Origin of the sequence: Acinetobacter sp. UBA2581 (assembly GCF_002339435.1) — a bacterium.
Classification (GTDB): domain Bacteria; phylum Pseudomonadota; class Gammaproteobacteria; order Pseudomonadales; family Moraxellaceae; genus Acinetobacter; species Acinetobacter variabilis.
On record NZ_DDLD01000115.1, the window covers coordinates 1 to 50,271 of the forward strand.

General features: G+C 44.8%; 42 protein-coding genes. 15 read left to right on the forward strand and 27 right to left on the reverse strand.

What is annotated here, in order from left to right:
* Nucleotides 1-504 precede the first annotated feature (504 nt).
* From B3Q46_RS14555 to B3Q46_RS14570, 4 genes are read left to right on the forward strand one after another with little or no spacing between them, the layout of a single operon-like run.
* Complete coding sequence (locus tag B3Q46_RS14555) at nucleotides 505-1,299, forward strand: segregation and condensation protein A (protein WP_034580827.1); 795 nt, start codon at nucleotides 505-507, stop codon at nucleotides 1,297-1,299.
* On the forward strand, nucleotides 1,296-1,886 hold the full coding sequence (gene scpB / locus B3Q46_RS14560; RefSeq protein WP_005234269.1) for an SMC-Scp complex subunit ScpB: 591 nt from the start codon (nucleotides 1,296-1,298) through the stop codon (nucleotides 1,884-1,886). Before B3Q46_RS14555 ends, scpB begins: the two co-directional genes overlap by 4 nt.
* Nucleotides 1,887-1,928: 42 nt before the next feature.
* Nucleotides 1,929-2,969, forward strand: coding sequence for a 23S rRNA pseudouridine(2605) synthase RluB (gene rluB / locus B3Q46_RS14565; protein ID WP_005234268.1), 1,041 nt, complete (start codon nucleotides 1,929-1,931; stop codon nucleotides 2,967-2,969).
* A 56-nt stretch (nucleotides 2,970-3,025) separates the two neighbouring features.
* The gene (locus B3Q46_RS14570) at nucleotides 3,026-3,547 is read left to right on the forward strand and encodes a hypothetical protein (protein WP_158651679.1); all 522 of its coding nucleotides are present in this window, start codon (nucleotides 3,026-3,028) and stop codon (nucleotides 3,545-3,547) included.
* Between the two features lie 43 nt (nucleotides 3,548-3,590).
* Here B3Q46_RS14570 and B3Q46_RS14575 read toward each other — a convergent pair whose 3' ends face one another.
* From B3Q46_RS14575 to B3Q46_RS14600, 6 genes are read right to left on the reverse strand one after another with little or no spacing between them, the layout of a single operon-like run.
* The gene (locus tag B3Q46_RS14575) at nucleotides 3,591-5,318 is read right to left on the reverse strand and encodes an ABC transporter ATP-binding protein (RefSeq protein ID WP_005234263.1); all 1,728 of its coding nucleotides are present in this window, start codon (nucleotides 5,316-5,318) and stop codon (nucleotides 3,591-3,593) included.
* Between the two features lie 10 nt (nucleotides 5,319-5,328).
* Nucleotides 5,329-6,477: an ABC transporter permease gene (locus B3Q46_RS14580; protein WP_005234262.1), complete on the reverse strand. Its 1,149-nt coding sequence runs from the start codon at nucleotides 6,475-6,477 to the stop codon at nucleotides 5,329-5,331.
* A gap of 7 nt (nucleotides 6,478-6,484) precedes the next feature.
* A complete protein-coding gene (locus B3Q46_RS14585) occupies nucleotides 6,485-7,423 on the reverse strand; it encodes an ABC transporter permease (protein ID WP_004783323.1) in 939 nt (312 codons plus the stop codon).
* A gap of 17 nt (nucleotides 7,424-7,440) precedes the next feature.
* Nucleotides 7,441-9,444, reverse strand: a complete 2,004-nt coding sequence (locus B3Q46_RS14590) for a M3 family metallopeptidase (protein ID WP_005234261.1) — start codon at nucleotides 9,442-9,444, stop codon at nucleotides 7,441-7,443.
* A 19-nt stretch (nucleotides 9,445-9,463) separates the two neighbouring features.
* The gene (locus B3Q46_RS14595; RefSeq protein ID WP_005234260.1) at nucleotides 9,464-11,266 is read right to left on the reverse strand and encodes an ABC transporter substrate-binding protein; all 1,803 of its coding nucleotides are present in this window, start codon (nucleotides 11,264-11,266) and stop codon (nucleotides 9,464-9,466) included.
* A 22-nt stretch (nucleotides 11,267-11,288) separates the two neighbouring features.
* The gene (locus B3Q46_RS14600; RefSeq protein ID WP_005234259.1) at nucleotides 11,289-13,046 is read right to left on the reverse strand and encodes an ABC transporter substrate-binding protein; all 1,758 of its coding nucleotides are present in this window, start codon (nucleotides 13,044-13,046) and stop codon (nucleotides 11,289-11,291) included.
* 725 nt (nucleotides 13,047-13,771) lie between these two features.
* Between B3Q46_RS14600 and B3Q46_RS14605 the strand changes: the two genes are divergently transcribed.
* From B3Q46_RS14605 to B3Q46_RS14625, 5 genes are all read left to right on the forward strand, one after another.
* Entirely contained in the window at nucleotides 13,772-16,429 is a 2,658-nt protein-coding gene (locus tag B3Q46_RS14605; protein ID WP_005234258.1) for a TonB-dependent receptor, read from the forward strand.
* Between the two features lie 137 nt (nucleotides 16,430-16,566).
* Nucleotides 16,567-17,271 (forward strand): energy transducer TonB, encoded by a 705-nt coding sequence (locus B3Q46_RS14610; RefSeq protein WP_005234257.1) that lies wholly within the window; start codon nucleotides 16,567-16,569, stop codon nucleotides 17,269-17,271.
* Between the two features lie 40 nt (nucleotides 17,272-17,311).
* Entirely contained in the window at nucleotides 17,312-18,196 is an 885-nt protein-coding gene (locus B3Q46_RS14615; RefSeq protein ID WP_005234256.1) for a MotA/TolQ/ExbB proton channel family protein, read from the forward strand.
* A 15-nt stretch (nucleotides 18,197-18,211) separates the two neighbouring features.
* Nucleotides 18,212-18,637 carry an ExbD/TolR family protein gene (locus B3Q46_RS14620; protein ID WP_005234255.1) on the forward strand — a complete coding sequence of 142 codons (426 nt, stop codon included), beginning with the start codon at nucleotides 18,212-18,214 and terminating at the stop codon, nucleotides 18,635-18,637.
* Between the two features lie 20 nt (nucleotides 18,638-18,657).
* Complete coding sequence (locus B3Q46_RS14625) at nucleotides 18,658-19,077, forward strand: ExbD/TolR family protein (RefSeq protein ID WP_004783336.1); 420 nt, start codon at nucleotides 18,658-18,660, stop codon at nucleotides 19,075-19,077.
* A gap of 54 nt (nucleotides 19,078-19,131) precedes the next feature.
* Here the strand turns inward: B3Q46_RS14625 and ftn are convergent, their stop codons facing one another.
* The gene (ftn, locus tag B3Q46_RS14630; protein WP_004783337.1) at nucleotides 19,132-19,596 is read right to left on the reverse strand and encodes a heteropolymeric bacterioferritin subunit Ftn; all 465 of its coding nucleotides are present in this window, start codon (nucleotides 19,594-19,596) and stop codon (nucleotides 19,132-19,134) included.
* A 338-nt stretch (nucleotides 19,597-19,934) separates the two neighbouring features.
* On the opposite strand from ftn, the gene B3Q46_RS14635 reads away from it, so the two are divergent.
* Entirely contained in the window at nucleotides 19,935-21,002 is a 1,068-nt protein-coding gene (locus tag B3Q46_RS14635) for an SDR family oxidoreductase (protein ID WP_005234253.1), read from the forward strand.
* A gap of 120 nt (nucleotides 21,003-21,122) precedes the next feature.
* On the opposite strand, the gene rlmF is transcribed toward B3Q46_RS14635, so the two are convergent.
* From rlmF to B3Q46_RS14665, 6 genes are all read right to left on the reverse strand, one after another.
* Complete coding sequence (gene rlmF, locus B3Q46_RS14640; protein WP_005234251.1) at nucleotides 21,123-22,097, reverse strand: 23S rRNA (adenine(1618)-N(6))-methyltransferase RlmF; 975 nt, start codon at nucleotides 22,095-22,097, stop codon at nucleotides 21,123-21,125.
* A 224-nt stretch (nucleotides 22,098-22,321) separates the two neighbouring features.
* Nucleotides 22,322-24,361 (reverse strand): NAD-dependent DNA ligase LigA, encoded by a 2,040-nt coding sequence (gene ligA, locus B3Q46_RS14645; protein WP_005234249.1) that lies wholly within the window; start codon nucleotides 24,359-24,361, stop codon nucleotides 22,322-22,324.
* Between the two features lie 96 nt (nucleotides 24,362-24,457).
* A complete protein-coding gene (locus B3Q46_RS14650) occupies nucleotides 24,458-25,465 on the reverse strand; it encodes a cell division protein ZipA C-terminal FtsZ-binding domain-containing protein (RefSeq protein ID WP_005234248.1) in 1,008 nt (335 codons plus the stop codon).
* Between the two features lies 1 nt (nucleotide 25,466).
* Complete coding sequence (gene smc, locus B3Q46_RS14655; RefSeq protein WP_005234247.1) at nucleotides 25,467-28,919, reverse strand: chromosome segregation protein SMC; 3,453 nt, start codon at nucleotides 28,917-28,919, stop codon at nucleotides 25,467-25,469.
* 11 nt (nucleotides 28,920-28,930) lie between these two features.
* Nucleotides 28,931-29,626, reverse strand: a complete 696-nt coding sequence (locus B3Q46_RS14660; protein ID WP_005234246.1) for a GntR family transcriptional regulator — start codon at nucleotides 29,624-29,626, stop codon at nucleotides 28,931-28,933.
* A 194-nt stretch (nucleotides 29,627-29,820) separates the two neighbouring features.
* A complete protein-coding gene (locus B3Q46_RS14665; protein WP_005234245.1) occupies nucleotides 29,821-30,624 on the reverse strand; it encodes a sulfite exporter TauE/SafE family protein in 804 nt (267 codons plus the stop codon).
* Between the two features lie 27 nt (nucleotides 30,625-30,651).
* Between B3Q46_RS14665 and B3Q46_RS14670 the strand changes: the two genes are divergently transcribed.
* Together B3Q46_RS14670 and B3Q46_RS14675 are read left to right on the forward strand one after the other, a co-directional pair.
* Nucleotides 30,652-31,407: a biotin--[acetyl-CoA-carboxylase] ligase gene (locus B3Q46_RS14670; RefSeq protein ID WP_005234244.1), complete on the forward strand. Its 756-nt coding sequence runs from the start codon at nucleotides 30,652-30,654 to the stop codon at nucleotides 31,405-31,407.
* 14 nt (nucleotides 31,408-31,421) lie between these two features.
* Complete coding sequence (locus B3Q46_RS14675) at nucleotides 31,422-32,162, forward strand: type III pantothenate kinase (protein WP_005234243.1); 741 nt, start codon at nucleotides 31,422-31,424, stop codon at nucleotides 32,160-32,162.
* Here B3Q46_RS14675 and B3Q46_RS14680 read toward each other — a convergent pair.
* From B3Q46_RS14680 to ffh, 3 genes are all read right to left on the reverse strand, one after another.
* Nucleotides 32,116-32,721 (reverse strand): RBBP9/YdeN family alpha/beta hydrolase, encoded by a 606-nt coding sequence (locus B3Q46_RS14680; protein WP_005234241.1) that lies wholly within the window; start codon nucleotides 32,719-32,721, stop codon nucleotides 32,116-32,118. The two genes, B3Q46_RS14675 and B3Q46_RS14680, sit on opposite strands and share 47 nt — an antisense overlap.
* A 137-nt stretch (nucleotides 32,722-32,858) precedes the next feature.
* The gene (locus B3Q46_RS14685) at nucleotides 32,859-33,434 is read right to left on the reverse strand and encodes an RBBP9/YdeN family alpha/beta hydrolase (RefSeq protein ID WP_005234240.1); all 576 of its coding nucleotides are present in this window, start codon (nucleotides 33,432-33,434) and stop codon (nucleotides 32,859-32,861) included.
* A gap of 159 nt (nucleotides 33,435-33,593) precedes the next feature.
* Nucleotides 33,594-35,000 carry a signal recognition particle protein gene (ffh, locus tag B3Q46_RS14690; protein WP_004783356.1) on the reverse strand — a complete coding sequence of 469 codons (1,407 nt, stop codon included), beginning with the start codon at nucleotides 34,998-35,000 and terminating at the stop codon, nucleotides 33,594-33,596.
* Between the two features lie 138 nt (nucleotides 35,001-35,138).
* On the opposite strand from ffh, the gene B3Q46_RS14695 reads away from it, so the two are divergent.
* Nucleotides 35,139-35,948 (forward strand): cytochrome C assembly family protein, encoded by an 810-nt coding sequence (locus B3Q46_RS14695; RefSeq protein WP_005234238.1) that lies wholly within the window; start codon nucleotides 35,139-35,141, stop codon nucleotides 35,946-35,948.
* A 51-nt stretch (nucleotides 35,949-35,999) separates the two neighbouring features.
* Here B3Q46_RS14695 and B3Q46_RS14700 read toward each other — a convergent pair whose 3' ends face one another.
* From B3Q46_RS14700 to paaA, 11 genes are all read right to left on the reverse strand, one after another.
* Nucleotides 36,000-36,779: a class I SAM-dependent methyltransferase gene (locus tag B3Q46_RS14700; protein ID WP_005234236.1), complete on the reverse strand. Its 780-nt coding sequence runs from the start codon at nucleotides 36,777-36,779 to the stop codon at nucleotides 36,000-36,002.
* A 140-nt stretch (nucleotides 36,780-36,919) separates the two neighbouring features.
* Nucleotides 36,920-37,519: a hypothetical protein gene (locus B3Q46_RS14705; RefSeq protein WP_005234234.1), complete on the reverse strand. Its 600-nt coding sequence runs from the start codon at nucleotides 37,517-37,519 to the stop codon at nucleotides 36,920-36,922.
* Between the two features lie 41 nt (nucleotides 37,520-37,560).
* On the reverse strand, nucleotides 37,561-38,502 hold the full coding sequence (paaX, locus tag B3Q46_RS14710; RefSeq protein ID WP_005234232.1) for a phenylacetic acid degradation operon negative regulatory protein PaaX: 942 nt from the start codon (nucleotides 38,500-38,502) through the stop codon (nucleotides 37,561-37,563).
* A 60-nt stretch (nucleotides 38,503-38,562) separates the two neighbouring features.
* Nucleotides 38,563-39,855 (reverse strand): phenylacetate--CoA ligase PaaK, encoded by a 1,293-nt coding sequence (gene paaK, locus B3Q46_RS14715; RefSeq protein WP_005234230.1) that lies wholly within the window; start codon nucleotides 39,853-39,855, stop codon nucleotides 38,563-38,565.
* A gap of 60 nt (nucleotides 39,856-39,915) precedes the next feature.
* A complete protein-coding gene (gene pcaF, locus B3Q46_RS14720) occupies nucleotides 39,916-41,118 on the reverse strand; it encodes a 3-oxoadipyl-CoA thiolase (protein WP_005234228.1) in 1,203 nt (400 codons plus the stop codon).
* Nucleotides 41,119-41,559: 441 nt separating this feature from the next.
* Entirely contained in the window at nucleotides 41,560-42,351 is a 792-nt protein-coding gene (gene paaG / locus B3Q46_RS14725) for a 2-(1,2-epoxy-1,2-dihydrophenyl)acetyl-CoA isomerase PaaG (protein WP_005234227.1), read from the reverse strand.
* 64 nt (nucleotides 42,352-42,415) lie between these two features.
* Nucleotides 42,416-43,474 (reverse strand): 1,2-phenylacetyl-CoA epoxidase subunit PaaE, encoded by a 1,059-nt coding sequence (paaE, locus tag B3Q46_RS14730; RefSeq protein ID WP_005234225.1) that lies wholly within the window; start codon nucleotides 43,472-43,474, stop codon nucleotides 42,416-42,418.
* Between the two features lie 65 nt (nucleotides 43,475-43,539).
* Nucleotides 43,540-44,040 (reverse strand): 1,2-phenylacetyl-CoA epoxidase subunit PaaD, encoded by a 501-nt coding sequence (gene paaD, locus B3Q46_RS14735; RefSeq protein WP_005234222.1) that lies wholly within the window; start codon nucleotides 44,038-44,040, stop codon nucleotides 43,540-43,542.
* 28 nt (nucleotides 44,041-44,068) lie between these two features.
* The gene (gene paaC, locus B3Q46_RS14740) at nucleotides 44,069-44,824 is read right to left on the reverse strand and encodes a 1,2-phenylacetyl-CoA epoxidase subunit PaaC (RefSeq protein WP_005234220.1); all 756 of its coding nucleotides are present in this window, start codon (nucleotides 44,822-44,824) and stop codon (nucleotides 44,069-44,071) included.
* Between the two features lie 16 nt (nucleotides 44,825-44,840).
* Entirely contained in the window at nucleotides 44,841-45,128 is a 288-nt protein-coding gene (paaB, locus tag B3Q46_RS14745) for a 1,2-phenylacetyl-CoA epoxidase subunit PaaB (RefSeq protein WP_005234219.1), read from the reverse strand.
* A gap of 28 nt (nucleotides 45,129-45,156) precedes the next feature.
* A complete protein-coding gene (gene paaA / locus B3Q46_RS14750; RefSeq protein ID WP_005234218.1) occupies nucleotides 45,157-46,101 on the reverse strand; it encodes a 1,2-phenylacetyl-CoA epoxidase subunit PaaA in 945 nt (314 codons plus the stop codon).
* A gap of 262 nt (nucleotides 46,102-46,363) precedes the next feature.
* Between paaA and paaZ the strand changes: the two genes are divergently transcribed.
* A complete protein-coding gene (paaZ, locus tag B3Q46_RS14755; RefSeq protein WP_005234217.1) occupies nucleotides 46,364-48,475 on the forward strand; it encodes a phenylacetic acid degradation bifunctional protein PaaZ in 2,112 nt (703 codons plus the stop codon).
* A 206-nt stretch (nucleotides 48,476-48,681) separates the two neighbouring features.
* Nucleotides 48,682-50,121, forward strand: coding sequence for a spinster family MFS transporter (locus tag B3Q46_RS14760; protein WP_005234216.1), 1,440 nt, complete (start codon nucleotides 48,682-48,684; stop codon nucleotides 50,119-50,121).
* The last annotated feature ends 150 nt before the right edge of the window (nucleotides 50,122-50,271 follow it).

Here is a 50,271-nt window from a genome sequence, read left to right on the forward strand (position 1 = left end):
TTATCAAAAACTTCATTGATGACTTTATTCTCGATAAAAATCATCTGCTACCACAGAGAATCTATAAATAATAGTGCGTAAGTCCTATATCAATATTTTTTTGGCTATATTAGTTTATTTTTTAGGCGATAGATAACTGTTTTTTCTTATTTTTATCACATGTTTCCTGATGAGCTTCCACTCAGTCACTATTTAATAGGTGCTGAGAATCTTTTAAAAATTTTCTATATGAAGTTACAGTTTCTTAAGCCACCCAGACTATATTGCATTTAATTTTAGCTAATATGCTGTTTAATATCAGACTTGTGCGTTTTACCCAATTAAAAAAATAAAATTTCTCCTAAAATAAATATGGTTTTTTTGCTTTTGAATGCATATCTATTTTATTTAACGACAATTTTCCAGTACAATGCCAACTACCAAATTATGTGCTTTTTCTCCTGACAAGAGCTCGGGGAATAAGCCATTTCATGCCTTTGAAAATTCGCGTGGCTTATAATTGTAATGACTCAAATGCCCCATAACGCTATGGAATCTGCTCCAAACATCCGGGTTCTGGATGAATGGCAAAATACGATTCCAGAGGATCTGTATATTCCTCCGGCAGCGTTTGAAATTCTGTTAGAACATTTTGAAGGCCCCCTCGACTTTTTAATTTACCTGATCCAGAAAAATGGTTTTGACCTGTTGCAGGTTGATATCGCGCCGATTGCCTCCCAATATCTGTCCTATATGGATGCGATGAAATCCCTGAATATTGAGCTGACTGCGGATTATATGGTGATGGCTGCTTTACTGGCCGATCTCAAATCCCGTTTATTACTGCCTAAACCGAAAAGCGTGGCTGTGGTTGAACAGGATCCGAAACAGGATCTAATTGAGCGTCTGGAAAATTATTTAAGAATCAAGCAGGCTGCAGAACGTCTGGGTCAGATGACAATTCTGGAACGTGATACCTTTCAGACCAATGTTCACCTGGGTGAGTTTATCCAGCCGAATGAAGGTCATAGTGCCGATCTGCTGCGTGATGCCTTGCTTTGTGTCTTTAACCGTCCTGAACCGGTCATTCATCAAGTGCAACAGGAGCCTGTTTTACTGGAAGAGCGGATTGCCTATATTGAAAGCCGTCTGGAATCTGGTGAAGTCTTGTCCTTTGATCATTTACTCAAGCCAAGTCAGGGACGCATGGGTGTAGTCGTGACCTTTATGGCCGTACTAGAACTTACCCGCCAGCAAAAAATTCAAATTATTGCCTCAGGCATTGAGGCACCGCTCGCAATTCAAGGAGCACACGCATGAACACAGAACATAATATCTCCTTGTCTGCGGAAGATAATCTGCATGAAATTCTGATGCAGCTGGAAGCGATTATTTTTGCCAGTGATTCCCCTGTTTCCTTAGCTCGACTGAAAGAAGCATTTCAGGATCGCTATAGCAAGCAGGAGCTGCGCCAGTATTTACAGCAGCTTTCCATGCTGATGCATGGCCGTTCTATTGAACTGGTTGAAACTGTGCAAGGTTACCGTTTTCAAGTGCGTGTAAAATATCGTAATATTATTGCACAGACCTGGCCTGAGCGACCGACACGCCTGTCACCTTCATTACTGGAGATGCTTGCGGTGATTGCTTATCATCAGCCAGTGACCCGAGCTGATATTGAACAAATTCGTGGTGTCACGAATAACAGTCAGATTTTGCGTACGCTGTTTGACTGGAACTGGATTAAAGAATCCGGCTTTCGTGAACTCCCTGGAAGACCTGCGTTGTTAGTGACAACGCCACAATTTTTAAATGCGTTTGGCTTAAATTCTTTAGGCCAATTGCCTCCCCTGCAGGATGCCAAGGAAGCTTTTATGGCGCTCGATGCGAATGCACCGAAGTCATAAATAGGTGAACTGTTGAATAATTATTTCTAAGGTTATGCTGTCATGAGTGAAAAGTTGCAAAAGGTGCTTGCACGTGTTGGTTTGGGTTCTCGCCGTTATATGGAAGAAGTCATTGCCGCAGGTCGTGTAAGTGTGAATGGGCAGATTGCCCAAGTGGGTGAACGAATCGAACCAGGTGATGAGCTTCGCATCGATGGTCGTAAAGTGCAGTTCCAGATTGAAGACGAAATCCGTCGTCGTGTCCTGATTTATTACAAGCCAGAAGGCGAAATCTGTTCACGTAATGATCCTGAACAGCGTCCAACAGTATTTGACAACCTCCCATCAATTCAAGGCGATCGCTGGGTCATGGTCGGCCGTCTGGATATTAACTCGACCGGTCTGTTACTGTTCACAAATGACGGTGAACTGGCGAATCGTTTAATGCACCCATCCAATGAAATTGAACGTGAATATGCGGTTCGTGTCATGGGTGAAGTGACTCCACAACTGAAAAACAACATGCTGAAAGGCGTGGTGCTAGATGATGGTCCTGCGAAGTTTGAATCATTCTCTGAACTGGGTGGTGACGGGATCAACCGTTGGTATCAGGTAGTAGTGAAAGAAGGTCGTAACCGTGAGGTTCGTCGTATCTTTGAATCACAAGGCCTGAAAGTCAGCCGCTTGTTACGTACCCGTTACGGTACCGTGATTCTGCCACGTGAACTTCGTACAGGTCGCTGGATTGAACTGGATAAACAGGATATCGACAACCTGACCAAATCAGTTGAACTGAAACCGCGTCAAGGTACTGGCTTATTCGGTATGGCGAAACGTCGTAACGAACGTATGCAGGAAAAACCAATGGCTGCGCGCCGTGGTGGTTACCTGCGTCAGCAACGCCGTGATACCGATGAGCAGCCACAATACAACAACCGTGAACGTCGCGATGATCAGGGCTTTGGTCGTCGTGAAAACCAGAATGGTACCCAGTTTGCACGTCGTGACAACCGTGAAGACAACCAGTTTGGTCGCCGCGAAAACCGTGAAGGTAATGCATCACGCGGTTTATATGGCGTCAACAAAGGCTTCAAAAAGTTCTAGGCTTTAAATAAGATAGAGTCACTTCGGTGGCTCTTTTTTTTGCAAGAACAATAATAATGACCCAATATTATCATCCGGTGGCACCTCAGGCTTCCCGGCTTTATGGTTTCTACATACTAATGCTAGTTCATTTTATGCTGGTTCATTACAGCATCTGGCAAAGAGCAGATCATCAGCGCAGCTCCATCCCTTTCAGCGATATTCATTTTCTTCGTGATTTCAGTATGCAGCCTCTAAAAATACTGGATTCATGGACCTGTATACTGATCGGTTCCTCTCTGTTATTGGTACTGGTAGTCCATATTATAAAAACAAATCGGATATTGGTCATTTCTGAGCATGATATTGTTTGGTCTCTCTTTGGTCATCCTTACAGCAAGATATGCAAACTCAGTGAAGTTCAGAAGGTTGAATATATCATGATTCCTCCTGCAGATCAGCAGCAGACTGGGCTGCTCCGCTTCCATACAGCCGCACAGGATCATGATCTTAACCTTAGTCTGTTCAGTACAGCCGACCAGAATCTGATACATATGCAGCTATCTCACTTGTTTCCTGAAAACATCGTTCAGTCATAAAAAATGCCCAACAATGTGGGCATTATATTTGGAACTTAAAATATTATTGTGGAATCCCTTGCGGAATAGCACCAAGTAAACGCTTGGTATATTCATGCTGTGGCGATTGATACAGGTCATCTGAGTTGGCAATTTCCACCAGATCACCATGATTTAGCACCATAATCTGATCAGAAATATATTTCACTACTGATAAATCATGCGAAATAAAGATATAACTCAGACCAAACTCATCCTGTAAATCCTGCAATAAGTTCAGCACCTGTGCCTGTACCGATACATCCAGTGCGGACACGGATTCATCACAGATCAGGATTTCAGGCTTTAAGGTCAGACAGCGTGCAATTGCAATCCGCTGACGCTGACCACCTGAGAACTCATGCGGATAGCGATAGAAAGCTTGAGCCGGCAAGCTGACCCGTTCCAGCAGATCCAGTGCCATCTGTTTACGTTCTGCATCATCCTTACCGATATGATGAATCTGCATCGGCTCCATCAGGATTTGTCCCACGGTAAAACGCGGATTCAGCGAAGCATACGGATTCTGGAAAATGATCTGGATTTTACGCTGATAGGCTGTAAACTCTTTTTCAGTCATCGACAAGATATCTTTGCCCTGAAACAACGCCTTGCCGCCTGTGGCCTGCTGTAGACGCATCAAGAGTAAACCAATCGTGGTTTTACCAGAACCTGATTCACCAACCAGTCCTAAGGTTTTGCCTTTAGCCAGCTGAAAAGACACCCCTTTCACGGCCTGAAATTCATCTTTGCCAAATAGGCCTTTACGGCTATAGAAGGATTTTTTCAGATCGCGTACATCCAGAATGATCTCTTCATTACCTTTTAAACCACGAGAACGCTCCTGTTTTAGCGGAGCGTTCGCATGCAGGTCATGTGCCAGACTATCCTGTTTCATAAAGTCGCTAATCACCGGCAAACGCAAAGGACGGTGCGAGAGCTGTGGGCGGCAATGCAACAAGGCTTGGGTATAAATATCCTGAGGATTGTTCAGGACTTCTGTCACCGAACCTTGCTCACGAATCTCGCCATAACGCATTACAATGACCTGATCCGCAATTTCACCAACGACCGCCAGGTCATGACTGATGAATAACATCGACATTTGACGGCGCTGGCGCAGGGATTCAAGCAGATCCAGAATCTGTTTCTGAATGGTCACATCCAGTGCTGTCGTTGGCTCATCAGCAATCAAGAGTTTCGGTTCACAGGCAATTGCCATCGCAATCATGACCCGTTGTTGCTGTCCGCCAGACAACTGACTCGGATAAGCATCAATTTTGGTTTCCGGAGAAGGAATACCGACTTCCTGCAAAAGTTCCAGTGTTCTTTGACGGGCCTGCTTTTTATTCATGCCCAAATGCAGACGTAGAATTTCCGAGATCTGCATGCCTACAGTAAACACTGGATTCAATGAGGACATCGGCTCCTGGAAGATCATGGCAATTTCTTTGCCACAGATCTGACGCATTTCACTCGACTTAAGTTTCAATAGGTCCCGACCTTCAAACAGGATCTGACTGTCTTCAGCGACCTTCGAGTTCTCAGGTGCTAATAGTCCCATCACTGCCAATGAAGTCACAGATTTACCACTTCCGGATTCACCGACTAATGCCACTGTGGTATTGGCCGGAATTTCAAATGAAATTCCTTTGACCGTTTCCACGTACTGTTTATTTTCACCTTTAAAACTGACGCGCAGGTTGTCTACGCGAAGTAACGCGGGTGCTGTGCTTGGATTCATTTCAGACATCGCTGCGCTCCTATTTCAGTTTTGGATCTAATGCATCACGTAATGCATCAGTAAACATTGAGAAAGCTGTCACCAGTACCGCCATCGCCACCGATGCCGCAGTTAACTGCCACCATTTTCCTAAAATCAGCTCGCTTTGCGCTTCATTCAGCATACTACCCCATGACACTACCCCAATCGGTACGCCAAAGCCTAAGAAGCTCAGAATCACTTCGGACTTGATAAAGGCCACTGCAAGAATAGACATTTGAACCAAAGCGATATGGCTGACATTCGGGAAAATATGCACGAAGATACGGCGCATATTGCTTACCCCAATGGCTTTCGCTGCCAGCACATATTCACGCGCAGTATGCTTCATATATTCAGCACGAACCAAACGGAACACCCCAGTCCAGCCAGTCAGACCCAAAATCAGGATAATCGATAAGATCCCTTTTTGTTGCAGTACTGCTGCAATCGCTAATACAAGCAATAAGTATGGAATAGAAGTAAAGATATTGTAGAACCAGTTCAGGACATCATCGACCCAGCCACCGAAATAACCAGCAATCGCCCCCAGTACCGTACCAATCACCACCGCAACCAGCGCAGCAATCAGGCCAACCAAGATCGAAGTTTCTGCACCTTTAATGGTTTTCAGTAGTACATCCTGACCCCATTTATCTGCGCCAAAGAACAGGCTCTGTTTAAGCTCACTACTCTGATCCAGTAACTGACCACCTAATTCCTGATCAATGGCTTTCATATCTTCAGCCAGTGGATCGACTACACCATAATAATCAATCGCACCTGCACCCTGTTCAGCAGCAATTTCTGCTTCCAGTTCAGCAATCACATCTTTTAAAGGATCAACTAGATTAACTGGCACTACGGCAGATTCAGTATTTTGATCTTCACCTGCAGCTCCAGGTACAGACGGTGTATAGATAAAACTTGGGGGTGCATAACTCACCGCCACTTCCTTATTCCAGTCCTTGGCAATCATACCGGTCATGGAAAGCAGAAGCATCAGCAGATAAAACAGCACCACAAATAGGGAGAACATCGCAATGCGGTCACGTTTCAGACGACGCAACGCCAGCTGCCATAATCCGGTTGAAGCAGACTCAGGCACTGCTGAAGCATGTTGCTCTTTTTTAAATATCGCACTCAGCATAATTCACCTACTTCAACTGTACACGTGGATCGACCCATTTATAGATCAGATCGGCAATCAGGTTAAATAACATGGTCGCAGCCGCAACATAGACCGTAATCGCTTTAATCACCGGAAAGTCAGAACGCTCAACTGCGATAATTACTTCACGGCCAATGCCAGGAATACCGAAGAAACGTTCAATCAGGAAAGCACCGATCAGTAAAGCCGGAAGTCCCGCCATGACATCAGTAATGATTGGAATCGAAGCATTGCGCAGTACATGCACGCCCAGAATACGGCTTTCGCCCAGACCTTTGGCACGTGCGGTGCGGACATAATCCTGATTGACTTCATCCAGAACAAAACTGCGGTACAGACGTAAGGTCGGTGCAATACTCACCACCAGCATGATTAATACTGGTAATAGTGCATATTTGAATAAGTTTTCAGTAAAGTTATCGCTCCAGCCCTGTACCGGAAACCAGCTCAGTTCATAAGCCAAGACATACTGGAACACGATGATATATACCAGAATACTGATCGACATACCGATGGTACACAACATCATGATCATGCGGTCAGTCAACGAACCGCGTACTGAAGCTACCCCGAGTGCCAGAATGATTGAAACGATTGTTTGCAGAATCGTGAGTGGAATCAGAATGGTCAGTGATGGCCCCAAACGCGTGGTAATAATCTGGGATACCGACTCACCGGTACTCCAGCTCACGCCATAATCAAAGGTCAAAATCTGCTGGATAAAAATCCAGAGTTGTACGTAATAAGGCTGATCGACCCCGAGCTGCTGGCGGATATTTTCAATCTGCTCAGCATTGGCCATTTTACCGGCCAGGATATAGGCCGGATCTCCTCCGACCCAGTTAAATAACAGGAATATCAGCAGAATCACCCCCAGCATGGTGGGGATCATTTGCCAAATCCTTCGAATAATATATGCCAGCATCGCTTTCCTTCCTTGACTTAATGTCCTGAAATTTCATTAAAGAAAGCTTTGCTGTCCGGTTCGCGGCCCAGAAAATCCTTAACCATCTGATCGCCCGGTTTTTGTCCGCCTTGTGCCAGTACGGTCTCGCGATAATGCATGCCGACTTTCGGATCCATCAGATGATCACCATAAGCGGATAGCATGTCGAGTGCCAGTACTTCTGACCACATATAGCTGTAATAACCCGCCTGATAGCCACCCATCAAGTGTCCGAACTGACCCGGGAATTGCTGACCTGGAACAGAACCCAATGCAGTTTTACTTTCCATATCTTGCCAGAGTTTTAACGGATCAATGCTTTTCGCATCTTTACCGTGCAGGGCCATGTCGTACTGAGCATATAAAGTCTGACGGGCATAATGCAGGCCGCGGCCATAATTTTTCACGTTCTTTAAGCGTTCGGTCATGGCTTCATCAACACGAGGACAAGCTGGTTCACAGTAATCCGCTACTTTAGATAAAGTCTCGAAACGGCGCGCCCACTCTTCATACATTTGTGAAGGTGCTTCAACAAAGTCACGCTCTACCGATGTACCTGACTGCTCGGTATAACGGGTCTTCGATAAAATTCCATGCAGCGCATGACCCATTTCATGCACAAAGGTTTCCAGCTCATTACTGTTCAGACCTTTACGGTTGAAGTTGGTCACCAAAACAGAGACCGGACGGCGATGATTTAAACGGCTGCCACCATAAACACCCCAGACTGCAGCATGGCCATATTTGCCTTCACGTGGGTATTTATCGACATAAAGTCCGCCCATAAACTCACCGGTGGCTTTATCATGCACGGCATAATATTCGACTTCATCGTGCCAGGCTTTGACTTTTACTGGCTTGAATTCAATCCCATATAATTCGGAAGAAACCGCAAATAACCATTTTTGCGCCGCTTCAGTCGGGAAATAATCACGCAGTTTTTCCTGGTCCACCTTATATTTGGCCTGACGCAGTTTTTCACTCCAGTAACCCTGACTCCAGCGCTCAATCTCTGCTTTTTCCAAAGGAATTTTTAAGGTTTCTGCCTTGAACTGACGTAATTCTTCAACATCCTGCTTTTCTAATGGCGCAACTTTGGCATAGACCTCATCCAGAAAACTATTGACTGCTTCTGGGGTTTTGGCCATACGATCTTTTAAAGCAACATACGCATAGCTATCTTTATCAAAGAGCTGGGCCAGTTCATAACGCAGATCAATAGCCTTTTTCATATATTCGAGATTTTTCTCGGTACCGCGACGGGTATACGCAGTCTGATAACGTTTACGTGCTTCATCACTCTCTGCCAGCTCCATAAACGGCTGATATTCCGGATAGTCGAAGCCGAGCAGATAATTTCCCTTTTCATTTTTCTTTAAACCGGCGATATAGCTCGTAGGTAAACCTTTTAGTTCTGCAGCAGTGAATTCAACTTTTTCAGGGTTATCACGTACATTCTTGGAATAGTCCTGCCCCAGTTTGGTACTTTCTTCAATAATTTCCTTCAGACGCTTCTGCTTCTCTGCGCTGAGTTGCACCCCGGTTTTTTCAAACTGATTCAGAATATCTTTCAGGAATTTCTCATCGACCGGATCTGTGGCTTTCAGTTTCTTGAACTGGGCATACAGTTTTGGACTCTGATACATGGAAGTTAGATATTTACTGATTTTCAGCTCACAGTCATCTGCCGCCTGACGCAAGGCCGGATCAGGATCAACATTGCTATATAAACCGATAGGTGAAACAAAATCACCAATCGATGCCTGCAATGTATCCCAAGCTGCCAGATAAGGACGGGCTTCAGCCTTATTTTTGATTTTCTGGCTTTCAAATTTCTGGATATCTTTTTGCATTTTATCCAGATTGGCATCACACAATGCCGGAATTTCTGCAGCCTTGAATGAAGGCAAAAGCTGGGTTTGGGTCTCTGCCATGACGGTCTGAGATCCCCCGATCATCGCCAGACAGAGTGTGGTAAATTTCAAGTGTTTTAATGTCATCATCATCTCCAGCTTTTTCTTACTTTTTAGTATCAATATCGATATATATCCATTCTGTAGACAGAATCGGATGGGACTTGTGTCCAATAATATGAGGTTGCGTTAATGCATTACGATAGGTGCTATACAGCATCATGGTTGGCATATTGACCTCTAGAATACGGGTCATTTTGCGATAAACCAGATCCCGTTCAGGACCCGGTGGCATGCTTTGACTCTGTTCATATAAACGGTCATATTCCGCATGCTTAAAGCAGGCATTATTGGTGACATTGACGTTTTTGCCATAGAACAGCTGCATGAAGTTGTCTGCATCCGGATAATCGGCAATCCATGCAGAGCTTTTAAACATGGTTTTACATTGCTTTTCCAGCTTGATGCCTTCAGCAAATGGCATGGCCTTACTGGTCAATTTGATATGAATATTATCTAGGGTCTTTTTCCAGAATTCGCCCTGTTGCTGCCCACGACTGGTATTGGCAGTAATTAGTTCAATCACCAGAGGTTTGCCTTCAGGAGTTCTCCGCCAGCCATCCGCACTGATCTTATAGTTATAGCGATCCAGCAACATGTTGGCTGCCTTGACCGAATAGGGTGTACTGGTTTTATAGGCAGGTGAATAACCTGCAACTCCTGGCGGGATAGGCATGTGCAGTTTTGCACCATCTCCTTTAAGGAGTACGCTAATCATATTTTCAACAGAAAAAGCCATTGCCATCGCACGACGTAAGGCTATTTTTTCTGGTGTAAAACCACCCACTACCGGGTCTTGCATATTCCAGTAATGGTAGTTAATCGATGGCTCCAACATGCGCGACAGCTTGATGCCTTGCTTGGCCAGCTCAGGTTTTAACTTGTCACCATCCAATGCCTGTACGACCAGATCGCCGTCTATTTCCACCAGATCCAGTTCATTTTTCTTAAATGACAACATCCGTGATTGTGCTTCTTCAATCACACGCACATCAATGGTGCCGATTTGAGGCATTTTTTTGCCCTGCATCGCACTGACAATCGCCTGGTCTTCTGCAGTGTTAGCTTTATAGTTCCAGACAAAACCACGGTAAGCCGGATTCGGCTTTAAGATAATGCGTGACCCCGGTGTCCAGCGGTTAAGCACATAAGGCCCTGTACCGACCGGCTTACTCATCACCCAGCCAGCTTTGTCTTTGTACTTTTCGATGACTTCGCGTGCGACTGCGGCAGCCGGACCGTGGGCCAGCAACATCGGAAAGTTCTGATCCGGATTATTCAGCTTGAGTACCAGCGTATAGCGGTCTGGAGTCTGAATGCCTTCAAATGGATTTTCATAGACCTTGCCATTCTTTTTCGCCATGGCTGTCCAAGCTTCCAGCCCTTTGATCCGGCCATCCAGCAACCAGCTATTTGGTGAATTAAGCTTTGGATCTAAGAGACGCTTTAGAGAATAGGCATAGTCATAGGCGGTCAGTTCACGTTTTTTACCACCAAAGACTGGATCATCTGCAAAGTAAATGCCCTTTTTAACTTTAATGGTATAAGTCAAACCGTCTGCACTGACTTGAGGCATATCTACTGCAGTCAATGGCACCAGTTTCGCCGGTGAGGCCAGATAATCATAGGTATATAAGGTTTCGAAAATCGCTGAGTTAATCTTGGCAGAATAACGATCATGGATATAACCGGGGTCGAAACCGGTTTCAGCTGCGGGAAAGACCGTTTTTAAGACTTTATTCGGATTAGCGGGATTAGCAGCCCATGTGGGTGCAGCACCTGCTATCATTAAACTGGCCACTAAGACCCCACTGGCCAGCTTTTTTAAAGCGTTTGTATTCACATTCATACTGGTTCTTAATCTTCTCAAGTTATTTTTTAACAGGCTCAATATCCAGATATTGCCAAACTGCTCTAGTCACCGGATGTGCCTTAAAGCCCTGTACCTGTGGATGAATCAGCCAGTTGCGTACCCGGGTATTGTGCAAAATCCATGGATTATCGGCCTCCATCTGGCGGTTCATCTGCTCATAATATGGAGTGCGTTGCTGAGGCGGCAGTTTCATCGCAGTTTGATACAGCGCGTCATAGGCTTTAGAGGTATAGCAGCTCAGGTTACCTTGCTGGGCATTTGGGCCATACAGCAACTGGGCAAAATTTTCCCCTTCCGGATAATCTGCAATCCAGGCGCCACCCCACATCATGTGTTTGCACTGGGTGGCTTCTTTTAAATTGTCGGCAAAGTTACTGACTTTAAATTCAACTTTTACTCCAATTGCATCCAGGTTCTTTTTCCATAGCTCCGCAGAAATAACGGAAGAGCTTGAGCTGGTCGAGTTCATTTTCAGAACCAATGGTTTACCATCAGGCAAGGTACGGTAACCGTCGGCACCTTTCTTGTAGCCAAAACGATCGAGCAGTTTATTGGCAAGCAATGGGTTGTAGGCAATACTGCTTCTATAATCCGGGTTATATCCACCCACACCTTCAGGAAGAATCATTTCAGCTTTAACAGCATGCCCTTTATATAGCTGCTGGATGGCTTCTTTCTGGTTATAGGACAAGGCAATAGCACGGCGTAGTGCAATTTTTTCCAGTGAATCCCCACCAATCACCGGATCACGCATATTCATGATGGTATAGGTGATTTCCGGCTCTTTATTTGGATAATGCAGGATGCCTTTTTTCTTATATTCACTTTTTAGCTGCTTATTTTCCAGCGCCTGTTCAGCACCACTTGCAGTCAGTTTGTCATAGTCTAATTGTCCAGATTTTAAGGCCAGCCAGCGCGACTGTTCTTCTTCAATGATGCTGATCTTAACCTTGCCAATTTGCGGCATCTGCTTGCCTTGCATGGCTTTAACAATCCGCTGATCCCACTCTGAACCATCCCCCTTAAAGTTCCAGACAAAACCGCGATAATTTGGGTTGGCAGTCAGCTCAATGCGGCTACGCGGTACATATTTGTGTAACTGGTATGCCCCTGTTCCGACTGGATGCTGACCTACTCGATCGCCATAATATTCGATGACTTCACGTGCAGTACCAGCAAAAGCAACATAGGCTAGAATGTAAGGAAAGTTCAGATCTGAACGGGTCAGGGTAATTTGTAAGGTATATTTATCTAGAGCTTTTAAACCGGCAATCGGAGCATCATAGTTAAATTTGCCCGATTTTTTGGCCTGCTGAATGACTTGATCTACGCCAAGAATTTTACCTTCGATAAAGGAAAAAGAAGGCGAATGGTTTTTTGGATCCATCACCCTTTGCATGGAATAAATATAATCCCGGGCGAGCAGTTCACGCTTCTTGCCCTGAAAGGCCGGATCCGGACTGAAATAAATTCCTGGCTTGATTTTAAAGGTATAAACTTTGCCATCCTGTTCCACGACGGGTAAAGACTCGGCGGTATTCGGAGCCAAAATTGCAGGCCGGGCCAGATAGTCATAACGCAACAAAGGCTCAAAAATAGCCTCAGCAACGCTACCACTATAAAAATTATAGGTTTTGACCATATCAAAACCGTCATCAGGTGCTTCGAAAGCCAGGTTTAAAACTTTATCCGGATGTGCAGATGATTTTGCCCAGGCAGTTTGCCCCGAGCTCATAGCCAAGGCCAAAATCGTCATGCTAAAAAGTGCTGATTTCAAATTTGTACCTATTCTTTATCTTGAAGTTTTATTGCTATAGGAAGTTTTAAATACATCATCCCATATTTGCTTCAATGGATGGGTCAAAGCTGGACAGATGGAATAAACTGAACAAAGCGAATTTCATGCCATCCTTGCAAAAAATAGGGATTTCTTCCTGTTTTTAACTGAAAAAAGTTTATTTTTATTAATTATTTAAAACATTATGAATAACATAATATTTTCCATGAATCATTAATTAAATTTTTATCCTTAAAATTCTCACTAAAGTTTATTTCGCACAAAAATAACTCAACCCTGTTTCATCTTATTGCACTATTGTATACCTTTAGGTAAACAAAAAATAAGCATAAGTATCTGTATTTTAAATAATTTATTTTTAAAAAATATTGTATATTTTATGTAAAAATTATGCACCATGATTAAACTTTATTCAATTTCCCTCTCATTTTTGGACTACTTTCTTATTCATTAAATATTTATTTATTGCTTTGACAGGGGTCTCACTTCCTCCTTTCTTCAGATTCGATACACAGACTTCTTAATTTTTCTTCAGTATCGCTTGATAAATTCAAACCTCATTCAATTAAATCAATATTTTTCAATAAATTAAAAATATAAAAATATAAAATTTTATAAGTTGGCATTCGCCTTGCTTAGATCAACCCAGCACTACTTCACATAACAAAAGGGTGAAATTTACGATGAAAAAAAATAAATTGGTCGGATCTATGGGGGCTCCAACCGTCAGCAAAAGACTACTCAAGTTAAGCGCACTCAGCTTAAGTATGATGTGTCTGCCGCTGGCCCATGCCGAAGAAGCTGCATCTGCTGAACAGCCAACTAAAGTTCAGAAAGTGACAGTGACGGGTTCATCAATCAAGGGGGTTGCTGCACAAAGTTCTTCACCAATCACCGTCATCAAAGGTGAAGATCTTGCGAACCAAGGGGTAAGTACTGTTGAAGAAGCTTTAGTAAAAGTCAGCGCGAACCAGGCTGGTTTCTCTACTGCTCAAAACGTAGGTGCAAGTAATACTTCAGGTTCGACAGCCAACTTACGTGGTCTAGGCTCAGACAAAACACTTGTGCTTTTAAATGGCCGTCGTCTTGCCTATAGTGCATTTAGTACAGATAGTACGAACTTAAACATCATCCCTATGGCGATGATTGATCGTATTGAGATTTTACGTGATGGTGCTTCTGCAGTTTATGGTGCGGATGCGATTGCGGGGGTAATCAACTTCATCACCAAATCTGAATACAATGGCTTAGGTGTTACCGGAGCCTTACATGAAACCGAACATTCAGGTGGTGAAAAACAACAGGCTGCGATCTTCGGTGGTTTCGGTGACCTGGATGAAAATGGCTTTAACGTCATGGGCGTCTTGGACTACCGTAAATCTAACCAGATCCATGCTCAACAGCGTAAAGTCAGCCGCCGTGGTGGTGTAATTCCTGAATTAGGTATTGATGCTGGCTCTGCAAGCGGCTTCCCGGCAAACATCTATGATCCAACCACTGGTTATTTAGGTAACCCATACCCAGATGACTGTAATAATGTTCCATGGTCTTCTCCAGATGACGGCTTCTGTTATCTAAATACGCAGGCTTTAATTGCGATCAAACCACAGGTTGAAACACTATCTGCATTAGGTAAAGGGACATTCAAGCTTAATGATTCATTAAATGCGGTTGGTGAATACGTGTTTACACGTTCTGAAGTATCCACTTCAATTGCACCAGACGTTTATGGCCGTACCGTGACTTTACCATCAAGCAGCCAATACTATCCAGGTAATGGTATTACTCCGGCTATTACAGATGGCGAGTTAAGCGGTGATCCACTTCAACTTTACCTCCGTTCTCAGGCAGGTAACCGTCAAAGTATGTCAACCAATGACTCACACCGCTTCTTTGCAGGTATTGAAGGTGAGGCATTAGGCTGGGATATTAACGCAGGCGTGTCATACGCGAAAAGCGAAGCAACTGATGAATTTACAGGTGGTTACTTACACCGTAGCAACCTGCAAACTGCATTGAATGAAGGTCGTATCAATCCATTCGGTCCAGCACGTCCAGGCGATACCCCTTGGGAATCATTTGTGATTAATGGCGAAACTAACATCGCCTCTTTAGAGTCTACAACTGCAGACTTTACGATCAGTCGTCCAATTTTTGAATTACCTGCAGGTGATGTTGGCTTTGCCTTCGGTGGTAGCTTCACGACTCAGGACTGGGAAGCGAAAGTAAACTCTGAAATCGTGGCTCAAGTACCAGGTTCTGGTATTGACCCGAGCAAACCAATCAGTAAGGGTGATCGTGACATCACAGCATTCTTTACTGAATTCCAGATCCCAATCTTGCCAAGTCTGGAAGCTCAAATTGCTGCCCGTTATGATGACTATAGCGACTTCGGTGATACCTTCAACCCGAAAGTTGGTCTACGTTGGGAACCAATGAAGGAAGTCATGTTCCGTGCATCTTATAGCACCGGTTTCCGTGCACCAAGCTTGTACGAAATCAACGCGCCAATCAGTGAAACCTGGACAGGTGCGAAATACAATGACCCTGTGTTATGTCCAGGTGGCACGCCAGTCGAACCTAAATATCAGGTTGAATGTAATACCCAGTTTAAGCGTACCCAAGGTGGTTCACCTGACCTGCAACCAGAAGAATCTACATCATTCACTGCTGGTTTAGTATTTGAACCAATCAAAAACCTGGTTTTCACTGCTGACTACTTCAATATCGAGATCGATGGTCTGGTAGGTACAGTGGGTGAATCATCAATCTTTGATAATCCAGACCTTTATGCAGACCGTTTCATACGTGATAGTGAAGGCCGTATCCAGCACATCCGTACTACCCTGATGAACTCTGGCGGTTTAAAAACTTCAGGTGTAGACCTGAGCCTGAACTACCTGACACCTAAAACATCTACTGGTCGTTTCGGTTTCGGTATTGATGGTACTTACGTGATCAATCTGGACTACCAAAGTGAACCAGGCGGTGAATGGTCTAGTCTGGTAGGCAAATATGAAGACCCGGCAGTAGTTCGCTGGAAACATGTTGCCAATCTGAACTGGTCTTATGAAGACTGGAAAATGATCTTTGAACAACAGTTCACTCGTGGTTATGAAGACTACTCTGGCGAACGTGATGTGGGTGACTACACACTTTATAACTTCGCAACAACTTATAAAGGCTTCAAAAACCTGGAGTTGACTGGCGGTATCCTCAACATCTTTGATGAAGAGCCTGCTGCATCTGATGTTCTGGATAACTTCCAATACGGTTATGACCCTCGTTACTCAGATCCTACAGGTCGTACTTATTACCTCCGTGGTACTTACAAATTCTAAGACAAGCTTTCTGCAAATACAGCGTCATGCTGTATTTGCAGTATTCATATCATTTCAGCCAAACAAAAAATAATGCAGCTACCTCATCTTTGAAATAAACCGTTATTTCTTATTTGTCTTAAATTCCAGGAGTCATGATGAGCACAACGTTTGAAGATATAGAAAAAAGCTCCGCCAAAAAATTGACTGGAATTGGTGTCGTGATTTTCTTGCATATCCTGGTGGGCCTGGTGCTAATGGCAGGTATGGCAAAAGACATCATCAAACCGTCAGAAGAACCGGTTGAATTGATGATTATTCAGGATATTAAACCACCAGAACCAGAGCCACCTAAAGAAACCCCACCTGAGCCACCTAAAATTGTAGAAAAAGTGGCACAGGTTCCTGAGGTTAAACCGGTAGAAAAAGTGGTTCCGGTACAGAAAACACAGCCTACACCAACCGTCACTCAACCGGTTGCAGAACCAACGCCTGTAGCTGCAGCAGTACCATCCCCAAGTCCGGTGGCTGCACCAGCCCCAGTTGTTGCAGCGGCGCCTGCTGCTCCACCGCAACCAACTGGCGTTACACGTGGCGTATCTCAAGGTGAAGCGGGTTGTAAGCGTCCAGATTACCCGCGCGATGCATTAATGAATGAAGAGCAAGGTAATGTGCTGATCTCTGTCTTTGTGAATACCGACGGCAAAGTGAAAGATGCCAAAGTAAAAAAATCCAGTGGCAGCCGTTCACTCGACCGTGCAGCGTCCAAGGCTTTCAGCTTATGTACCTTCAAGCCTGCAATGAAAAATGGTGAACCACAAGAATCTTGGTACGACATTCCCTACGAATTTATCTTGGACTGATCCAGACAACAGATTAAAAAACAAAATGAGGAGATTCATTATGAAAAACGCACGACACACTTTAAAAAATATCACTGCTGCAAGTGTCATTGCGGCAAGTACTTTACTACCTTTGCAAACCGTATTTGCTGAAGAATCCCCTACACCTGCAACGACCGTCACTGAAACGGAAACCACAACTCCTGCGACTGTCGCTGAACCTACACCGCCAGCACCTGCTGCAGCTGAAAAACCTGCCAGCAACCCTTATGGTCTGGAAGCCATGTGGAAAGAAGGCGATATGGTTTCCAAAGTGACCCTGTTCATTCTGGTAATCATGTCAATCGGTACCTGGTACATCATGATCACCAAGTGCTTGCAACAAGGCAAGATTCGCAAACAGGCCAAAGAAGCAGAACATCAGTTCTGGGAATCTTCTTCACTGGATAATGCAGCGCAAAATCTGGATGAAGCCAGCGTATATCGTTTTATTGCTGAAAAAGGCATCAAGTCAACCAAAAACCATGGCGGTACTTTACTAGAGCGTATCGACTTTAATACCTGGGTTACGATTTCTATTTCACGCGCAGTCGACAAGATTCAAAGCCATCTAAGTGGTGGTTTGGCCTTCCTTGCAACCGTAGGTTCTACTGCACCTTTCGTAGGTCTGTTTGGTACCGTTTGGGGCATTTACCATGCCTTGACTGCAATTGGTATTTCTGGTCAGGCGTCAATCGATAAAGTTGCTGGTCCGGTCGGTGAAGCACTGATCATGACCGCAATCGGTCTGGCAGTGGCAGTTCCTGCAGTACTTGGCTACAACTGGTTAACTCGACGTAATAAAGCGGTGATGGAAGAAGTTCGTACCTTCGGTTCTGACCTGCATGCTGTACTACTGAGCGGCGAAATCAGCTCAAACAATCCTGTTCACCGCGACACAAAATAAAAATGGGGGTCAACCATGGGAATGATGGTCAATTCAAACGACAGCGATGATGAGGTCATTGGTACCATTAATACCACGCCTCTGGTTGATGTGATGCTGGTACTGCTGATTATCTTTCTGATTACAGTACCGGTTGCAATTCATACCGTACCGGTCGATCTGCCTGAAGAACGTAATGTCCCGTATGAAACCAAGCCGGAAAATATCCAGCTGGCAGTCAATAAAAATGGCGATATCTTCTGGAATGAATCCTATATTCCGGACAAGGCAATTTTACTGACCCGTTTACAGGCAGAAGCCCAGAAACGTCCTCAGCCTGAAGTGCATATTCGCGGTGATCAAAGAACAGCTTTTGAAGCGATTGATCAGGTCATCAGTACTACTCAGCAAGCAGGTATTGGCAAGATTGCATTTGTCACGACCCCGCCCGCTTCACCTTAAGATTGAGGGAGAATCCAGTTATGGGAATGAATGTTGGCTCAAATCAGGATGATGATGTAATGCTGGACGTCAACATGACACCATTGATTGATGTCATGCTGGTCTTGCTGATTATGTTTATTATCACTATTCCGTTGCCGAATAATTCGATTAATATCAACCTGCCAAATGGCACACCACCACCGACTGAGGAAAAACCGCCAGAGATTGTGAATTTGCGTCTTGATGCTCAGGGCCAGATCTTCTGGAATGATCAGCCGGTAGCGAATGCTCAAGCGCTGGAAGCCTTATTTAAAACCGTGGCGCAAAAAGCCGATCAGGATCAGATTAAAATCAAGGCTGATCGTGCAACTGAATACAAGCATATCGCGATGGTGATGGCTGCGGCTCAGCGTCTGGAAGTAAAAAAAATCGGAATTGTCAGCAACAACAATTCTTAAGTGTACAGAATCAAAAAAACCCAGCATCTGCTGGGTTCTTTATTATTCAATATCTTACATTTGTGACTGGATATAGTTTTGCAGACCAATCAGCTCAATCAAACGTAACTGTTTTTCTAACCAGTAAGTATGGTCCTCTTCCGTATCTGACATTTGCTGGCGCAGCATGTCACGGGTCACATAATCGCCCTTCTCTTCACAAAGTTTTACCCCTTGAGCCAGCTTTTCACGGACATGATACTCAAGCTTCAGGTCAGCTTTCAGGCAGGTCACCACATCTTCACCAACTTCGATGTCATCACGCTGCATATTTGGCGTACCTTCAAGGAACAGGACACGACGAATCAGGGCATCTGCATGCTGTGCTTCTTCCTGCATTTCATGGTCGATGCGTTCAAAGATTTTCGTCAGACCCCAATCTTCATACATACGAGAGTGAATCAGGTATTGATCACGAGCAGCCAGTTCGCCACCGATCAGCATATTTAAATAATCTACGACTTCTGGATTACCGCGCATTTGAATTACTCCCTGCTTTTATCATCCTATTATGGAGAAAAGATTTTCGATTTGCAAAAGCAAAATTATGGTAAATGTCTGATTTTTATATAATTAAAATGAGAAGCACTTGCATTTACGCTCTCTGTTCGACCAAATCCCATTTATAAAACAATATCTTGCATTTTTCGTTCCGTTTTTATTCAATCCAGCAAGCTGGAATATTCAAACGTTAATTTTTGTAAATATTAATAAGCACTTATCTTGTTGCTTATTTTTATTTTGGACTCACCTGTTTGGCCTGGTTCATGCATAATTGTGCCTACGATGAAAGAAGTTAAAACGACAACGGTTTAAATATGACATTACAACATAGCACAGCACCTGTTCTGGTCACCGGCGCATCTGGCTATATCGCCAGTTGGGTCATCCAGAAACTTTTAAAACAGGGTTATACCGTACATGCCACTGTACGCGATCTGAATAAAACTCAGAGTTATACACACCTAGAACAAATTGCAGACAGCAGTCCGGGAACCTTAAAGCTGTTTGAAGCCAACTTGCTCAAGCCCGGTTCTTTTGATGCGACCATGGAAGGTTGTGAAATTGTCTTTCATATGGCCTCGCCTTTTGTGGTCACCAATTATAAGGATGCGCTTAAAGACATTATTGAACCAGCAATTCTGGGTACGCAAAATGTGCTGAATAGTGTCAATAAAACTGAATCTGTCAAACGTGTGATTGTCACCTCAAGTATTGCCTCAACGTATGGGGATGCGATTGATATTTTGCAAACCGAGCACACTAGTTTTGATGAATCTCACTGGAATACCACCAGTTCAGAAACCCATCAGCCTTATCCGTATTCCAAAGTCATGGCAGAACGCAAAGCTTGGGAAATGGCGGAAGCGCAGGATCGCTGGGACCTGATCTGTATCAATCCGGCACTGGTCTTTGGGGAATCCTTAACGCCTAATACTCAATCAGGCAGTGTGGAAGTTCTGCAACAGTTTGCCAATGGCATGACTTTACTCGGCGTTCCACCGATGTGGAATGGTGTGGTGGATGTTCAGGATGTTGCTGAAGCCCATATCCGTGCCGCCTTTAATCCGGAAGCGCATGGCCGTTATATTATCTGTAGTGAGACTTTAAGCCTGCTAGAAATGGGGAAAATCCTGCGTGAAGCATTTGGTCCAAAATTCCCGTTTCCGCGCAACCAGTTGCCAAAAACGGCTTTCAAGATTTTTGGTCCTCTGGCAGGCTTTAGCCGTAAATTTGTTGAACTCAATATGGGTTATCCAATTTTCTTTAATGCCCAAAAAAGTAAGGATGAACTCGGTCTGGAATACCGTCCGGTAAAAGAGAGTCTGGTCGAACATTTCCAGCAATTACTGGATGATGGTCTGGTAAAAAAATATATTCCTTAATCGTACTCGCTCAAACCCGATCTGACAGTGACCGATTTTTATTGTATCTGTCAGATTAAGTTTGAGCTTATGCATCAAGTCATTTATCGGCAAGCTTATGACGACTGCTTAAAAATCTACTTAAGCAGAAGTCCAACGCGCATTTTTCCACGCTTGCTGTTGCTTTGTATTTAGAAAAGTCCAAGCCACAAAACGACTCTCTTTTTGCCCCTGCGTCATTTTAATGGTTTTTACATCCACTGCACCGCACTTACGTAAGGTATTTAATAGCATAGGCAATGTGGTTTTCTTAGAAACCAGTGTACTAAACCAAAGACATTGCTCAGCAAACTGTGTACTCTCTTGTACCATCTGGCAAACAAAGCGTTCTTCTCCACCGTCGCACCACAACTCGTTCTTTTGTCCACCAAAGTTTAACACCACTTTAGACCGATCAACCGGTTTGCCAAGTTTGCGTAATTTTTGCGTTGCTGTGGCATTTGCTTCATCTTGCGAAGCATGAAATGGTGGGTTACACAGGGTCAAATCAAAACGATCTGAAGGTTTAATCACACCTTTGAAAATATTGCTCGGTGTCTTTTGCAATCGAATCTGAATCCCCTTCCTGAGATTCGGATTTGCCTCTACAATAAATTGAGCACTTTTAACCGATGCCGAATGAATGTCTGAGCCGACAAATTTCCAACCATAACTACGATGCCCAATGATCGGATAAATACAGTTCGCACCTATCCCAATATCTAACACCTGAACTGCACGCCCTGTTGGAATCTGACCTTTATTGCTATCACTTAACAAGTCCGCCAAATAGTGAATATAGTCCGCTCGACCTGGAATCGGTGGGCAAAGATAATCTTGAGGAATATCCCAATATTGAATGCCGTAAAAATGCTTGAGCAATGCTTTATTGAGCATTTTCACAGCTTGAGGATCAGAAAAATTGACTGAAAGATCGTTATATTGATTCGGGCTGACAAAAGGCGCAAGTTCCGGACAGCTCTGGATGAGTTGAGGAAAATCGTAACGACTGCGATGCAGATTTCGTGCATGTAATTGCGATTTTTGTTGCGGAAAAGATTTCTTTGCTTGCGCCATGTGTATGCCAATAAATCAAAGGGAGAACAAAATCAATCAGGCAGGATTTATACCTGCAAATGAATCTATTGTACGTGAATTCAACTTACATTGCCGAACCCATCCTTGTATTTGTCTATCCTCCCCTCTCATTCACCTATAGTTTTGAATTAGCAATAAAAAAGACACCTTAAGATTCATCATCCTGGGTGTCTTTTTTTATTTGAGTCATTGTTTAGAACTGATTATTCTTCGATTTGCCCATGCTCTTTCATCAAAGCAATAAATTGCGCTTCATTGATCACGGGCACACCGAGTTTTTCTGCTTTATCGAGCTTAGAACCCGCTTTTTCACCCGCCACCACACATTTGGTTTTACTCGATACACTGCCACTGACCCGTGCACCTAAGGCTTGCAACAGTTGTGTTGCTTCATCACGTCCCATAGAACTTAAAGTTCCAGTCACTACCCAGCTTTCACCATTCAGTGGTTGGCGCGTTGGTGCAATTGGCGCATCCCAATGAATACCGGCAGCCAACAAGCGATCCAATACTTCCAGGTTATGCGGTGCCTGGAAGAAATCAACAATCCACTCTGCGGTAATATCACCAACATCCGGTGTTTTCTTTAAAGCGTCTACATCAGCACTACGTAAAGCGTCGAGAGTCTGGAAAGTATTGGCCAGCATACGTGCTGTCGTTTCACCTACGCCACGAATCCCGAGCGCATAAATAAACGCTGCCAATGTAGTTTTCTTGCTGTTCTCAATCGAATCAATGAGATTTTGAACGGACTTTTCACCCATTTTTTCGATTTGCAGTAATTGCTCACGATGCTCATGCAAGTGATAAATATCCGAGACATCTTTTAAAAGATTGAGATGTAACAGTGACTCCACCCAGCGATCGCCCAGACCTTCGATATCCATAGCCTTACGTGAAACAAAGTGACGGATGGTTTCGATGCGCTGCGCCGCACAATACAGTTCACCTGAACAACGTGCCAGTGCTTCACCTTCCGGCATGACGACTGGAGAACCACACACCGGACAGTTCTCAGGTAAATACACTTCTACAGCATCGGCAGGACGAAATTCTGGCCAGACTTTTTCAACCTTAGGAATCACGTCACCACTACGATAAACGCTGACGGTATCTCCGATTCTTACATCCAGACGGTGAATTTCACCAATATTATGCAGGGTCACATTGGAAACCGTCACACCGCCCACGGCAACCGGATTTAAACGTGCCACAGGGGTCAACGTTCCGGTACGGCCCACTTGCCAGTCAATATTTTCAACGGTGGTCAGTGCCGCCACTGCCGGGAATTTATAAGCGGTTGCCCAACGTGGTTCACGGCTCAAGAAACCCAGTTTTTGTTGCTGTTTCAGGTCATTGACCTTAATGACCATACCATCGATTTCGACACTAAGCTTTGAACGTTCTTCAATGATCTGCTCGTAAACTTTTTGCACTTCCTGGATGCTACTGCAGATAAAATGCCGCTCACCCACAGCAAAGCCAAATTGCTGTAGCCATTCCAGACTGCCTGACATTGTGGTTTGACCATGATGTGGTACACACTGGGCAATTCCATAAGCATAGAAAGCCAAAGGTCTAGAAGCTGCAATATTCGGATCAAGCTGGCGTAAACTGCCGGCCGCAGCGTTACGTGGATTGGCAAAAGTTTTTTCGCCTTTCGCTGCATTGGCCGCATTCAGACGTTCAAAGCCGGATTTCGGCATCAGCACTTCGCCTCGCACTTCCAGTAATTCTGGAATCACGCCATTCACTGGAGACAGAAATTTCGGCAGGTTACGAATGGTTTTAACATTCTGGGTAATATCTTCGCCAGTTTCCCCATCACCACGAGTGACACCACGAACCAGTACGCCATGTTCATACCAGAGGGAAATTGCCAGACCGTCAAATTTCAGCTCAACATCGTATTCAATCTTTTGATTGGGTAAACGCTCTTCAATACGGCGTGCGAAAGCAAACAGATCATCCTGATTAAAAACGTTGCCTAAAGACAGCATTGGCACCGCATGCGTTACGGTCAGAAATTTGGAAAGTGCCTGACCGCCTACTTTAACTGTCGGTGTGTCTGGCTGTTGTAAATGTGGATATTGTTCTTCTAAAGCTTTGAGCTGATGAAAGAGCTGATCATATTCACTGTCTTCAATCGTAGGTTGATCCATCACATAATAAGCATGATTATGCTTGGCAATCAGTTGAATCAATTGACGCATTTGCGCAATGACAGTGGCATCTTGGGTCATAATTTCACCATAAAAAAGGGCGGAAAATCCGCCCTATACAATATTCAGCTTTTCGCTATTATAAAAATCGGATTCTGCAGATTCAATATTGGAATATTAAACTTCTGCAGTCTGTCCAGCACGATAATCAATCGCCTGATGACGCCAGAATTCACGTAATTGCGGGGTCATTTCCTGCTGGTTCTGATCATAAACCAGACCATCCACTTCACGCGCAATCAGACGTGAAATGCTGTCCATGGTATCGAAGGCGTTCTGTACATCGCTATGCGGTAAAGCTAGGAAGAACGCCAGACCTTTGACTTCTTCAGTCGACAAAGTTTCTAAGTCAAAACCTTCCATACCGGTATCCGCCATACGCAACACCGAAAATAGCAGTTTCGAGCCATCTTCACTATAACGATGGAAACATGCTAACTCACCATAACGCAGGCCATATTTCAGTAAAACTTTTAGGGTTTTTTCGCCTGAAAGAGCACGGCCTTGTGGATAAACATGCAATGAAATAATCGTTTCAGCATTAGCCAGCGAACATTCTTCATCCACAATTTTTTGCTCATGGAGATGTGCATCGAGAATACTGCTTTCATCATTAAAGTCAGAAATTTCAGCTTTTTCAATATTACTATTCAGGCTAAATTCAGCTGCTTTAGGCTCTTTTTCTGTTTCTGCTACTTCTACTGTTTCAGGCTTATTTTCTTGTTCAGCAGATGTTGCGGTTTCTTCAGTTTTGGCTACTTCCGGTTCTGCTTCTTCTGCAACCACCGGTGTGTCGAGTCGGCTTGCTGCTTTAGTTTCTGGCTGGGCGGTTTCAACCAAAGTTGGCTCTACTTTGACTGCTTCTTGTTGTTCTGTCTCAGGTGCAATGTTGTCTACTGCTTCTTCATTCAGACTCGGTTCCACACGTGCAGCTGCCGGACTTTCTGTTTTAGACAGTTGAGATCGTACATGCCTTGGAATAACCGGAGTCTGGCTGTCAGGATCAATATGCAGATCCGCATCCAGTGACGGTACAGCCTCCGCAGGTTTTTTCAAGATCAGTCTTATGCCGAATAGCATAATCACAATTGCAATAACAATCCCGATAATTGTGGTGATTTCCATGTTATACCTCCGCAGCTAAGCCGTATTCTTTTGCCTGTTCCAAATTTACTGTCACTAATTTTGAGGTTCCCGGTTCAGGCATGGTTACACCTAAAAGATCAGTCGCCATCATCATTGCAAGTTTGTTATGGGTAATATAAATAAATTGCACTTGTTCAGAAAGCTCTTTGACTAAATTACAAAAACGTCCCACATTGGCATCGTCCAGCGGTGCATCCACTTCGTCCAATACACAGAATGGTGCCGGATTTAGGCGGAAAATTGCAAAGACCAGTGCTAATGCGGTTAAAGCCTTTTCACCACCAGAAAGCAATGCCAGTGAGCTGTTGCGCTTGCCCGGTGGGCGAGCCATCAGTTTTACACCCGATTGCCATCCATCTTCAAGACTTAAACTCGCTTCACCGCCCTCAAATACTTTCGGGAACAGGTTTTGTAGCTCGGCATTGACCTGATCGAAGGTATTCATAAACAGCTTACGGGTTTCCTGATCAATACTTTTCATTGCTGCCTGCAGCTGTTCAACGGTATTTTCCAGGTCCTGAATCTGATGGCTGAGTTCGTCATAGCGTTTCGAAACTTCTTCATACTCTTCAGAAGCTGCCAGATTCACTGCACCCAGTTTATCGAATTGAGCCTGTGCTTTTTCCAGTTTGGCCTGATGTACTTTTACATCAATATTCAGCCCTGAAATTACTTCACTATTCAATTCTTTCAGTTGTTCTGAATAATGCTGTAAATCAGATTTGGTAGCTTGCCAAGCCAGACGTTTGGCTTCGAGTTCAGTACGCAATTGTTCATCTTGCTGCTGGAAAGTGTGGCGCTGCTCAGTCAGGTGCTGCTGCTTGCTTTGGATCTGATTCAACTCGATCTGCCAGTCTGCCCAGGTCTTTTGCAGTTTTTCCGTAATCAGCGCCTGTTCATTAAACTGGCTCTGTAAAGCTGGCAATTCCAGCTGTACCGGATCAACAAACTTTTTAGCCTGTTCTATTTGCGCAATAATCTGCTGATATTGTTCTTTTAAAAACAGCTGGTCTTTTTCTAGCAGTTCAGCCTGCTGCTGGCTTTGTACTGTTTGACGGCGCAGTACTTCTAATTCCTGCTGCGCTTGCTGAGTGACTAGCTGTGAGTCTTCAAGTTGAGCATTGAGTTCTTCCAGCTGAAATTGCAAGGTCTTGTAATTGGGCAGTGCCTGTTCCAGTTTCAGATTCAGTGCATGCAGATCAATTTCCAGATCATCTTTCTGCATCGCATCTTCTTCCAGCTGCTCATCCAGTTGCTGTAACTGGTTCTGCAGTTGCTGTTTTTGTACCGCAAAGGCCTGTGTCGCACTTTGGACTTTGGCAATGTTCAGATCAAGCTGTTGTAACTGCTCTTGTGCCTGCTTCTGCTGCTCATTGATGCTTTGAATCTGGCTTTGCAAAGTTTTTACTTGAGCAGTGAGTTCAGGTAACTGTTGCTCTAGATCTGCGAATTTCGGTTCAAGCTGAGTCAGTTGCTGCTCAATTTCATCCAGACGGATACGATGACTCAATGCCCCTTGTCCCGCCTGACTGGCTTCATCATAGTCCAAGGCAATTACCCAATCTGGTCCAACATGATAGCCATCTAGACTAAGAATTGATTGGCCTGTACGCAACTGCGTTTGTAAACCAACTGCCTGTTTAAAGTTCTCAGCTACGGCCACCTGTTGCCAGAGCGAATATTGAGGCGCTTCAATCCAGTCTGCTAAACAATGGAGTTCAGCGATCTGAATATTATCCTGTATCATCTGAGCTTTAAGCTGGCGTGCACTATTCTCTAAAAAATGCTCAGTTTCTTCTAATACTTGTGCAGAAAGCCATTTCGCCAGGAACTTTTCAATCAGGCTGGCATGAGCTTTGGCCTGTGGATTCAGCTTCAACACCTGCATTAACTGCACCACATCCGCTTTGACGTTTGGATTGGCTTTGGTCAGTAACTGGCTCAGGTTTTTGCGTTCTGATTGCAGCACCTGAATTTCCGATTTCAGCTGTATGAACAATTGCTGCTGACTTGCCTGTTCTGCCTGTAGCTGCTCAAGCTCAGTTTTCAGTGTTTTGAGCTGAGACTCAAAGCCAGTGATTTGCTGTTCAGCTTCAGCTTTATCAGCCTGATACTGTTCCAGCTCTTCTTGCTGCGCTTGCTGCTGAATTTGTGCTGCCTGCTGCTGCAAGGTTTCTTTTTGCTGTTCAATCCGGACAATATTTTTAGCCAGCTGTTCACTTTGCGCCAGCATTTGCTGTTTACGTTGTTGCTGTTGCTCAACCTGGGTTTTAATTTGAGCAAACTGGGCAGCAATTGTGCCTTGCTGGGATTTCAGATCAGTCAGACCCTGGTTTTGTTCCTGACTTTGACCTTCCTGCTGCTGCAATTGTGCAGTCTGATCTTCGAGTTGTTGATACAGGGTATCCAGTTGCAATTCAATCAGCTGTAAACGTTCTTTGGTCTGCGCTTTTTGTTCTTCCAGCTTCACCAGACTGCTTGAGTTCTGCTGCAATAAGGACTGCTTTTGCTGCAAGGTCATTTCCAGTTCGCTGAGCTTTTTCTCGGCCTGTTGCCATTCAGTTTGTAGCGGTGTGGACTGTTGAATCAGGCGCTGGAACAGTTCACTGGTCGCTCCCAGATCATGCTCAACAGTAGTCAATTCAGAACGTACCAGCTTAAAATTCTCGCCCAGCGTATTCATCTGCACAGTATATTCTTCTTGCAAACGCTGGCTTTGTCCACACTGGAACGACAGGATTTCAATCTTGATGGTACGGATCTGGCCTTCCAGTTCTTTATATTGAATCGCAGTTTCTGACTGGCGTTTTAAGGTTTTAAGCTGAGACTTTAACTCTGAGGCAATATCTTCCAGACGCGACAGGTTCTGCGTCGTGTGATCCAGATGCAGCATGGTCTCGCGGCGACGTGCCTGATAACGGGAAATACCGGCAGCTTCTTCAATAAAGACTCGCATTTCTTCCGGCTTGGCATCCACCAGACGGTTAATCATGCCCTGTTCAATAATTGCATAAGAACGCGGTCCTAGACCGGTTCCCAGAAAAATATCGGTAATATCACGACGTCGGCATTTGGTGCCATTCAGGAAATATTCAGACTTACCATCACGGTTAACCTGACGACGCACTGCCAGCTCATTATAGGCATTATACGCACCGCCCAGCTTGCCATAGGTATTATCAAAGCGCAGTTCTACACTGGCGATGCCCACCGGTTTGCGCTTGGCTGTTCCGGTAAAAATCACATCCTGCATGCTGCCACCACGTAGTTGGCGCGCACTGGACTCACCCATTACCCAGCGTATGGCATCAATCACATTTGATTTACCACAACCATTGGGTCCCACCACTGCAGTCCGGTTATCCTTGAAGTGTAAGGTGGTACTGTCAGCAAAAGATTTGAAGCCTGAAAGTTTTAAACTGCTTAAACGCATAGTGTCCTGATTTAACGTCGTGAGCGTCTGGCCCACGCGAGTTCAATTTGTTTCATCCGTGTCAGAGATTCCAACACAAGGTTGCGCAAGTGTCGACAAAAATCTTCCATAAATAACGTCGCCTGATGGGATTTACGAATTAAAATCGCTTCCGTCACCAGTTTAAATAATTCAAAAGATTCCTGTAGCTCACGTCTTGAAATATTCAGGGTCAGAAAATAGCTACGGCGTAAAGATGGCAGCAGTTCCTGATAGTAGCGCATCAGGTAAAGATTACCGACCATCTCCTGTTGCTGGGCCATTCCCTGAAAGATCAAATCATAAAACTTTTCGGTATGGCCTTGGCGGGTTTCGGCTTCCAATTGTTCTAATAATAGCTGAATGCGCTCTGCCTCATGACTGCGCCAGGTCTCTGCCATACGATGTACCATCTGCCCCAGCAATAAAGAGGTCAGGTCAAACAGGGCACGAACCTGCATGGCCGACATTTCCGAGACAATAGCGCCGCGACGCGGGAAGATTTCAATCAACTGGGTACGTTCAAGCAAGAGCAAGGCTTCTCGGACTGATCCCCGACTGACGTCAAGCTCCGATGCAATTCTGAGTTCCTGGATGCGTTCGCCTTCAACCAGTTCACCCCGGATAATCTGTTCACTGATATGCTTGGCAATCTGTTCAGACAAACTGTGTGCTTCTTGTTGTTGCATACTGTTCCTGTCTTATTTTTATTGATGCAAGTGCAGTCATTCTGGATGACTTTTCAGTTATTAAACGGCTTTTTTGCAGAAAATACTTTGACATTGTCAGACAATCTTGTGTCTATACAGCCAACCCAGTCAAAGAAAAAGGAGAATAGTGACCCATTCTCCTCAAAAAATTTAGCTAATAAAAAATGAGTAGTTCAGGTAGTAAAGCCTTGATAGATAAAATACAGACCAACTGTAGTCAGTAAGGCCGCAAAACATTTTTTTAATAGAACTGGTGATAATAAATGCGCCACTTTTGCACCAAATTTTGCAGTAATAAAACTCATCACACTAATACCAATAAACGCATAAATATGAATATAACCAATCGTATTTGGCACTTCGACTTCAGCTTTCTGACCAAACCAGATGAAACCTAAGGCACCGGCCACCGCGATCGGCAAACCGCAGGCAGCAGAAGTGGCTACCGCTTTCTGGATGACGACACCACAACGATTCAGGAAAGGCACAGTCAAACTGCCGCCACCAATCCCGAATATGGCCGATGCCACGCCAATGCCACCACCCGCTGCCAGCTGTAATGCGGCTGAAGGCAATTTCTGATTCGGATCAACCTGATAATGTGCGCCTCTAAACATTCTGAATGCAATCCAGACTGCAAAGAAGCCAATCAGCAATTGCAGACCTTGGCCCGATAAATAATCTGCAATTCCAGCTCCTAAGAATGAGCCAATGACCAGGCCGGGTGCCAGATTACGCACTACCTCCCATAACACTGCCCCTCTCTGATGATGCGCCATCACCGAACTAATTGAGGTCACAATAATCGTGGCCAGAGAAGTTCCGACTGCCATATGCATAATCACGCTTGGATTGTACTGGAGCTGGGTAAAAACAATGTACAGGATTGGCACGATAATCAGACCACCACCAACGCCAAACAGGCCTGCGGCAAATCCTGCAATTGCACCAATCAATAAATATATGATTAACTCCATAACGACATTTACCACGTTTAGATTCAAATGGATGTAGAAACTCGCGAACTGCAGCAACGTTTAAGTCAAGCAGGCCAACTCCCTGAAGTGCTGCTGATCAAGCCCATTACCACATCGACCAATGACGATGTCCGGGAACTAGCAACCAAAGGGGTACAACAGGTACTGGTGTGTAGCCGCGTGCAAACCCAAGGACGTGGACAGCGTCAACGTCAGTGGATTTCTCCTGAGGGGAACATCTATTTAAGCACATTGCTGCATACACAAAAAGCAATCGATGGTCGTCTGGCGCTGGAAATTGCATTAAATATCCTGCAAATGCCAAGTCTAAAAGGACTGGACTTGCAGGTAAAATGGCCCAATGACCTGTACAGCCTGCAAGGGAAATGGGGCGGCATTCTGATTGAACCGATTTCGACCCAACAGGTGGTGGTCGGCGTCGGGATCAATATCAGTCCACTCACGGAAAGCGTTCCAGACCAGCAGGTGACTTCTCTGACTGAATTGGGACTACAGCATGCTTCACGTGTGGATCTGATTGCCGAGTTGTATCTGGCTATTCAGCAAGCGGGTGAATGGTTTAATTATGGCAGTCAGAATCTACCAGCACGGTTTAAGCAATATGCCGCATTTTTCCAGCAAACAGTTGAATTTACCGATATTCAAGGCCAATATTCCGGAACTTTCCTCGGCATTCAGGACGATGGTGCCGTTATTATCGAAACGGATGCAGGTACGCAGATATTTTATCAGGGGCAACTCCGTCTTAAAAACGGCGGCTGAACAGGCATCATTCAATGAAAAAACTATGGTTGGATATCGGCAATACACGGCTCAAATACTGGATTACGGAGCAGAACCAGATCATTGAACATGCCGCGGAAATGCATTTACAATCCCCTGCCGACTTACTTCTTGGCTTGATTCAGCACTTTAAAAGTTTGGGTCTGCATCAAGTCGGAATTTCTTCAGTACTGGACAAAGCGAATAATGTCCGTATTCAATCGATTCTGACCTGCCTGAACATTCCTGTGGTTTTTGCCAAAGTACAGGCACGCTATGCCGGTCTGATCTGTGGCTATGATGATCCTTCACAGCTTGGGATTGACCGCTGGTTGCAGGTGCTGGCCGTTGCCAAGTCAGCCGATCAAAATTACTGTGTCATCAGCTGCGGGACTGCCCTGACCATTGATCTAGCCCAAGGCCAAGAACATCTCGGCGGTTATATCCTGCCGAATCTGTATTTACAACGCGATTCCCTGATCCAGAATACCAAAGGCATTAAAATCCCAGATGTAGCTTTCGAGGAACTCAGTCCTGGACGCAATACCATTGATGCCGTGCATCATGGCATTTTATTCGGTCTGCTCAGCACCATTGAAAAAGTACTGCAAGATTTTCCGGCACAGCTGATCCTGACTGGTGGAGATGCTGCACTCTTTGCCCAGCATCTCGAACGGTTTCAGCCCGTGATTGAACCAGACTTATTACTTAAAGGCCTGCAGCATTTTGCAGATCATTTGCCAGACACAGTTTGAGGAGCTCGAGTAACTTTGAAAAATCTGCATAGCCATCCAGCTTGTTAAAATGCCCTGCATTTTTGATTTCAAAAATCTGTGCATTCAGGCTATGGCCCAAACGCAGTGAAATCGGTGCAGGCACATAAGGATCATTGCTGGAAAGCAGCATTACAAAGCGTTTGGCACCATGTGATAGATTGTTCAGATCTAACTTTACTGCCTGCACCATTTTATTTAGTTCCGACCAGGCCACCAATGGTGTATCAAAAGCTGCGACCAGCATGAGCCCGCCAATTTTCAATTGCGTACGGCTATAGTGATCTTCGAGAAACTTTAGAGCACTTAAGCCACCCAAGCCATGCGCAACAATGAAACTATGCTCATCCAGATGCGGAATCTGCAGTTTCAGGTTGTGCTGCCATTCTTCCAGATCAGGTTGAAAAGGGTTGGCCAGCATGATCCGTTTGGCCTCGAACCCTGCGTCTTTGATCTGCCGGCTTAACCATGGATACCAGTGGTCATTTGAGGTCGCCTGATAATCAGGCACGATATAGACTTTCTTCGTTATATTTTTCATAGCATTGTACTTATTATATTGAGAGCAAAATGCTCCGACAAAAGTTAAGTTTTTAATTATTTATTAGCGGATGAAATTCAATATTCCTTATTCAACTTCATCCTGCCATCATTGAACCAATCTATTCATCATCTTCCCTATTCATTGGAAGATTGGATCAGATAAGGCTGAATCACTCGCCAGACTTCCGGCAGTTCAGTACAGCCTTGCGAATTAATGAAATGCCCTTGATGCTCGGCACAGACCACGATAGCATCTAGACTTTCCGCCTGCGCCAGGCTAAAGTCAGGCTGAACCCGATCATCACCTTCCGAATAAATCACTATACGTTCATCAATCTGACGTTTCAGTAAATCAAAATCCACTTCAGCCGCGTCAATGAAAGGATTAACTTCTTCCAGACGTCCCAGTCTACCATTAAAACCGGCCACTAAAACCAGTTGTTTGATTTTTTGATTTTTTAATTCGCGACTTAAATAATGTAATGCAGCCAGACATCCTAAGCTATGTGCAATAAAAATACTGTTTTCGTCAATCCCGTCAATCTGTTCACGCATTTGCTGTTCCCAGACCTCCAGTTTTGGCGTAGTCGATGGGTCAAGTCTGAGTACTTTCAAGCTGACATGTTCCTGCTGGGCTTTTTCCTGAATCCATGGAAACCAGTTTTCTTCAGGACTTGCGGTATAGCCATGCACCACAATCACTTGAGTCATTAGATACATCCTTCTGTATTATTTTATTTCGAATGTTTTCGAGTCTGCCTGATTTTTCTGGAAATTTGGGTAAGCAAATGTTGTTTCGTTTAAAGTGGATATAAAAGAAAATACAGACAATAAAAAAGGCGCTATACGCGCCTTTCTTATTTAAAACAGTTATTTTTTGTCGTTGCCGCCGAACAGTGGACCCATACCACCGCCGCCACCAAACTGTTTTTGCAGACCGCTCAGTGATTTCATCATTTTTGCCATACCCGACGGATTGGCAAATTTCTTCATCATCTTCGCCATTTGCGCATGCTGCTTGATCAGCTTGTTGACTTCTGACACTTCCATACCGCAACCTGCTGCAATACGCTTTTTACGGCTTGGATTCATCAGGTCAGGGTTACGGCGTTCCTTAATGGTCATTGACTGAATAATCGCTTCCATTTTCTTCACTTGCTTTTCAGGATTCGCCTGCGCAATCGCATCTTGAATACCAGAATTGCTCATACCTGGAAGTTTGTCCAGGAAGCCCATCATGCCGCCCATCTTGTTCATCTGCTCGAATTGCATCAGCATATCTTCAAAGTTGAAGCTACCGCCTTTCTGCAATTTCTTCGCCATTTTTTCGGCTTTTTCTTTGTCGATTTTGCGTTCAACTTCTTCGACCAAAGAAAGCACGTCACCCATGCCCAGAATACGCTGTGCCACACGTTCCGGATGGAATGGCTCAAGGGCATCCAGTTTTTCGCCCATACCAAGAAACTTGATTGGCTTGCCAGTAATCGCACGAACAGAAAGTGCTGCACCACCGCGCGCATCACCATCGGTTTTAGTCAGGATCACACCCGTCAAAGGAAGCGCATCGTTAAATGCTTTGGCTGTATTCGCCGCATCCTGACCAGTCATGGCATCGACCACGAACAGGGTTTCAGTCGGATTAATCGCTGCATGCAGCTCTTTAATCTCTTCCATCATATCGTCATCGATATGCAGACGACCTGCGGTATCGACAATCAACACATCGGCAAACTGGATTTTTGCCTGTTCAATTGCACGATTAACGATACTGATTGGCTTTTCAGTAGCACTTGATTCAAGGAAAATCGCGCCAACTTCGCCAGCCACTGTCTGTAACTGCTTGATCGCAGCCGGACGATAAACGTCGGCAGACACCATAGCCACTTTTTTCTTTTGACGTTCTTGCAGAAAGCGTGCAAGTTTGGCTGCAGTCGTGGTTTTACCCGCACCCTGCAAACCGGCAAGCAGTACCACCACCGGTGGTTTCGCTGCAAGGTCAAGGCTTTCATTGGCCTCGCCCATCATTTTGGTCAATTCGTCATAAACGATTTTGACGAAAGCTTGCCCTGGTGATAACTGAGTCATCACTTCCTGGCCTAATGCTTCTTCCTTAACTTTCGCGATAAATTCACGAGTTACAGGTAACGCAACGTCGGCTTCAAGAAGTGCCATACGTACTTCACGTAACGTATCTTTAATATTGTCTTCGGTTAGCTGCCCTGAGCCAGTAACATTTCTTAAACTCTGCGTGAGTCGTTCTGTTAAGGTATCAAACATTGCAAAATCCGCTTAAAATAGCCAGTAGCAAAAAATTGTTTCTTAAAATAGAAAATTTATGCATAGAATGCTATAGGATACTGTAGTTCGCACTGAATTTATATAAATGAATATTCATCACCCTTAAAAAGGTTTGACATGCTTAGCCTACCCTTGGTTTACACGATCTTAGCATTAATCGCTTATACCTCCTCTTTTTGGTATCTGTTCATTCATTTAATGACTAAACGTACTCCAAATCAATGGTTTGTCGGCTTAACAGCTTTAGTTGGACTGGTACTCCATGCTTTGGTTTTATCAGGTGACATGTATACCCCGATGGGGATGAATTATGATGTATTTGCCTTACTTTCCTTTACTTCAGGGCTAATGTTGCTGCTAAGCATCATTTATAGTACCTATCGGCCGATTATTGCGCTAAACCTGATTGGTATTCCCGTCGCTGCGACCGGCCTGATCCTCGGTTTTAGTTTCACCCAGCCAGCGAAAGTCATTGCACAGAATTCCCTGGGTCTGGATATTCATATTATCTTGTCCCTATCTGCTTACGCTGTGTTATTGATGGCGACGATTCAGGCCGTGATTTTGCGGTTTCAGGACCGTGAACTGAAGAAAAAACAGAAACGTCGGATTTGGGTGAATCTGTTGCCATCCTATCAAGATATGGAATCTTTATTGTTCGATATGCTGATGACCGGTTTCATTTTACTGACACTGGCATTGGGTTTCGGCTTCTTTACCATTGATAATTTCTTCGCCCAGCATCTGGCCCATAAGACTGCCTTTAGTATTGTGTCCTGGCTGGTTTATGGCGCATTATTGATTGGACACTGGAAATTTGGCTGGCGTGGCCAGAAAGCAGTTCGCTTTACCCTGCTTGGGTTTGGCCTGCTGGCGCTCGGTTTTATCGGTTCCAAATTTGTGCTGGAAATGCTTTTAAACAAATAAGCTGATTGATCTTCAATATTATAAAAACTCAGCTAAGACTGGGCTTTTTATTTAATTATCCATTCCTTTATCTGGATTTATCCTTCCCACTCGTAGCGATAGCGGCCAGCTCACTACCCGGGGCAATTCTGGGTCTTCCCATTCTGGCAATAAGGCATCTGCCAGTACATTCAGCGGATTATGTCCGAGTGCCTGGGTAGCTGCTTTTACGGCTGACCAGGTACTCATATAGCCTATCAATTGGTAAAAGCTCCACTCGACTTGTAATACCGTCGGCTGTACAGCAATTTCATGAAATGGGAATGGTAGATTTTTGTATCCTTCATCAACATGGCGGCGTTCAGGTGCCCAATAAGGCGCGATCGTCACTTCATAAAAATGTCTGAAATAATGATTCAGATGTTCTTCATCGATGCTGAATACCCCATAATTAATAAGAGCTAAAATGGTATTAGGTTTTGCAATACGGCGAACTTCCGCATAGAACTTGTCCAGATCCAGCCAATGTGCAGCCTGTGCAACTGAAATCAGATCCACACTCTGGTCAACACATGGGATTTCTTCGGCTAAGGCCTGATGATATTGAATTTTCGGATGAGGTTGGGCCTGTGCGATTTGTTTGCTACTCGCATCAATGGCAATCACCTGATCAAAATAATGTGCCAAAACCTCTGAAAACTGTCCTGAGCCACAGCCAACATCTAAAGCTACTTTCGTACTCGGTGCCAACTCTGCCAATATCTTTCCCAAAGTATCCGGATAATGCGGGCGAAACAAGGCATAATCTTGGGACTGCTGGGAGAAATGGTCTTTAAATTCCCGACTTTCCATCTGCACTTTCCTGACCTGTTTTCTCACAGCTTAACTCGATCCGGAAAGGCGACAATAGTAATTTGGTTTCATTTCCAATAATTTTAAAACTAAAAAATTAGCGTATTTTAATTATCTAAATTTTTTAAAAATCAGCGAGTTTAACTATTTTGCTTGATTTGATAATCCGCTTTAAAGTTCTGATAACTACGTCGCTCTGCGGAATTTTCGGTTAAAGCTTCTACTTCCTGCATGGTATTCAGGCAACGTGTAGTGAGCTGGATATATTGCTCGGTGCCATGGCTTTTCCAGGCAATTTCTTTTTCTTCTAAAGGACGGATGACTTTTGCCGGACTGCCAAGTACCAGATTATTTGCTAGCACTTTGAATTTAGCCTTAACTGTACTGTTGGCCCCAACAATGACATTCTCCCCGATTTCGGCCTCATCCAGAATTACACTGTTCATACCGATCAAGGCATTTTTTCGTACCACGCAGCCATGCAGAATGGCACCATGACCAACATGGCCATATTCTTCAACCAAGGTCACACTGTCCGGAAATCCATGAATGGCACAGGAATCCTGTACATTGGCATTTTTCTGGATATGAATCCGGCCAAAATCGGCACGCAACGAAGCGAACGGACCAATATAAACTCCGGCTTCAATGATCACATCACCGATCAGCACAGCCGTAGGATGAACATAAGCTTTAGGGCTGACGACAGGAATAACCCCATCAATCGCATAACATGGCATAGACTCCTCCTTGAGCTACTAGGTTCATGATCTTTTAAATATCAAAAAGTCAATTCCGGCTGCTTTAAGCCACCAAAACGTTTATAAAATTGTGGATGTGCAGGTGGCATAAGACCTTCCGCTGTCCGGGCAGTTTCCAGGAAAAACTCATCTCCTGCTGCAAATACTGTCTGATATAGATTGGTACTCAGGTTGCGCGCAATCAGTGACAACCAGTCTGTTGGCAACAGTTCAAATGGCAGATTCGGGTCTTTTAGTAAAATACGGCGATATTGATGGATCAACAGGATACGAATCTGGAAGGCTTGTACCGGATCCAGTTCCTCTTCATTTTCCACCAGATAGAAAAACTCGCGGAAATCGCTAATAAATTTTTCATAACGCTGATGCAGTTCAGGAATTGGCCAATTGGTTTCAACCATGCGTTTAATGGTTGGATAAGATTCCTGCCAGAGCTGTAAAGTTTCAGCACGAAACACTACGACCTGATCGGTCATCTTGTTATTCAGTAACAGGTTTTGCAGTTTCTGCTGATCACACCCCGGATAGGCCATGACATTGGTCGCGATATTGGCAAAGCCTAACCATTCCAGTTCTTTTTTTAGCGTTTGTTTATTTTCTAGTTCAACTGAACTGAGCAGAACCAGATCCCATTTCTGATCCCATTCATTATGCTGGAAACTATAAATTTTCTGGTCTGCGGTAATAAAACGCTGACGGCTGCTTTCGGTAATCCGGTAATAACTGGTGCGGCCAATCTTTTCTGAACTCAGCCAGCCATTTTGTACCAGACGGAATACGGCGGTACGCACAGAACGCTCATTGAAGCCAAATACATCCATCAGCTGAATCAGGCTGGCAAGACTAATGACTCCCCCACGGTGATAAATGCTGTCACCAAAAATCGTCATTACCAATGAGGTTCCACTGAGGGTCTCATTCTGAATGAAATCATCAATTACTTGTTTTAATTTCGGATTCATTACGTTCAATTTACCTTGTCAAAGCCGGATGACAGACCTGAGCCTGTCATCCAGACGTATTTAAGCGGACTTTCGGATATCAAACACCCGCTGAGCCTTACCTTCAGAACGTGGCAAGCTACCTTCCGGTAAAACTTCCACACTGACACTAATCCCGACCATGGTCTTGATTTGTACTTTCAGCTGATTTGCCAATTGGTGTGTCATATTTATAGCATTATCTTTACGCATTTCGGTACGAATATGCAATGTATCCAGATGACCCTGTTTACAAATCTGAATCTGATAATTTGGAATAAGCTGCGGAATATGCAGGATTTGCTCTTCAATTTGTGATGGGAACACATTCACACCACGAATAATCATCATGTCATCACTGCGACCTACAATCTTGTCCATACGACGCATGGTACGTGCTGTACCAGGCAATAAGCGTGTCAGATCACGGGTACGGTAACGAATCACCGGCATACCCTCTTTAGTAATGGTGGTAAATACCAGTTCACCCAGCTCACCATCAGGTAATACTTCACCAGTTTCCGGATGGATAATTTCAGGATAGAAGTGATCTTCCCAAATGGTAGGACCATCTTTAGATTCCAGACATTCCATCGCTACACCCGGCCCCATCACTTCAGACAGGCCATAAATATCCAGTGCATCAATACCCAGACGTTCTTCGATTTCACGGCGCATTTCATTGGTCCATGGCTCTGCACCAAAGATCCCGGTCTTGATCGAACAATCCTTGGCAGTCCCGAATTTTTTCTCCAGACACTCAATAATATTCAGACAGTAAGATGGCGTGACCATTAAAGCCGTTGGCTTGAAATCATGAATCAGCTGGGCCTGCTTGTCGGTCTGACCACCTGACATCGGGATTACGGTGGCACCCAGACGTTCTACCCCATAATGTGCACCCAACCCGCCAGTAAACAGGCCGTATCCATAAGATACCTGAATCGTATCTTTACTGCTGAGTCCGGCTGCGCGTAACGAGCGTGCCACCACATCTGACCAAGTGTTAATGTCATTCTGGGTATAACCGACTACAGTCGGCTGACCTGTGGTCCCTGAAGAAGCATGTACACGGACAATCTGCTCCTGAGGCACAGCAAACATGCCAAATGGATAGTTTTCGCGAAGATCCTGCTTGGTGGTGAACGGGAATTTGGCCAGGTCTTCCAGAGAGTTAAAATCGTCTGGATGCACGCCAGCATCATCGAATTTCTTTTTATAAACCGGGCTATTCTGATAAGCATGTTGCAACATCTTTTTCATACGCTTTAGCTGAACACTGCGTAACTCATCAACCGATACTTTTTCAATTTTTTCCATTGCATTGTTATTCATATTCTTACTCCTGACGCAGTCTTCCTGACCACGGTTTAATTCATTGATTGAATGATGTGTTTAATCCATATTTTCTAAAACCAGTGCAACACCTTGACCGACACCGACACACATGGTGCAGAGTGCATATTTGCCTTTACGGCGTTTCAGTTCATGCATGGCAGTAATCACCAGACGGGTGCCGCTCATACCCAGCGGATGGCCAAGAGCAATAGCACCACCGTTTGGATTGACTCGTGGATCGTCATCCTGAAGTCCTAGCTCACGTAGCACTGCAAGCGCCTGTGCGGCAAAGGCTTCATTTAGTTCGATCACATCCATCTGTTCTAGACTTAAGTTTGTCTGTTTTAATACTTTCTGCACTGCGGGCACTGGACCGATACCCATATAACGTGGTTCTACTCCTGCACTGGCGATTCCTACCACCCGTGCTAGCGGTTTCAGCCCATATTGTTCTGCGAAATATTTATTACCCAGTAGCACACAGGCTGCACCGTCATTGACACCAGACGCATTACCCGCAGTTACCGAACCACCTTCCTTGCGAAATGGTGCTTTTAAAGAAGCCAATTTTTCTAAAGTAGTATCGGCACGTGGATGCTCATCTTCAACAATCACCTGAGTAGCACCTTTGATTTCTACTGGCAGAATTTCTGCCTGAAAAATACCATTCTGCTGTGCCTGTGCAGTTTTTTGCTGGCTGCGATAAGCAAACAGATCCTGATCTTCACGATTAATCTGATATTTTTCAGCTACGTTTTCTGCCGTTTCCGGCATGCTATCTACGCCGAAACCTGCCTTGAATTTTGGATTGATAAAACGCCAGCCAATAGTGGTGTCATAAATTTCCGGAGTACGGCTAAATGCTGTGGTTGGCTTGGATTGTACAAATGGCGCACGGCTCATGGATTCTACCCCACCGGCCACTACAAATTGCGCTTCACCCGATTTAATTGCACGTGCTGCCAGACCGACAGCATCCAGACCGGAAGCACAGAGACGATTTACAGTAATGGCAGGCACACTTTCCGGCAGGCCCGCTAAAAGTGCTGCCATACGCGCGACATTACGATTATCTTCACCGGCCTGATTGGCACAGCCTAAAATTACCTCATCAACTTCTGCCCACGGCAGATTAGGATGCTGCTGTTTTAAATACTGGATCGGTAAAGCAGCAAGGTCATCGGCACGAATACTACTCAAATCACCTGCATAACGACCAATTGGGGTACGAATACCGTCAAAAATATAAGCATGTTCCATCGTTCTTGTTCCTTAGCTGGCCATCCCTTAGTCTGTTGGCGATCCTTGTTGCGCCTGTCCTAGCGCTGTCTAATTAGTTCAATATATACTAGGATGTATCACTCTTCACCAAAAATACGATACATATTTTTTAATATTTTTAAATTTGTGCCATATTAAATTCTATTTACTCATTCAAATTATTTATCTGAATAAATAAAATAAAAAAAATTAATAGATCAATATCTTGAGTAGAAAATAGTGCATAAATCTATATTTTTCAGATTTCATTTACTATCAAGGTACCACTACATATAACATAAGACCTAACTAACCATCAGACCAAATAGGTATCATATTCATACCCGTCAGGAATAGTTCAACTCGACCAAGTTGCTAAGCGATAACTGAAAGGAAAAAATCGCACAACTTTGAGCCGAATCAAATCCATCTCCGGCAGATTTAGCAGCCCTTATATTGTGGTGTTCGTTTTTGCATAAAGGCCTGAACGCCCTCACGATAATCACTAGAACGGCCCGCCAGACGTTGCAGATCGCGCTCCAGAATCAGTTGTTCATCCAGATTATTGTCTGCGGCGGCATGAATCGCTTTCTTAATCAGGGATAGACCATAAGTCGGCTGAGTCGCCAGATGTTCAGCCATTTTTTCAGCTTCTGCTTTTAACTGATCATCTTCAACTACCTGCCAGATCATGCCGAGTTGCAGCGCACGTTCAGCCGAGATTTTGTCACCCAACATCGCAAGACCCATCGCTTGAGCACGGCCAACCAGACGTGGCAGGAACCAGGTACCCCCTGAATCTGGCACCAGACCGAGACGGCAAAAAGCCTGAATAAATGAAGCAGATTTGGCAGCTACCACGATGTCACAAGCCAGTGCAATATTGGCACCTGCACCCGCTGCCACGCCATTCACGGCACAGATTACCGGTTTTGGCATTTCAGCAATCAGTTTAATCAGCGGGTTGTAGTATTTTTCAATCGATAGCCCGAGATCTGGCGCATCAGCATTTGGATCAACCACACGATCATTCAGGTCCTGACCGGCACAGAAACCACGACCTTCTGCAGAAATCACTACAGCGCGAATTGCTGAATCTTGCGCCCAGCGTTTTACGACAGAAGATACTTCCTGATGCATGGTTTCATTAAAACTGTTGAGCTGTTTTGGACGATTAAAAGTCAGGTAGCCCACTGCATTTTTTTCTTCAACAATAATTGTTTGGTAATCCATTACACACCTTTTAAGTTTCTATTTCGTTCATGCATTTATCTGCATGGTGCTTAATTTAAAATCTTTACTCGTCGAAACTGAGACGAACATTTTGAGTGGTTGGACGCGCCTGGCAGCTCAGCACATAACCTTTCTGGATTTCTTCTTCTTCCAAGCTATAGTTGATCGCCATTTCCACTTCACCTTGCAGCACCTTACATTTACAGGTTGCGCATACCCCGCCCTTGCAGGCATAAGGTAGATCTGCTCCAGCACGTAAAGCCGCATCCAGAATGCTGTCATCCTGTTTGGACACTTCAATGATCAGCTCACGGCCATCCAGAATGATGTTGACCTTTTCCTCGGTACGGCTTTCGATCTGCTGTGCAGATGCTTTTGGTGCAGTACCGGTATTGAAGCGTTCCGTGTGAATTTTGCTGCGTTCGATCCCGAGGGTTGGCAACACGGTTTCTACCGCATTCATCATTTCTTCAGGACCACAGGCGAAGCAATGATCGGTTTCTGCTGGAAGCAGGCCCGCCTGAAACAACTGCTGCAATTTTTCTGCATCAATACGGCCATTGAAAATCTCGCTATCATTCAGCTCACGCGAGAAAATGTTGATCAGTTGCAGACGCTCTTTAAAGCGGTCTTTCAGATCCATGATCTGTTCAGAGAACATGGTCTGTTTCCAGGAACGGTTACCATAAACCAGTGTAAAAGTGGCATCTTGCTGACGGCTCAATACTGCTTTGACAATAGACAAAATTGGTGTAATGCCACTGCCTGCAGCAAAGCCCAGATAGTGTTTGCCACCAGCCTTGGCCGCTTTCTGGAAAAACACACCTTGTGGTGGCATCACTTCTAGTACATCGCCGACTTTCAGGTTTTCATTGGCCCAGGTCGAGAACTGGCCCTGATCAATTTTCTTGATCGCGATACTCATGTCTTCATCAGTATCACTACAGATCGAATAGCAACGACGCAATTCTCCCTGTTCTGCCATGTGACGGATGGTCAGGTGTTGGCCCGGCTGATACTGAAAACTATCGGCATGTTCTGGACTCAGTTCAAAAGCAATGCAAATTGCCTGTTCAGTCTGAGGCTGAATCGATTTGATGGTTAACGGAATAAACTGGCTCATTTCAAAATCCTTCTTGAGCTGTGGCGATCTCACGCTTTATTGTTATGGCTTGTGCGCTTAAGCCCTTAAATACATTTAAAATAGTCAAACGGCTCCAGGCATTCCTGACATTTGTACAGCGCCTTGCAAGCGGTTGAACTGAATTCACTGAGTAATCGGGTGTGCTGGCTATGACAATGTGGACACTGGATGCCATCGCTGAGTGCGACATGGGTACCGCAGCTGTTTGAACCACCTTTGGGCGGGGCAATGCCATATTGCTGCAGTTTCTGTTTGCCTTCCTCACTCATCCAGTCGGTGGTCCATGCTTCTGACAGATCGACCACAACTTTGACCGGCGTCAGCTCATGTGCTGCAAATGCCTGGGTGATTTCCGCCTTAAGCAGATCGGTTGCCGGACAGCCACTATAGGTGGGGGTCAATCGGACGATGATTTCATCCTGCGGGTTGATCTCCACCCCGCGAATCATGCCCAGGTCAAGGACCGACAGGACCGGAATTTCCGGATCGGAAACCTGTGCCAGGATATCCCAGCATTGATCTTCTACATGTCTGATCAGATTCATGCCACTCACTCCCTGTGATGTGTTGGATTTACCAGTTCATACTTGGATAGCTGCGCTGCATATATTGCAGTTCCGCCAGTACATAACCCAGATGTTCGGTATGTAGTCCCTGCTTGGCGCCACTACGGTAAGCACCACTTTCTGGCAAGCTCAGTTCAAAACGTTGCAACTCGGCAGATATGGTTTCCAGCCATTTCGGTTTCAGCAGTTCCAGATCAGGAATCAGGTAAGCATCAACCAGCTGACGCTCATCTGCAGTCAGACTGAACAGCTCTTCAGTAAAGCGCCATAGCTGGTTCAGACCATTCTGGATTTTTTCATGTGCTTCTGCCGTACCTAAGCTCAGGCGTTCCATCCATGAGGTTGAAAAACGCAAATGGTATTTCACCTCTTTCAGCGACTTGATGGCGAATGAAGAAATGTTTTCATTCCTACTATTGCTGAGTGCTGCAAACAGCAAAGCATGGTAATGATCCATCAACCACTGACGCACGATGGTTTGACCAAAGTCACCATTTGGCTGTTCACTCAACAGCAAATTGCGGTATTCACGCTCGGTACGGAAATAAGCCAGTTTGTCTTCATCACGGCCCAGTCCTTCAATTTCACCGGCAAGACTCAGTGCTGTACGTGCCTGACCCAGTAAATCCAAGCCGATATTTGCCAGTGCAATATCCAGTTCCAGCTCCGGTGCATGACCGCACCACTCTGCCAGACGGTGTGAAAGGATGAGCTGGCTGTCGCCAACATGTAGTAAAAATTGTGCTAATACCTGATTCGTCATTGCTCTGCCCTCCACCTTACATGTGCTCGATGCCATCTGGAATGTGATAGAAGGTCGGATGACGGTAGACCTTGTTCAGTGAAGGATCAAAAAACTCTGGTTTTTCATCTGGTTGAGATGAGGTAATCAGTTCAGATTTCACTACCCAGATACTTATCCCTTCATTGCGGCGGGTATAGACGTCACGGGCATTTTGCAGGGCAATTTCATCATCAGGAGCGCGCAGGCTGCCGACATGGCGGTGGCTCAGACCCTGTTTGCTGCGAATAAATACTTCGTATAAAGACCAGTTATTCTTGTTCATTTGCATATCCTTGTGCTATTCCGTTGCCTTAGGCAATTTTTCTGTTGTCTAACTGCTGCTGTTGCTTGCTGGCATAAACTGCTGCTGATTCACGTACCCATTTGCCATCTTCCCAAGCCTTGCGACGCGCTTCGATACGTTCATGGTTACATGGACCTTTACCTGCCAGCACATCGAAGAATTCATCCCAGTTCACTTCGCCAAATTCATAGTGGCCTGTTTCTTCATTAAACTTCAGATCTGGGTCCGGCACAGTCAGGCCAAGCTGCAATACTTGCGGTACGGTGTTGTCGACGAATTTCTGACGCAATGCATCATTACTGAATAATTTGATTTTCCACTGCATGCTTTGAGCACTGTTTGGAGAATTGCCATCACTTGGACCAAACATCATCAGTGCCGGCCACCAGAAACGGTTCACTGCATCCTGTGCCATCTGTTTCTGTTCTGGCGTACCTTGTGCCAGTTGCATCATGGCCTCAAAGCCTTGACGCTGGTGGAAACTTTCTTCTTTACAGATACGCACCATGGCACGTGCATAAGGACCATAAGATGTACGACACAGTGCCACCTGATTGACGATTGCCGCCCCATCTACCAGCCAGCCAATCGCCGCTACATCTGCCCAGGTCAGGGTTGGATAGTTAAAAATGGATGAATATTTCATGCGGCCAGCAATTAGCTTTTCCATCATATCATCACGGTCTGCACCAAGCGTTTCTGCTGCACTGTAGAGGTACAGGCCATGTCCTGCTTCATCTTGCACTTTAGCCAGCAATACCGCTTTACGTTTCAAAGTCGGTGCGCGGGTAATCCAGTTACCTTCTGGCAGCATGCCAATCACTTCTGAATGCCCATGCTGGCCAATCTGGCGGATCAGGGTCTTTCTATAGGCATCCGGCATCCAGTCCTTCGCTTCAATAGAAATGTCCTGCTCTATCTTCTGATCGAATGTTTGTTGTTGCTTATTCATGTTTGTTTCACTTATCCCAAGTGCTGATACACTCAAATTAAAACGATACAAATATAAAATCAATACTATTTTTTTAGTATCATATATTTTTAAAAAGCATTTTACTCTAAGTTATTGTTTATATTATTTTTATTTTTTTTATTACATGAAGTTTACTTTTTTAATCATCGATTATGATTGACATTTAAGCTTTTAGGTTGCAGTTTATGAAACATCAAAAGTAAAAACAAACTCAACAACGTATCATAAATGGAGTTATACAATGTTGGAACTGGACAGCACTACCCAGAACACGGATCTTCAGGACGACACACAGGCGCATTATTCAACTAAAGTTAAAGTATTGAGTTCACTGGCTTTAGGCGGTGAACATAGCGCACAAAATGACTTACGTACGGTCTATCACGCCATTAGCGGTGAAGCGATTTACCAAGTCAGTAGCCACGGCATCGACATGCATAACGTAGTGCAATATGCCAAACAGAAAGGTGCTGCCATTGCCCACTGGACTTTCCACCAGCGTGCCAATGCCCTGAAACAGGTGGCACAATATTTACTGGAACGTAAGGAAGATTATTACTGCCTGGCAGCTGCAACCGGCTGTACCCGCAAAGATGCCTGGATTGATATTGAAGGTGGGATTGGCACCCTGTTTGCCTATTCAAGTCTGGTTCGCCGTGAACTCAGCGATGAAACTACACTGGTTGAAGATGCCTGGATTCCATTATCCAAACAGGGCAGCTTTGGTGCCAAACACATCCTGAGCCCAAAAGCCGGTGTAGCAGTGCATATCAATGCATTTAACTTTCCAATCTGGGGCATGCTGGAAAAAATTGCACCGACTCTACTAGCCGGCGTGCCATGTATTGTTAAACCGGCAACAGAAGGCGCAGAACTGACACATGCAGTGGTTAAAGACATTTTAGCCAGTAATTTACTGCCAGAAGGTGCTCTGCAGCTGATCTGCGGACAGACTTACAACCTGTTTGATCACCTGAATGCACAGGATACAGTAACCTTCACAGGTTCGGCTGCTACCGGCCAGAAACTACGTGCACATCCACACCTGAATGCCCACTCCATTCCATTCAGCATGGAAGCCGATTCGGTGAACAGCGCCATCCTGACCCAGCAAGCCAACGATGAAACCATTGACTTGTTTGTGCGTGAAGTCTTCCGTGAAATGACGACCAAGGCCGGACAAAAATGTACTGCAATTCGTCGTGCCTTTGTGCCAGCAGCATTACTCGATACTGTACAGCGGCGCCTGACTGAAAAACTACAGAAAGTAGTCATCGGTGATCCTGCACAGGACGGCGTAACCATGGGTGCTCTGGCCAGCGTTAAACAGAAGCATGATGTTGCTGCTAAGGTAGAACAACTGGCACAGGAAGCTGAAATCATCATGGGTAGCCACCTACGCCAGGATTTTAGCATCCAGGTCGCACACCCAGAAAAATCTGCTTTCTATCCGCCAACAGTGCTGTTATGTAAAGATCCAGTTCAGGCCCAGCAGATTCACAATATCGAAGCCTTTGGCCCAGTGGTTACACTGATGCCGTATAGTGACCTGTCACAACTGGCAACATTAGTAGCTCGTGGTGAAGGAAGTCTGGTTGCTTCAATTGTGCGTAACCATGATGAAAATATTGAACAGCTACTCAGCAAGATCGCGCCTTGGCATGGTCGTGTGCATATTCTGGACCGTGAGAGCGCCAAGGAAAGTACCGGTCATGGTTCACCACTCCCATTGTTAGTGCATGGTGGTCCGGGGCGTGCTGGCGGTGGTGAGGAACTCGGCGGCCTGCGTGCAGTGAAACACTATATGCAGCGTACTGCTATTCAAGGCTCACCAAATGCGCTGACTCAGGTCGGTCATAGCTGGACCGCGGGTGCGGAGGTATTTGAAGACCGTGTGCATCCATTCAAGAAATCTTTCGACGAACTGCGGATCGGTGAGCGCCTGCTGACTGCACGCCGTACCATTACTGAAGCTGATATTGTCAACTTTGGTGGTTTAAGTGGTGATTACTTCTATGCACATATGGACAAGATTGCGGCTGCAGAATCCTTGTTCGGTGAACGTGTCGCACATGGTTACTTCATTGTTTCTGCCGCTGCTGGCCTGTTTGTTGATGCTGCTCCAGGTCCTGTCATTGCCAACTACGGTATGGATAACCTGCGCTTCGTAGAACCTGTGAAAATTGGTGATACCATTCAGGTAGAACTGACCTGCAAGCAGAAAACACCAAAACCACTGCGTGATGAGCAAAAACCGCATGGTGTTGTGGTCTGGGACATCAAAGTGAAAAACCAGCGCAATGAACTGGTCGCGACTTATGACATTCTGACTCTCGTAGAAAAAGCCGCTTAAGCACTATTTTTAGACACTTAAAGCAAAAAGGGAGTCTATTTGATTCCCTTTTTTATTTATTTAAAAATAATTGTATCTTTTTAATCCAGACATATTGACGGCTATGCAAATTACTCCTAGATTAGACTAATTGATACATGTAAAAAATAAAAATAATTAAATATGTATCAAATAAACCAATCACTATAACTTGCACAGGATGTTGCATGATGAATGAAAAAACATTGGTCATAGACAAGGTTGACAATGACGTCCAACCACTCGATTCTCATCTAAAAATTACTACGCCTATCCCTGAACAGGTAGCTACAGAAATTCCACCAGCAGCTTCAGAACGTAGCAGCTATCAATGGTATGTCGTGATCATCTGTATGGTGGCCTATATTCTGTCTTTCGTAGACCGTCAGATTTTATCCCTGATGATTGAACCGATTAAGGCTGACCTAATGCTGAGTGATACCCAGTTCAGCCTGTTACAAGGGCTGGCCTTTTCTCTGTTCTATGCATTTATGGGCGTACCAATTGCCGCACTAGCCGATAAAAAATCCCGTGTGAAAATTATTTCGGTCGGGATCGCTTTCTGGAGTCTGGCAACTGCAGCCTGCGGCCTAAGCAAAAACTTTATCCAGATGTTCCTAGCTCGCCTCAGTGTCGGTGCAGGTGAAGCCGCACTTTCTCCTGCTTTTTACTCAATCGTGGCAGATCTGTTTCCTAAACATAAACTGGGCCGTGCGCTAGGCGTATATGCTATTGGCGCTTTTATCGGTTCAGGACTGGCGTTCCTAATCGGTGGCTATGTGATTGGTCTGCTCAAGGATGTCAGCTTCATTACTTTACCGGTAATTGGTGAGATCAAAACCTGGCAACTGACCTTTATGATTGTCGGTTTACCGGGTGTATTACTGGCCTTAATGATGATTCTGACCGTACGTGAACCAGAACGTAAAGGCCTCAAAATGGATGCCAATGGTGTCGCAGTTAAAGCATCTTTTAAAAATTCTATGGGTTTTATCAAAACCCATAAAAAAACTTTCTTCTGTCATTTTATTGGCTTCTCTTTCTACACCATGATGCTGTATTCCCTGCTCGGCTGGGCACCGGCCTACTACATGCGTCACTTTGGCCTGGATGCAAGCCAGACCGGATATATCCTTGGAAGTATTATTCTTGTCGCAAATACTTCAGGTGCTCTATTCTGTGGCTGGCTCATCGACTTCTTTTCTAAACGTGGCTATAGCGATGCAGCGATCCGTGCCGGTGCAATTGGCTGTGCTGCCCTGATCATTCCAAGTGTGCTATTTACTCAGGTCGACAATATGCAGTTTTCATTCGCATTGATCTTTGTCGCGATGTTCTTTTCCACCTTTCCGATTCCGGCATCAGCCGCTGCTACCCAGATGCTGACACCGAACCAGTTGCGCTCTCAGGTATCAGCAAAATTCCTGCTAATTTCCAACCTGATTGCACTCGGTGTGGGTACAACTGCGGTGGCGCTGATTACTGACCGTTATTATGAAAATACCTTAATGGTGGGTAATTCGATTTCTATCGTCAATGCGATAGCCGGCCTAATTGGTGTATTCCTGCTGTATAAAGGCTGTCAGTATTATCGTGAAAGTATGAAATTCGAAAAACTGGTCGATTAAGACAATCTTAGATTTTTAAGATTTAAATCCAGACCTTAAATCAGCCGATTTAAGGTTTTTTTATTTAGATAGCAAAAGTTCAATAAGTACTCATTCAGGATTAATCTTTTTCTGCAATTCATATGAAAATTAGGTGGTGTTTCAAAAAGT

What these genes read in the sequence shown, in the direction of transcription:
- B3Q46_RS14555 (WP_034580827.1), top strand. Translation starts at nt 505, where the DNA reads ATGACTCAAATGCCCCATAACGCTATGGAATCTGCTCCAAACATCCGG.
- scpB (WP_005234269.1), top strand. Translation starts at nt 1,296, where the DNA reads ATGAACACAGAACATAATATCTCCTTGTCTGCGGAAGATAATCTGCAT.
- rluB (WP_005234268.1), top strand. Translation starts at nt 1,929, where the DNA reads ATGAGTGAAAAGTTGCAAAAGGTGCTTGCACGTGTTGGTTTGGGTTCT.
- B3Q46_RS14570 (WP_158651679.1), top strand. Translation starts at nt 3,026, where the DNA reads ATGACCCAATATTATCATCCGGTGGCACCTCAGGCTTCCCGGCTTTAT.
- B3Q46_RS14575 (WP_005234263.1), bottom strand. Translation starts at nt 5,318, where the DNA reads ATGTCTGAAATGAATCCAAGCACAGCACCCGCGTTACTTCGCGTAGAC.
- B3Q46_RS14580 (WP_005234262.1), bottom strand. Translation starts at nt 6,477, where the DNA reads ATGCTGAGTGCGATATTTAAAAAAGAGCAACATGCTTCAGCAGTGCCT.
- B3Q46_RS14585 (WP_004783323.1), bottom strand. Translation starts at nt 7,423, where the DNA reads ATGCTGGCATATATTATTCGAAGGATTTGGCAAATGATCCCCACCATG.
- B3Q46_RS14590 (WP_005234261.1), bottom strand. Translation starts at nt 9,444, where the DNA reads ATGACATTAAAACACTTGAAATTTACCACACTCTGTCTGGCGATGATC.
- B3Q46_RS14595 (WP_005234260.1), bottom strand. Translation starts at nt 11,266, where the DNA reads ATGAATGTGAATACAAACGCTTTAAAAAAGCTGGCCAGTGGGGTCTTA.
- B3Q46_RS14600 (WP_005234259.1), bottom strand. Translation starts at nt 13,046, where the DNA reads ATGACGATTTTGGCCTTGGCTATGAGCTCGGGGCAAACTGCCTGGGCA.
- B3Q46_RS14605 (WP_005234258.1), top strand. Translation starts at nt 13,772, where the DNA reads ATGAAAAAAAATAAATTGGTCGGATCTATGGGGGCTCCAACCGTCAGC.
- B3Q46_RS14610 (WP_005234257.1), top strand. Translation starts at nt 16,567, where the DNA reads ATGAGCACAACGTTTGAAGATATAGAAAAAAGCTCCGCCAAAAAATTG.
- B3Q46_RS14615 (WP_005234256.1), top strand. Translation starts at nt 17,312, where the DNA reads ATGAAAAACGCACGACACACTTTAAAAAATATCACTGCTGCAAGTGTC.
- B3Q46_RS14620 (WP_005234255.1), top strand. Translation starts at nt 18,212, where the DNA reads ATGGGAATGATGGTCAATTCAAACGACAGCGATGATGAGGTCATTGGT.
- B3Q46_RS14625 (WP_004783336.1), top strand. Translation starts at nt 18,658, where the DNA reads ATGGGAATGAATGTTGGCTCAAATCAGGATGATGATGTAATGCTGGAC.
- ftn (WP_004783337.1), bottom strand. Translation starts at nt 19,596, where the DNA reads ATGCGCGGTAATCCAGAAGTCGTAGATTATTTAAATATGCTGATCGGT.
- B3Q46_RS14635 (WP_005234253.1), top strand. Translation starts at nt 19,935, where the DNA reads ATGACATTACAACATAGCACAGCACCTGTTCTGGTCACCGGCGCATCT.
- rlmF (WP_005234251.1), bottom strand. Translation starts at nt 22,097, where the DNA reads ATGGCGCAAGCAAAGAAATCTTTTCCGCAACAAAAATCGCAATTACAT.
- ligA (WP_005234249.1), bottom strand. Translation starts at nt 24,361, where the DNA reads ATGACCCAAGATGCCACTGTCATTGCGCAAATGCGTCAATTGATTCAA.
- B3Q46_RS14650 (WP_005234248.1), bottom strand. Translation starts at nt 25,465, where the DNA reads ATGGAAATCACCACAATTATCGGGATTGTTATTGCAATTGTGATTATG.
- smc (WP_005234247.1), bottom strand. Translation starts at nt 28,919, where the DNA reads ATGCGTTTAAGCAGTTTAAAACTTTCAGGCTTCAAATCTTTTGCTGAC.
- B3Q46_RS14660 (WP_005234246.1), bottom strand. Translation starts at nt 29,626, where the DNA reads ATGCAACAACAAGAAGCACACAGTTTGTCTGAACAGATTGCCAAGCAT.
- B3Q46_RS14665 (WP_005234245.1), bottom strand. Translation starts at nt 30,624, where the DNA reads ATGGAGTTAATCATATATTTATTGATTGGTGCAATTGCAGGATTTGCC.
- B3Q46_RS14670 (WP_005234244.1), top strand. Translation starts at nt 30,652, where the DNA reads ATGGATGTAGAAACTCGCGAACTGCAGCAACGTTTAAGTCAAGCAGGC.
- B3Q46_RS14675 (WP_005234243.1), top strand. Translation starts at nt 31,422, where the DNA reads ATGAAAAAACTATGGTTGGATATCGGCAATACACGGCTCAAATACTGG.
- B3Q46_RS14680 (WP_005234241.1), bottom strand. Translation starts at nt 32,721, where the DNA reads ATGAAAAATATAACGAAGAAAGTCTATATCGTGCCTGATTATCAGGCG.
- B3Q46_RS14685 (WP_005234240.1), bottom strand. Translation starts at nt 33,434, where the DNA reads ATGACTCAAGTGATTGTGGTGCATGGCTATACCGCAAGTCCTGAAGAA.
- ffh (WP_004783356.1), bottom strand. Translation starts at nt 35,000, where the DNA reads ATGTTTGATACCTTAACAGAACGACTCACGCAGAGTTTAAGAAATGTT.
- B3Q46_RS14695 (WP_005234238.1), top strand. Translation starts at nt 35,139, where the DNA reads ATGCTTAGCCTACCCTTGGTTTACACGATCTTAGCATTAATCGCTTAT.
- B3Q46_RS14700 (WP_005234236.1), bottom strand. Translation starts at nt 36,779, where the DNA reads ATGGAAAGTCGGGAATTTAAAGACCATTTCTCCCAGCAGTCCCAAGAT.
- B3Q46_RS14705 (WP_005234234.1), bottom strand. Translation starts at nt 37,519, where the DNA reads ATGCCATGTTATGCGATTGATGGGGTTATTCCTGTCGTCAGCCCTAAA.
- paaX (WP_005234232.1), bottom strand. Translation starts at nt 38,502, where the DNA reads ATGAATCCGAAATTAAAACAAGTAATTGATGATTTCATTCAGAATGAG.
- paaK (WP_005234230.1), bottom strand. Translation starts at nt 39,855, where the DNA reads ATGAATAACAATGCAATGGAAAAAATTGAAAAAGTATCGGTTGATGAG.
- pcaF (WP_005234228.1), bottom strand. Translation starts at nt 41,118, where the DNA reads ATGGAACATGCTTATATTTTTGACGGTATTCGTACCCCAATTGGTCGT.
- paaG (WP_005234227.1), bottom strand. Translation starts at nt 42,351, where the DNA reads ATGGATTACCAAACAATTATTGTTGAAGAAAAAAATGCAGTGGGCTAC.
- paaE (WP_005234225.1), bottom strand. Translation starts at nt 43,474, where the DNA reads ATGAGCCAGTTTATTCCGTTAACCATCAAATCGATTCAGCCTCAGACT.
- paaD (WP_005234222.1), bottom strand. Translation starts at nt 44,040, where the DNA reads ATGAATCTGATCAGACATGTAGAAGATCAATGCTGGGATATCCTGGCA.
- paaC (WP_005234220.1), bottom strand. Translation starts at nt 44,824, where the DNA reads ATGACGAATCAGGTATTAGCACAATTTTTACTACATGTTGGCGACAGC.
- paaB (WP_005234219.1), bottom strand. Translation starts at nt 45,128, where the DNA reads ATGAACAAGAATAACTGGTCTTTATACGAAGTATTTATTCGCAGCAAA.
- paaA (WP_005234218.1), bottom strand. Translation starts at nt 46,101, where the DNA reads ATGAATAAGCAACAACAAACATTCGATCAGAAGATAGAGCAGGACATT.
- paaZ (WP_005234217.1), top strand. Translation starts at nt 46,364, where the DNA reads ATGTTGGAACTGGACAGCACTACCCAGAACACGGATCTTCAGGACGAC.
- B3Q46_RS14760 (WP_005234216.1), top strand. Translation starts at nt 48,682, where the DNA reads ATGATGAATGAAAAAACATTGGTCATAGACAAGGTTGACAATGACGTC.